The organism is Kineococcus anabasis, from assembly GCF_054590795.1.
Genome location: NZ_BAAIHU010000014.1, coordinates 151230 through 207771, shown reverse-complemented (window position 1 = coordinate 207771; position 56542 = coordinate 151230). Strand labels below are relative to the sequence as shown.

Sequence of the window (56542 nt, the reverse complement as noted above, 5' to 3'; positions counted from 1 at the left end):
CGCGATGAACCGGCTCGTCGTCGACGGCACCGACACCCGCGCCACCACGCTGCTGACGGCGCTGCACGAGTCGTGGCGCGCGAGCCGCTGACGCGCCCGCACCGCGCCCGGCGCAGGCCCCCTCACCGCGCCCGGCGCAGGACGAGGTCCGCGCCGGGGCGCGTCCGCAGGACCACCGCGGCGTTGGCCTGGTCGCTGCCCAGCGTCCAGGCCAGCGCCTCGTCGGGGGACTTGCCGAACTGCTCGTGCCGCGCCGCCAGCCGCCGCACGCGCAGCTCCTCGTCGGCGTCGAGGAACCACGTCTCGTCCAGCAGGCCCTCCAGCGCGGCCCACGGCCCCGAGCGCAGCAGCAGGTAGTTGCCCTCCACCACGACCAGGGGCGTGGTGCGCGGCACGGGCAGGGCCGAGCCGACGGGTTCCTCGATCTCCCGGCGGAACTCCGGCGCGAGCACCAGCTCCTCCGCCGGGTCCCGCAGCCGCCGCAGCAGAGCGGCGAGACCGGCGACGTCGAACGTGTCCGGTGCGCCCTTGCGGTCCCGCCGCCCGAGGTCCTCCAGCACCCGGTTCGCGCAGTGGAAACCGTCCATGGGCACCAGCACCGCGCTGCCGGGACCGCAGGCGGTGTCCACCGCGGCCACCAGTTCCGCGGCGAGCGTGGACTTCCCCGCGCCGGGGGCACCGACGATGCCCAGCAGGTGCCGTCGCCCCGGCACCACCCGCGGGCGCAGCCGCTCGACGAGCTGCGCGGTGCCGAGCTCCGTCACGACGGGTCCTGTCACGGTCGTTCCTCCTGCGGGGTGGGGCGCGGACGGGCCAGGGGCAGGCCGGGGAACGCCGGGGCGGACAGCCACGCCCGCGCGCCGGGCACGCCGCAGCGGAACGAGGCGACCTCCGCGGCCCGCTCCAGCGCGGAGGCGAGATCTGCACCGGCGGCGAGGGCGAGGGCCGCCGCGCCGTGGAACACGTCCCCCGCCCCGAGGGTGTCCACGGCCCGCACGGCCGGGACCTGCACCACGTCGCGCAGGGACCCGCTCCACCACTCCACGGGCCCCGCCCCGGCGGTCACGGCGACCGACCCCGCACCGAGGTCCAGCACGTCGGACATCGGGTCGTCGCCGCCGCCGGGGACCCGGAACGCCGAGGAGCAGATCGCGACGTCCACCAGCGGCAGCAGCTCGGCCAGCACGGGTTTCCAGCTCCCCGCGTCCAGCACCACCAGCACCTCCTCCTCCTGCGCCGCCCGCGCCGCGGCGAGGGCGAGCCGCGGGTGGTGCCCGTCGAGGAGCAGCACCCCGGCGCCGCGCAGCAGCTCCCCCGACGTCAGCGCCGCCGGGGCGGGGACCTGCGCACCGGCCGCGTTCACGGACGTCACCGACCGCTCCCCCGTCGCGGCGTGCACCCGCACCCCGGACACGGCGGGCGGGGCGTCGCGCTCCGGCGCGACGTCCACGACGTCCACGCGCCACCCGGCCAGCTCCGCCGCCACCGCCCGCGCCAGCGGGTGCCCGCCCAGGGCGGTGACCAGGCGGGCGCGGCCGCCGAGCGCCGCGTACGTCACGGCGGCGTTGGCGGCGGGACCACCGGCCACGACCTCCTGCGCGAGCGCGGTGACCTTCTCGTCCGGGCCGGGCGGGAGCTCCACGCGGTGCACGACGTCCAGGGTCGCCAGGCCCACGAACACGCCCAGCGGGGTGCGGCTCACGACCCCGCCCGCCGCAGCAGGTCCGCGACCTGGGCGTCGTCGAGGCGCCCGTCGGCGAGCAGCACCCGGAACCCCCGCTCGACGGGCTCGGCGCGGGTGGCGAGGAGGGGTTCCTCCCACGCCAGCGCCGAGCCCACGCCCGGGTGGCCGGCGACCCGCACCAACCACGGGTCCGCCGCGGAGGCGCCGTCCAGCGGGGCGAACACGAGCGTGGCGTCCGGACCCCCCGGACCCTCCGCGCCGAACGTGGCCGACCACGCCAGCCACGGGGCCCTCGTGCCGTGGACGGCGTCCTCCCCCGCGGCGGTGGCGGTGCGCACGTGCACGTCGCGGCACGGCGGCAGGCGCCAGGTGAACCCGCCGTAGCCGCCGCCGGCGCGCCCGCCGGAGCCGGGGCTGCCCAGCTCCACGTCGAACTCCCCGGCGGGCGCGAGCCGGAACCGCAGGTCCAGCCGGGAGAAACGCACCTCCCCCGCGTTCCCGGCCGACCAGGCCCACGTCCGCTCCTCGGCGAGGACGTCGTCGCCGTCCGCGGTGCGCCAGCGCACGTCCTGGACCGCGGAGGAGCCGGTGACGTCGCGGAAACCGGTGTGCACCTGCCGCCCGTGGTCCTCGCGCCACACGTAGCCGGTGCCGCGCACCCAGGTGCGCCCTCCCCAGAAGTTCCACCCGTGCGCGGCGGCGGGGCCCGCGGTGGCGCGCACGTGCTGGAGCGCGACGCCCGCGCCGAGGTGCCAGTCGTGGTCGTCCGGGTGCGCGTCCGTCACCACCGTCCCGGCGGGGGTGCGCGCCGGGTGCAGGTACGGGCGCGGGCCGGAGGACGGCACCGCCTCCGAGCCGTCCACGTACGTGCCCACCAGCCGGCCCTGCGCGCGCATCTCCAGCAGCACCCCCGGCTGCGGCACGGGCGCGGGGTCCTGCCCCGCGGCCCAGGGCGCGCCCAGCTCGGAGAACGTGCGGCCCTCCGCGACGGCCCGGCCGATCCAGTGCTCCACGTCGCGCAGCACCGGGTGCCGGCCCACCTCGTCCTCCACCCACACGACGAACTCCCCGCCGACGCGCCGCGGGTCCGGTGCGGTGCGCACCGCCTCCAGCACCCGCATGAACGCCCCGGAGTCCTCCAGGCCCGAGACGAGCGGCCCGCCGTCGGCGCGGCGCTCCACGAGGTCCACGAGCAGGTCCCGGCGCGGGTGCTCCCCGCGCACGGGTTCCGCCCGGTCCGGGTGCAGCTCCAGCACGTCGCTCGTGTAGTGCAGCACCGCGCGCCCGCGGGTGCCCTGCACGGACACCACCGGCGGGGTCTGCGTCCGCGCGCACAGCGTCAGCGCCATGAGGATCACGGTGCCCGAGGTGGTGGTGACGCGCACCGTGGAGGTGTCGTCGCACTCCACGTCGTTGACGCGGTACAGGTCGGTCTCCACGGACGCCACGTCCTGCGCGGTCCGCGCCCCCGCGATGCGCAGGGCGGTGGCGACGGCGTGCGCCAGGGGGTTCGTCACGACCCCGTCGACGACCTCGACGCCGTCGAGGGTGCGCCGCCCGGCCCAGCGCGAGCGCTGCCAGTACGTCAGGGGCCGCACCCACGTGCCGGTCCCCCCGATGCGCACCACCTCGCCCAGCTCGCCCCGCGCCAGGACCCGGGCGAGCTCGTCGAGCCCGCCGCCGCCGAGGCTCTGGAACCCGACCTGGCAGCGCCGGCCCGTCTCCGCGACCACCGCGAGCAGTTCCCCGAACTCCGCCGCCGACGCCACGGGCGGTTTCTCCAGCAGCACGTCCGCGCCCGCCCGCAGCGCCTCGGCGGCCAGCGCGGCGTGGGTGTGGATGGGGGTGGAGACCACGACGACGTCCGCGGGCACCTCGGCCAGCAGCGCGGTCAGGTCCGCGTAGACGCCGACGCCGTCGCCGACCGCTCCCGGCCCGGGCGGGTTCGGGTCAGCCACGGCCACCAGCCGCACCAGGCCCTCCGCCTCCAGCCGCGCGATGTTGCGCAGGTGCACGGCACCGAAACCGTGCGCCCCCGCGACCGCCACCCGCACCGGCCCGCTCCCCCGCCCGTCCCGCCAGTCCGACGGCCCGCTCACCGCAGCCACCCCCTGTCCGCCAGCCACCGCGCGCACAGCTCCGTCCAGCCCGCCGTGTGCGGTTCCTCCGCCGCCAGCCCCAGGCCGTGCCCGCCGCGAGGGAACACGTGCAGCTCCACGTCCACGCCCGCCGCGGCCAGGGCGGCGGTGTAGCGCAGGGAGTGGGTGACGTCCACGACGTCGTCGGCGGCGGTGTGCCACAGGAACGCCGGCGGCGTGGCCGGGCCGACGTGCAGGTCCGGGGACGCGGCGCGCGCCTGCGCCGGCGTGGGGTCGCCGCCGAGGAGGTTGCGCACGGACCCGGTGTGCGGCGCGTGCTCGAAGGAGACCACGGGGTAGCACAGGATGCTCAGGTCCGGCACGGCCCCGCCGCCCAGGCCCGTGGACAGGCTCGCCGCGAGGTGCCCCCCGGCGGAGAAACCCAGGACCGCCACCCGGGCGGGGTCGACGTCCAGGCCGTGGCCGCCGGAGCGGACGTGCTCCAGGCCGGCCGTGGCGTCCCGCAGCGGGCGGGGGTGGTGGTGCGGGGCGACCGCGTAGTCCAGGACGAACGCGTGCAGGCCGAGACCGGCCAGCCAGTCCGCCACGGGCGCGCCCTCGTGCGCGGAGCACTGCCCGTAGCCGCCGCCGGGCAGCACCAGCACCGCCGGGCGCGGCCCCTCCTGCCCCGCGCGGGGGCGTGCGGGAACGGCCTGGATGCGGAGGGGCGTCGTCGCGGGGTCCACGGCGCCCATCGTGGCGCAGCGCTTTCCGGGCGGGCACCCAGGGGGAACGCGGAGGGGCCGCACCCCCCGCTCGTGCGGGTGGTGCGGCCCCTCGCGGTGCCGCCGGGCGGCCCGGTCCCTCCCCTCCGGGGGCCGGGCCGTTCAGGCGGCGGGGAACCACCTCATCAGACGTTGTTCTTGACCTCCCACTTCAGATCCAGGGAGAAGCTGTCACCCTGCGCGAGGTTGTCCACCTGCGCACCGTCGTTGGGGAACGCGTAGGAGATGCGGTAGGTGACGACGTGGCGGTTGGCGTTGCCGTTGGCGGTGCCGTAGTCGGCGACGCGGATGCCGTTGGCGTAGGCGTTGCGGGTGGCGGCGAAGACGGTCGCGGTCTCGGTGGCCGAGCCGACGCTCTGCAGGTCGGTGGTGGCGGTGGTGGCGGCGCCGAAGGTGTTCTCGCAGACGCTGGTGGCCTCGGTCGCGTGGTCGCCGTACTTGGCGTCGACGGTGAACTCGAGCTGGTCCTCGAGGTCGCTGCTGCCGTCGTCAGGGCCACCGGTGTGGGTCAGGCCGGTCGCGTACATGACCAGGTCGACGTCGTTGACGGTGCCGCCGTAGGTGACGGTGAAGCAGCGGGTGCCGGTGCCGGTCGAGCCGGGGGCGAGGTTGCCGGCGGTGAACGTGCCGGTGGAGCCCTCGTTCAGCGTCACGGTGCCGGCGGACCAGGTGTTGCCCGTCGCGGTGTCGGCGGCGGTGAACGCGGCCTGCGAGGACTGGTAGACGAGGATGCCGCTGGCGAGCAGACCGAGCGGGACGGCGGCGACGACGGCGCCGCGACGACGGCGCTCACGGGTTGCGGACATGGTGTCTTCCTTAACGGTCGGGGGCGGCGAGGGATCCGTCCCTCACTCCTGGTGCAGCTGGATCGCTGCTCCCCAGTGCCATCGGCCCCACCCCCGCGCACCTCAAGCACCGAGGTGCGCCGGTGTGCGCAAGCCCCCCGTTCGGCCTAGCCCGGTGGCCCCGCGCCCGGTGACGCCCGTTCGGACCACTCACGCCGCGCCCCGTCCGTGCCGAGCACTACAGGGACGGGTCGGCGAGCACGCCGGCCCCACGACCGCCAGCGGCCCCGGGCCGCGGCGCCTTGACCGGGGAGGCCGGATGGTCGCGGTGCACTTCCGCGAGCTGCACGTCGCTCCCGCGCCTGCTCCGGATCCCGAGCCGCGCGGGGTGACGCGGCGCATCGTCGCGATGTCCGCCACGTTCCTCACCGTGCTCGCGGCAGGTGGCGTCTGGGCCGCCACGACCGCACAGTCCAGCCCGCAGGCGGTGCAGCTGCGCCTGATCGGCGGTCCCGGCGCGATCCTCCAGGCGTCCGACATGGTGCCCGGAGTGACCGTCGAGGGCTGCGCGGACGTGGAGGTCGTGGCGATCGCGGGCTCCAACCCCGGCCCGCTGAAGCTGACCGCCACCGCCGTCACCGGCACCCTGGCCGACCACCTGCACCTCACCGTCGAGGAGGGCACGCCGGGCTCCGGTGCCTGCGACCTGGTGACGCCCACCCCGGTCTTCTCCGACTCCCTGGCCCGGCTGGGCCTCGACTCCGCCGCACCCACCAACGGGGTCGGCACGCCCGGTGCCGTCGCCACGGGCACCAGCGTGCGCCGCTACCGCATCACCGCCGCCATCCCGGACGACCAGTCGCTCCAGGGCGCGTCGGCGACCGGCACCTTCGTCTGGTCGGTGACGGCCACGGCCGTCAGCGCGAACCCGACCAACCCCGGCACCGACCCCGGCACGCCCGCGCCGAGCCCTTCGGTCCCGGCCCCCGGCCCCTCAGCACCCGCACCGGCCCCGTCCACGCCGGTCCCCGGCCCCTCGGCCCCCGCGCCGAACCCCACGACCCCCGCGCCCGGTCCCTCGGCACCCGCGCCCGGTCCCTCGGCACCCGCGCCCAGCCCCTCGGCACCCGCGCCCAGCCCCTCGGCACCCGCGCCCAGCCCCTCGGCACCCGCGCCGAACCCCACGACCCCGGCGCCCAGCCCTTCGACCCCGGTACCCGGCCCGTCGAACCCGGCCCCCAGGCCGTCGGCGACCCCGGCCACCCCGGCTCCCGGACCGTCGGCGGGCGCTCCCGGCCCCCGGCCGTCGGCGACCCCGGCCACCCCGGCGAGGCCGACGCCCGCGCCGTCCAGGCCCGCCGGCGACGACGGCGACGGCTCCACCGGCACCGGCTCGAACGGCTCCACCGGCACCGGCTCGAACGGCTCCACCGGCACCGGCGGCCTCGCGCCCGTCGTCGGCCCCCGCTGGCCGGTGACGCCCACCCCGGCGACCCCGTGGTTCCCCGGCCTGGCCCCGTCCCCGTCCCCGTCACCGTCCCTGGCGCCGCTGTGGCCGGTGACGCCCACCCCGGCGAGCCCCTGGTTCCCCGGTCTGGACGGCCCCACGGGCAACCCGTGGGCCACCGCCCCCGGTGCGGCCGCGCCGAGCCCCTGGTTCCCCGGCACCCAACTCGTCCCCGGTGCCCCCGGTGGCTCCGGCCGGGGCCCCCTGGCTCCCGGCGCGGCACCCGCCGAACGCCCCGGTGGCGGCTTCCTGCGCGGCTCCGGCACGTCCACCCCGCAGTACGCCGCGGGCGGGACCCGTGGCGCGGGGAACGAGGACACCGGCATCAGCTCGCCCATCCCCGGCTTCGACCCGAGCGCGTGGATCAGCGAGTCCCTGCCGCTGGACCCGCAGGCCGCCTCGATGCTGCGGGCCATGGCCGCCACCAGCGGCTTCCCCGTGCTGCTCCTGCTGCTCATCCTGCTCTTCCTGGTGATCCAGGACCGGGTGGACCGCAGGGATCCGAAATTGGCACTCGCGCCGCTGTACCCGGATGCCGATGCACTGTTCGAGGGGCACTCCGACGAGCAGCCGGACAGCCGCCTCGTGTGGCTCGCCCGCTTCTTGCTGGGGGACGTGCCGCAGACGCACCCCCGTGGGCAGGCGCTCCGCGCCGGACGACCGGAAGGCACATCATGAGCAGGCAGAGCACGAGCCGGGGAGGCTGGCGCTACACCGGTACCGCCGGCCTCGTCAGCCTCGTCGAGCGTCTGCGCTGGACGACGGCGATGCGGTTGTTCATCGTCCTCCTGCCGCTCGCGGCGTGGCTGGCGCTGCCCGCGGACCGCTCCGCGAGCTGGGTCGCCCTGGCCGTCCCCGCCGTGCTGTACGGCGTGTTCGTGCTGGTCACGAACCTGTTCATGCGCTCCTCGCGCGAGGTGTCCCTGGCGCTGCTGGGCACGGGCCTGCTCGCCGACGGCGTCTACCTGGGCTGGGCCTACCGCAGCCTGGAGGGCCTGGACGGCCCCGTGGGCTACGTGATCGTCCTGCACGCGATGTCGGTGACGCTGCTGGCGTCCTTCCGCACGGGCGTGAAGCTGGCGCTGTGGCACTCCCTGGTGATGCTCATGGTGCTGGAGGCCGACCGCGTCGGCGTCCTGGGCGTGCCGGTGCTGCGCTCGTCCACGACGGACTACGTGCTGCAGCTGGTCGTGCTGTGGGGCATCGTGCTGACCACCGCGGTCTTCGCCGCCGGCAACGAGCGCGAGCTGCGCCGCCGCCGCTACGACGGCGACGTGCTGCGCCGGTTCGCGCTGGACCTGGAGGGGGCGGACGGGACGGGCCCGACGGCGCTGCTGCTGGCCCGCCTCGCGCAGCAGGAGCTGCTCTCGGCCCGCACCGCCGTGGTCGTCCTGGACGCCGCGGAGCACTCCGCGGCCCGCCCCGACGACTCCGGAGGTGTGTCGGCGCAGGGTCACGGCACCCTGGCCGTGCTGGGCACGGACGGCTCCGAGCGCGTCGAGCGGTTCTCCGCGGCCCTGCCGGCGCGGGCGCTGCTCCTGCGGGCGGTCGTGGGCCGCACCACGCTGCTGGCACGCACCCTGCACCCGCTGCACGACGCGTGGCTGGCCTCGGCCCTGCCGGGCGCCCGCAACGTCATCGTGGTGCCGTTCGCCCTGGAGGGGCAGACGGCGGGCGCGCTCGTCATGGAGCACGCCGGTCACGGGCACCGCCGCGTGCTGCGCTGGCTGAGCCTGGGCCGCCCGCCGCGGGTGGAGCGCCGCCTGCTGGCGACCGCGGAGCAGGCCACCGCGCACGCCGGCCAGGCGCTGGGCCGCGCGGCCCTGGTGACGCGGCTGCGCGCCGCGGCGGACACCGACGGCCTGACGGGCCTGGTGAACCGCCGCGCGTTCGACGAGGCGCTGGCGGGCGAGTTCGCGCAGGCGGCCCGTGAGCACACGGAGTTCTCCGTGGCGCTGGTGGACCTGGACCACTTCAAGCGGCTCAACGACACCCACGGGCACCTCGCCGGTGACGACGCGCTGCGCGCGGTGGGCCGGGTGCTGCGCGGCAACCTGCGCAGCGGTGGCGGCACCGCGGCCCGCTACGGCGGCGAGGAGTTCTGCGTGATCCTGCCGGGCACGTCCCGCGAGGACGCGGTGGCGGTGGCGGAGCGCATCCGCCGCGCGGTGCAGACCATGGAGGACGGCCCTGTCCCGGTGACGGCCAGCCTGGGCGTGGCGACGTTCCCCACCGACGGCACGGACGCCCTGTCCCTGCTGGCGTCGGCGGACGCGGCGCTGTACGCGGCGAAGGAGGCCGGCCGCAACCGCGTCGTCGACGCGGAGGTCGCCCGCCGGCGCCCGCTGACGGCGGTGGAGGACCGCATCCCGATGCGCCGCGTGCAGGGATGAGCCCGCACTCCGCGGGCGGGGCGGCCGGTGGCGTCAAGCCGCCGGGCGGACGTGCCGATGCCCCGGGTGTGTCCCTGAACCGCACCCCCGCCGAGCGCCTGGGCGGCGCTGTGCTGACGACCGCCGAGGCGATCGCCACGGCCGTCGTGGTGACCGCGGCGGGGCTGCTGCTCGGCTCGATGGTGCCCCTGGCGCTCGGCTGGAAGGCCAGCGCCATCGTCAGCGGCTCGATGGAGCCGCGCATCCGCGTCGGCGACGTGGTGGTGACCTCCCCGGTGGACCCGCGGGCGATCGTCCCGGGGCAGGTCGTGATGTTCCCCGACCCCGACGGCGGTGCCCGCACGATCATGCACCGGGTCGTGGAGGTCACCGAGGACGACCGGCTCGTCACCCGCGGGGACGCCAACCAGAGCGCCGACACCACCCCGGTGGAGCGCTCCGCCGTGCTGGGCGTGGGCCGCATCCGCGTGCCCTGGGTGGGTCTGCCCCGGCTGTGGTTCCAGACGGGCGACCACGCGCCGCTGGTGGGCCTGGCGGTCCTGCTGACGATGGCGACCGCGCTGCTGGTGCCGCGCGGGCCCGCCTCCCCCGGCCCCCGGCCGGGGACCGCGCCGGTGCCGGCGCCGGGCACGACCCCGCCCCCCGGGGACGGCCTGGAGGACTTCCTCGGGCTGGACGGCTCCCGCGACGCCGACGCCGACGCGACCGCGGCCCTGGTGTCGCTGCTGGCCGCGCCCGGCGCCCCCCGGCCGGCGGCCGGCGCACCGCGTCCCGCGCGGCGCTGACCCGCGCGCCGCTCGACACCTCCCCTCCCGCGCCCTAGCGTCGGCCGCACGACGACGCCGACGGTGGCTGCGACGGGAGGAGACCCATGTCCGGTCCCATCGAGGCGGGTTCTCCCGCCCGGCCGCTGCGCGTGACCGTCGTGGGGGCGGGCCCGTCCGGGGCGTACCTGGTGGACGCCCTCACCCGGCAGGCGGGCGCCGGGCAGGGCGTGGACGTGCGGGTCGACGTGGTCGAGCGCCTGCCCACGCCGTTCGGCCTGCTGCGCTACGGCGTCGCGCCGGACCACCCCAAGATCCGTTCCCTGCGCACGGTGCTGGAGCGCGCCCTGTCGGAGCCGCGGGTGCGGCTGTGGGCCGACGTGGAGGTCGGCGCGCACGTCACCGCCGCCGAGCTGCTCGCGCAGTCCGACGCGGTGGTGTGGGCGCTGGGGGCCTCGGCGGACCGCCCCCTGGGCATCGGGGGCGAGGACCTGCCCGGGTGCGTCTCGGCGGTGGACGTCGTCGGCTGGTACTGCGGGGTGCCCGACACCGGCGCGCACGTCGCGCAGCTGGTGCGCTCGGCCCGGGAGGTCGTCGTGGTCGGGGCCGGCAACGTCGCCCTCGACGTGGCGCGCGTCCTGGCGAAGGGCCCGCACGCCCTGGACACCACGGACATGCCGCTGCGGGTGCTGGAGGCGCTGGACGCGAGCGTCGTGGAGCGGGTGACGCTGCTGGCGCGGCGCGGCCCGGCGCAGGCGACGTTCACGACGAAGGAGCTGCGCGAGCTCGGCGCCATCCCGGGGGTGCGGGTCGTCGTGGAGGACGCCGGGGTGGTCCTAGCCGAGCCCGGCACGCCGCTGCCGAAGGTCGCCGAGCGCAACCTGGCGGTGCTGCGGGAGTGGGCGCAGCGGCCGGTGGACCCCACGGCGACCCGGGAGGTGCGGTTGCGCTTCCTCGCCCGCCCGGTGCGGGTCGTGGGCGGGATCCACGTGACGGGGCTGGAGGTGGAGCGCAACCTGCTCGCCCCGGACGGGACGGTGGTGGGCACGGGGCTGCGGGAGGTGCTGCCCGCGCAGGCCGTGGTGCGCGCGGCCGGCTCGATGGTGACGGCCGTGCCCGGGCTGCCGGTGAACGCGGCGGGCACGTTCGTGCCGAACACCGGCGGGCGGGTGGAGCGCGACGGCCTCTGCCGTGCGGGGGAGTACGTGACGGGCTGGCTGGCGCACGGGCCGCACGGGGTGATCGGCGACGCGAAGGCCGACGCGCACCGCACGGCGGCGACGGTGCTGGCCGACGCGGCGGAGCTGCTGGCGCGCCCGGCGCCGTGCGGGCCGACGCTGGACGAGCTGCTGCGCGGGCGGGGGCGGACGCCGCTGACGATGGCGGACTGGGCGCGCATCGACGCGGCGGAGGCCGCCCTGGGCCGGCAGCACGGGCGGGAGCGCACGACGGTGGACCGGCGCGAGGACCTGCTGGCCGCGGCGCGGGGTGGGCTGCCGGAGCACTGAGGTCACCGTCGCTCCCCACGTGCGCGTGAACGTGCTCAAGTGGCGCGTGGGACGTGCCGACACGGGGACCATGACCTCCCCGCCCCCGGGCGGCGGCGCACGGACGGACGGCGCACCGCCGCGCCGCCCGTTCCCCGCCGGGTCGCGCCTGCCGCGCCGCCGGGGTCGGGTGGGGGTCGCGGCGCTGACCGCCGTCCTGGGGCTGGTGCTGCCCGCGTGGGCGTGGGGCACCGCGGACGCCGCGTTCCGCGCGAGCTCCGCCAGCCCGTCGGCGACGTTCGGCACGGCCTCGGTGGCCAACCCCGCGCTGGCGGCCGGGAACCCGAGGACGTGCTCGGTGGCCACGCCCGCCTGGGTGGGCACCACGACGGGCCAGAAGTACGACACCGACTACGTGCATAAGATCCCCGTGGACAGGCCGCTGAACACCGCGGCCGGGGACCTGATGGTGGCGTTCGTGAACTCGGCGTCGATCTCGACCTACGCCGACCTGGCGACCCCCAGCGGCTGGACGAAGCTCGCGGAGGACGGCCAGAGCGGGAACAAGAACGCCGTCTTCTACCGCGTCGTGGCGGCCGGCGAGCCGGCCGACTACCTGTTCGACGCGTACCAGTACCCGGCGACCGTCATCGTCTCGGCGTACCGGGGGGTGGAGGCGATCACCGTGTCGAGCGCGGCGACCTTCCTGGGGATGGGCGACGGCTCGACGGCCACCGTCCCCGCCGTGAACGCCGCGCGCACCCCCGCCCTGCTCGTCATGGGCGTCGGCACGGAGGGGCCCCAGACCACCACCACCAACCCCGTGGGCGGCACGTCCGTCGCGCCCGTGAACCGGCGGGCGGCCACCGTCTCCCCCGGCACCAACGGCGGCAGCCGCGGCTACCAGTGGGACCAGGCCCTCGGCGCCACCGGCTCCAGCGGCTCCCGCACGGTCGGTCTCAGCGGCTTCGGCGGCGGCAAGTGGGTCGGCTGGGCGCTGGCCGCCTACGGCCGCTACGACAACACCGTCACCGTGAGCTGGACCGCCCCGGGGAGCTCGGGCGTCCCCGTCACCGGCTACCGCCTCTTCCGCAACGGCACGGAGGTCAGCGGCTCACCCCTGACCGCGACGACGTGGACGGACCCCTCCGCCTCGCCGGCGACGGCCTACACGTACACGGTGCGCTCCAGGACCGCGACGGCCTGGACCTCCTCCGGTGTCCAGGTGAGCTCCCCCGCCTGCGCCTAGCGCCGTTCAGCCGCCCTCGCCGAGGCGGCGCAGGAATCGCCGGGTGCGGTCCTCGCGGGGGTCCTCCAGGACCGCCGCGGGCGTGCCGCGCTCGACGATGACGCCGCCGTCGAGGAACAGGACCTGGTCGGCGACCTGCCGGGCGAAGCGCATCTCGTGGGTGACGACGACCATGGTGCGGCCCTCGTCGGCGAGGTCGCGCATCACGGAGAGCACCTCCCCCACGAGCTCGGGGTCCAGCGCGGACGTCGGCTCGTCGAAGAGCACGATCTGGGGGCGGATCGCGAGGGCCCGGGCGATCCCGACGCGCTGCTGCTGACCGCCGGAGAGCTGGTAGGGGAACTGCTCCGCCTTGGCCGCCAGGCCCACGCGCTCCAGCAGCGCCATCGCCTCGGCGCGCGCCTCGGCGGGGTCGCGGCCCTGCACGACGACGGGGCCCTCCACCACGTTGCCGAGGACGGTGAGGTGGGGGAAGAGGTTGTGGCTCTGGAACACCATGCCGCTCTGGGCGCGCAGCCGGGCCGCGGCGCGCGTGCCGGCGCGGCCGGGCGGCAGGGGGAACTCCAGCGCCACGTCCCCGATCCGCACGCTGCCCGCGTCGGGGGCTTCCAGGACGTTGAGGGAGCGCAGCACGGTCGTCTTGCCGGAGCCGGAGGGGCCGATGAGGACGGTGACGGTGCCGGTGGCGGTGTCGAGGTCGACGCCGCGCAGGACCTCGTGCTCGCCGAACGCCTTGCGCAGGCCCCGGACCTGGAGGAGGGGGGTTCCCGTCACCGCGCCACGTACCTGTTCAAGCGGGTCTCCAGCCTTTCCTGGACGGCGGACAGGCCGAGGCAGACCACCCAGTAGTAGCAGGCGGCCACCGCGTAGAGGACGAAGAACTCGTACGTGGGGGCGGCGAACTCCTGGGCCTTGCGCAGCAGCTCGGTGACCCCGATGGTCGAGGCGAGGGAGGTGTCCTTCACCAGCGAGATGAGGGTGTTGGACAGCGGTGGCACCGCGATGCGGGAGGCCTGCGGCAGGACGATCCTGCGCAGGGTCGTCGGGTAGTCCATGCCGACGGTGAGGGCGGCCTCCGTCTGCCCGCGCGGGACGGCGAGGATCGCGGAGCGGACGATCTCCGAGGCGTACGCGCCGACGTTGAGGGTGAAGGCGAGGCAGGCGCTGGGGAACGACGGGATCGTCACCCCGAGGGAGGGCAGCCCGAAGTAGATGATGAACAGCTGCAGCAGCAGCGGGGTGCCGCGGATGAGGGAGACGTAGGCGCGCGCCGCACCGGACAGCAGCCGCACGTGCGACAGCCGCATGAGCGCGACGGCGAGCGCCAGGACGAGCCCGGCGGCGAAGCTGATCGCGGTGAGGGGGATGGTGCCCTGCACGGTGGCGAGCAGCAGCGGCCCCAGCGAGTCCAGGACGAGAGTCCAGGTCGAGGCGTCCATCCCCCTCCTCCGGTGGTGCGGTGCGGGCTCCGGTCAGCCGGCGGCGGGTCCGCTGACGTCCTGGCCGAACCACTTCCCGGAGATCTTCGCGAGGGTTCCGTCCGCGCGCAGCCCGGCGAGCACGTCGTCGAACTGCTTCGCCAGCTCCGCGTCCTCCTTGCGGAAGGCGAACGCCTGCTCGCTGGTGTCCTCGGTCTCCACGGCGATCTTGATGCCGGTGTCGCCGGAGGTCCTGAGGTAGTCGAGGATCGCGAGGTTGTCGTTGACGGTGGCGTCGACGCGGCCCTGCTTGAGCATCGCGACGGCCTGCGTGAGCCCCTCGACGGCCTCGACCTGCGCCCCGGCGTCCTTCGCGACCTGCGCCCAGTTGCTGGTGGAGGACTGCGCGCTGCGCTTGCCCGCCAGGTCCGCGAGGGAGGTGATGGCGGTGTCGTCGGCGCGGGTGGCGACGACCCCGACGGAGACGGTGTACGGGGTGGAGAACGCGTACTCGGCCTGGCGCTCCTGCGTGACGGACACCTGGTTGGCGATGACGTCGTACCGCTTCGCCTCCAGGCCCGCGAAGATGGCGTCCCAGGCGGTCTCGGAGAACTCGACCTCCCGGCCGAGCTTCTCGGCCACGGCCCGCACGACCTCGACGTCGTAACCGGTGAGGTCGTTGGTGGTCTTGTCGTGGAAGCTGAACGGGGCGTACGTGCCCTCGGTCGCGACGCGCAGCGGCCCCGCCGATGCGGTGCCCGTCTCCTCCGCGCCGCCGCAGGCCGCGAGGACCCCGGCGAGGGCGAGGGCGGCGGTGGCGGCGAAGGTCCTGCGGCGCATGGTGGCTTCCTCCTGTGGGGGTGCACCCGCCGCCGCGCACCGCTCGGAGGCGGGCCCCGGCGGTGGGTCGCGCCCGGGTGGGCGCCTCGCATTCAACCGCAGGCCGGGGCGGTTGCTTCCCGCGGTGCCCGCCGGGGCGCGCCGGGGGCCCGGGCGGGCACCGCGGGGGCGGCTACGATCCGGGCCCGTGCCGGCAGGGGTGTGCACCGGCCGGATCGTGGCCGCACCCGGCCGCGGGACCTCGGGAGGGTGTGTGCGCGGGCGGGTCGGTGTCGCGGTGGCCGGAGCCGTCCTGCTGCTGCCGGGGTGCGGCTCCCCCGGTGCCGCGACCCCCGCGGCGCCGGCCGCGGTGTCCCCCTCCGGCGTGCCGGTGGCGGCCGCGGCCGCGCCCGCCGGGCTGGGCGGGGTGGAACACCTCGACCGGGCCGCCGCGGCGGCACGGGCGGGGCTGGGCGCGGCGCAGGCGGGGCCGGCCGGGGGCGCGGACGGCGCGGGGCTGCGGTTCACGGACGCCGCCGGGGAGAACGTGGTGGTGCTCACCCGCACGGAGGTGCCGGGTGGGGTGGACCTGACGGCGGACCACGTCGTGCTGGCTCCCGGGGCCGCGCCCCGGCTGCTGCGGCGCGTCACCGACGGGGTGGCCGGGTGCGGGGCGGGTGTCACCGCGGGGTTCGTGCCGGCGTCGCTGCAGGTGGCGGACGCCGACGGGGACGGCACGGGCGAGGTGACGTTCGCGTACCTGACGGCGTGCCGGGGTGACGTGAGCCCCGGGGTGCTGAAGCTGCTGCTCCTGGAGGGCGCGGAGAAGCACGCCGTCCGGGGCGGGACGTGGTTCCCGGAGGACCCCGCCACGCAGGAGCGGAGCCGGCCGGGGGTGCCGGACCCGGACCCCGGGCGCTGGCCCGCCGGGACGGTGGACGCGGCGCTGGCCACGTTCGAGTACTTCCGCGGGACGGCGGAGGCGGCGGTGGCGCGGGAGACGGGGAAGACTGGTCCCGCCGGGCCCTGAACCGCACGCCCCGGCACCGAGCAGCGAGGAGCACCCGTGGACCTGACCGTCACGCACGACGCCGGCCGGCGCCGCTACGAGGCCCGCTCCGGCGGGGAGGTCGTCGGGGTCGTGGACTACTACTCCCCGGCGGAGGGCGGCGCGCTGGTGCTCACGCACACCGGGGTCCCGCCGCAGCACGAGGGGAAGGGCATCGCCTCGAAGCTCGTGCGGGAGGTGCTCGACGACGTGCGGGCGCAGGGTCGCACCGTGGTGCCGGCGTGCTCGTTCGTCGCGGCGTTCGTGCAGCGCCACCGCGAGGAGTACGGCGACCTCGTCGCCGGCTGACGCCTCAGTCGCCGCCGGCGCGCTCGCGGCCCAGGCAGCGCAGCTCGCGCAGCGGCAGGAGGTACCAGAACAGCAGGAGGAAGAGCGTCACCCCGCCGGCGACGACGAACCCGCCGGTGCGCCCGAGGATGACGTCGGCGACGAGCAGGGTGACCGTGCAGACCGCGAGCATGAGCAGGACGAGCCCGGCCTTGGCGAACCGGTTGCCGAGGGTCACCAGGCGGCCCTTGGCGTTGCGGCGGAAGAGGATGCGGTGCAGGGACACCGGGGCGAGGAAGATTCCGGTGGCACCGAAGGCGAAGAGCAGGCCGGCGAGGTAGAGGTAGCGCTGGTACTCGTCGACGATCTCGAAGCGCGCCTGGAACGGCAGGGTCACGAGGAAACCGGCGAGCACCTGCACGCCCGTCTGCACGACGCGCAGCTCCTGGAGCAGCTCCGCCCAGTTGCGGTCCATCCGCTCGGCCGGGGTCTCGTTGCGCAGCGAGGCGAGCTCGTCCTCGTCCACGGTCGGGCACCACCCGTCCACCAGTCCCACGGCGACCACCTCTCCCGTTCGGGGGTCGCCCGGCAGCTCGACGGCCCGACCCGAACATAAGGTGGACACCGGTTGAACGCCAGGTGAACCGACCGGTGTGGCCGGGTGTTCCGCGCCCGTCACCGCGCCAGCCGCTCGACGACGTGGCCGAACACGGCGGGTACCAGGGCCGCGGTGGGCACCAGGGCGCCCCGCAGCGGCGAGGTGGCCACCGCCAGCAGGCCCGCCGTCAGCAGGCGCGCCTCCCGGGTCGCCGCCGCCCACGCCCGCTCGTACGAGGCGGCCACCGCCGCCGGGTCCGCACCCGGCGCCCCGCCCGCCCGCACGCACGCCACCGCCGCCCGCGCCTGCGCCAGCCCCACCCGCAGCCCCTCCCCCGTCAGGGCGTCCACGTACCCGGAGGCGTCACCCACCAGCAGCACCCGCCCCGCCGCGCGCCCGCGCGTGCGCTGCCGCAGGGGCCCGGCGCCCCGCAGCGGGGAGGCCTCCGCCGCCCCCGCCAGCCGCTCCGCCAGCGCCGGCACCGAGGCCAGGGCCGCGGCGTGGTCCGTGCCGCGCGGGCCGAGCACCGCCACCCCCACCTCCTGCGGCGCCACCGGCGTCACGTACACCTCAGCGGCCCCCGCGAAGTGCACCTCCACCAGGTCCGTCCACGGCGCCAGGCGGTAGTGCCGCCGCAGCCCGAAGCGCCGCCCGTCCCGCCCCCGCGCCGCACCGGGACCGCGCCGCGGCGGTGCGGGCACGGCCAGCCCGGCCAGCTCCCGCACCCCGGAGTGCAGGCCGTCGCAACCCAGCAGCCACCGCGCCCGCACCCCCGCGGCCCGCACCCCCGCCGCGTCCTGCGCCACCTCGCCCACCCGCGCGCGCACCGTCTCCACCCCGGCCGCGGCGGCGCGCTCCGCCAGGGCCGCGTGCAGCGCGGTGCGCCGCACCCCCCGCCCGCACGCACCCCGGAAGCGGTGCTCCACCCGGCGCCGGGGATCGCAGTAGGCGAACCCGGCGATGTCGTGCCCGGCGGGGTCCACGCCCAGGCGCGCCAGCGCCGCCACCGCCCCCGGCATCAGCCCCTCGCCGCACGCCTTGTCCAGCACGCCCGCGCGGGGCTCCACGACGACGGCGCCCAGCCCCGCCAGACGCGCCTCCAGCGCCGCGGCGAGCCCGACCGGCCCCCCGCCCACGACGAGGACGTCGGTGTCGACGCTCCTCACACCCGGTTGCGGCGCGGGCGCTGCGGCGGGACCTCCGCCCCGGCCGGCCGCTCCCCCGCCGCCCGCAGCGCCCGCTGCTCCACCGGGATGCGGAACCCCAGCAGCAGCACGGCGTTGAGGACGGTGAACACCGCGGCCGTGACCCACGCGGTGTGCACCAGCGGCAGGACCAGGCCCTCCAGCGCCACCACCACGTAGTTCGGGTGCCGCAGCCACCGGTACGGCCCGCGCGCCACGAGGGAGAGCCCCGGCACGACGATGACGCGGGTGTTCCACTGCGGCCCGAGCACCGAGATGCACCACCACCGCAGCACCTGGCAGGCCAGCGCCAGCACCAGCGCCGGCCAGCCCAGCCACGGCAGGAACTCCCGGCCGGCCAGGTGCACCTCCACCAGGCAGCCCACCAGCAGCGCGGTGTGCAGCGCCACCATGGGCGGGAAGTGCCGCAGCCCGGACTCCACGCCACCGCGGGCGAAGGCCCAGCGGGCGTTGCGCCGGGACACCACCAGCTCGACGAGCCGCTCGACGCCGGTAGCGGCGATCAGCACGGTGAACCACGCGACGGAGTTCATGCGGCCACCTCCGGGGTGGGTTCGGACCAGCGCAGCAGGACCACCTCCACGCTGATGCCCGGCCCCACGGCCAGCAGCAGCGCCTCGCCCCCGGCAGCGGCGGAACCGCTCCCCCGCAGGCGCATCGTGTCCGCCAGGACGTGCAGCACGGACGCGGACGACAGGTTGCCCACCGCCTCCAGGGACCGCCAGCTCACCGCGAGGGCCTCCTCGGGCAGGCCGAGGGAGCCGGCCACGGCGTCCAGCACCTTCGGCCCGCCGGCGTGCACGACCCACGTGCCCACGTCGCCGGGTTTGAGGCCGTGGTCCTCCAGGAACTCCCCGACGTCCTCGGCGAGGTGGGCGCGCAGGATGGCGGGCAGCTCCGCCGACAGCACGATGCGGAAACCGCCGGTGCCCACGTCCCAGCCCAGCTCACCCGTCGTCCCCGGGTACAGCCTGCTGCGGGTGGCCACCACGTCCGGCCCCGCGGGGGCGGACGTGGCGCGCCCGTCGCCGACCATCACGACCGCCGCGGCGCCGTCGCCGAACAGGCCGCTGGCGACGAGGTTCGCGGCGGAGCCGTCGTCGCGCTGCAGCGTCAGGGAGCACAGCTCCACCGAGACCAGGACCGCCACGTCGTCCGGGTGCCCGGCCAGGTAGTCGGCGACCCGTGCGATGCCCGCGGCACCGGCCACGCAGCCCAGCCCGAACACCGGGATCCGCTTCACGTCCGAGCGCAGCCCCAGCCGGGAGACCAGCAGCGCGTCGAGGGAGGGGGCGGAGACGCCGGTGACGGAGGTGAACAGCAGGAAGTCCACGTCCTGCGGCGCCAGGCCCGCCGCCCCCAGCGCCGAGCGCACGGCCTCCTCGGCCAGGTCCAGCCCCACGCGGATGAACGCGTTGTTGGAGGTCGTGAAGGAGTCCAGGGAGCGGTACTCCTCCAGCGGCAGCGCCAGGTGGCGGGTCCGCACCCCCGTGGCCCGGTGCAGCCGCCGCAGCACGCCGCGGCGCTCGTCGGTGGGCAGCAGCAGCGGCGCGAGCTCCTCCGTGATCCGCTCCTGGGGGTAGCGGAACGGGGGCAGCGCCGGGGCGACTGCGGCGATGCGCGGCATGCGCGCATGGTGTCACCGAACCGCGCTCCCGGCCCGGCGACCCCGGGGCACGGCGACGGGGTGGCACGCGGGCGCTCCGGCACGCGCCGCGGGGCCACCGTTGCCCCGCGGGCGCACCTGCGGCACGGTGTCGCCGTGACGGTCCTGACGCCCCGCAGGACCCGCACCCCGGGCGCCGCGTCCTGGGTGCGGGCGCTCCTGCTGTCCTGCCACCCGCTGCCCACCGCGGCCGTGACGGCGTTCGTCACCGCGCTCACCGCGGGCGCCGGCGGCACGGCCGCGACCTGCGCGCTGGCCGGTGCGGCGGTGCTGGCCGGCCAGCTCGCCGTGGGCTGGTCGAACGACTGGGTGGACGCCGCCCGCGACGCCGCCGTGGGGCGCGGCGACAAGCCCGCCGCCGCGGGGCTGCTGCCCGTGGCCCACGTGCGCGCGGCGGCCCTGCTGGCGGCCACCGCCACCGTGCCGCTGTCCCTGGCGCTGGGCGCGCGGGCCGGCCTGCTGCACCTGGTGGGCGTGGCGGCGGCCCTGGGCTACAACGCCGGGCTGAAGGGCACGGTGTGGTCGTGGGCGCCGTACGTGCTGTTCTTCGGCTCCCTGCCCTCGGTGGTCTCGCTGGCCGTGGCCGGCAGCGCCGCACCGGCCTGGGCGATGGGTGCCGGGGCGCTGCTGGGCGTGGGGGCGCACTGCGCGAACGTGGTGCCCGACCTCGACGACGACCGCGCCACGGGGGTGCGGGGGCTGCCGCACCGGCTGGGGCGCACCGGGGCCACGGCCCTGGCCGCCGGTGCGCTGCTGGGCGCCAGCGTCCTCGTCGTCACCGGCCCGCCCGGCCCGCCGGACGCCACCGGGTGGGCGGGACTGGCCGCGGCGCTCGTTCTCACCGCCGCGGCGGCCGGCGGCGCGCTGGCCCGCCCGCGCAGCCGCTGGCCCTTCCCCGCGACGGTCGCGGTGGCCGCGGTGGACGTGGCGCTGCTGGTGCGGGCGGGCGCCTCCCTCACCGGGTGAGGGCCCTGCACGGGCGGGCGGCGGGAACCTCGTGGATCATTGACCGGAACGCGGGACGGGGAACCGCCCGGACGGGAGAGGAGCACCGATGAGCAAGCTGACCGTGCTGGTCGCAGGAGCGGCCGGGTACGTGCTCGGAGCCCGCGCGGGCCGCGGGCGCTACGAGCAGATCAGGTCCGTGGCGGCGAAGGTCTGGGGCAACCCGACCGTGCAGAGCAAGGTGAGCGTCCTGGAGGACAAGGCCGCCGACGCCGCGAAGGCCGCCGCCGGTCTGGCCTCGGAGAAGGCGAGCAACGTGGCCGGCTCCGTCGTGGGCAAGGTGCGCCACCGCGCCGAGCCCAGCGAGCCCGCCGGGGACACCGTGGTCGTGGACGAGCAGACGGCGGCGGAGATCCGCCCCAGCTGAGCACCGCCGCGGGGGCCCGGGACCGGACCCCCGCGGCGCCGCCGGGCTCAGGAGCAGCAGCTCCCCGCGCCGTGCCCGGCGCCGGCTCCCGTGCCGTCCACCGCACCGCCGGGACGTCCCGCGTGCCGCGACGGCGGGGGCGGCACGTCCAGGGCGGGGTTGCGGTCGAAGAACCCCGACGGCCTCAGCTTGAACGAGACGACGTCCACCGGCATGACGGGCCAGTCCTCCGGCCGCGTGACGTGGTGGATGCCGAAGACGTGCCACAGCACCACGTCGGTGCCCACGAGCGGCTCGTCGTCCGCGACCCACCGCGTGATGCCGGTGTCCACCTCGCTCTGCGTGGGGTGGTTCCCCGCCGGCCACAGCTCGTCGTCGTGGTGCCGGGTCACCCACAGGTCGTGGCTGATGACCGGCGCGCGCAGGAACTGCGGCGCGCGCTCGTCGAACATGTGCGGGATCGCCGAGGACGGCACGAGCGTGTACCCCACCGGCGTCCCCAGGGAGTTCCGCTTCTCCGCGTGCACCACCTTCCACACGCGCTGAGCCCCCCAGTTCACGTCCCGGCCGGACTCCGCCTCCGAGACCACCGGGGTGGCGGTGGTGACCACGGCCAGCCCGTGCGGGTTCCCCGGCCCCACCGGCAGCGCCGAGGAGTCCACCTCCAGCACCGTGTTCTCCGGGCCGTCGACGTCCAGGTCGAGGCGGGCCACCACGAAGTGCTGGTGGTACGGCGCGTAGGTGCGCTCGTCGACGAGGGTGCCGGTGGCGGGGACCGGCGCGCCCACCGGCAGCGGCGTGGTCACCATGATGCCGGTGGCGCGGACCTCGCACTCGATGGTGCCGTCGAGGTAGAAGCGCCAGTACACGAGGTACTCGTAGTTCGCGACCGTCGTGTGGAAGGAGACGACCATCCGGCGCGAGCGGCGCACCTGCGCCCGCCCGTTCGCGTCGACGTGCTTCCACAGCACCGCGTCGTCCTCCTCGTGGAGGCAGATCGCGTTGCGGATCGTGTACGGCTCCCCGGCGGAGTCGGTGAGGACGGCGTCGAGGTAGCGGATCTCCCCCAGGCAGTCGCAGCCCAGCTCCAGTGAGGTCGTCATGTACCCCAGACCCCACTCGCCGATGTCGAACGCGGTGCGGCGGTAGTGGTCGAACCCCGCGTCCCGGTACGGCACCACCATCTCCGCCAGCGACATCCGGTAGGCGATCGAGCGCTCGCGGCCGCCGTCGTCGTAGCTGACCTGGTGCAGCACGAGGCCCTCGCGCCCGGTGAACCCCAGGCGCATGCTCCACCTCTGCCAGCGCAGCACCCGGTCCTCCACCGTGAAGGACGGTCCCTCCGGCTGGGTGATCTCCAGGGGGCGCAGGTCGGTGCGCAGGGCGAAACCGGGCAGCAGCTCCGCGACGAGCTCCGGCTCGTACTCACCCATCACCCCGGCGTCCGGGGCGAGCTCGTCGGCCACGTCGACCTCGAGCAGCTCGTAGGTGTCCATGTCGACGACGAACTTCAGCCCCTGCACGTGGTGCGCGTAGGGGCTGCCGTGCGGGCTCGCGCGCCGCCACACGTCGCACCAGCCGAGGCGGCGCCCGCGCCAGCGCTCCGGCAGCACCGCGTGCCCGTACGTCCACACGTCCACCAGGACCAGGTCCAGGTCCGTGACCCCCCGCGCGGCCAGCGCCGCCACGACCTCGGGGTGGGTCCTCAGGACCCGGTCCACCTCGTGGTACTCGTCGACGGTGAAGTTCGGGGTGACCCCGGGCACGTGCTCGAAGGAGACGACCTCCCCCGCGACGAGGTCGACGACGGCCTCGTAGGTGGCGCGCTGCGCGCGGTCCCACAGCACCGACAGCGACCGCCGGGGCACCGGGTCGCCGGCGCGCCAGGCCAGGACCTCGGACTTGGGGGGTTCCGCGAGGCCGGCCGAGGAGAAACGCATCGCCGGGGTGAGGCGGCCGGAGGCCAGGAGCACCTCGCGGCTGCGGGCCAGCTCCCCGGCGTCGAGCGGGCTCAGCGGGTGGCCGCTCACGCCTCCCTCCCCGTCCCGGCCGCCGGGAGGTGGACCCGGGCCAGCTTGGCCGGCGCGCGCACCAGGTCGACGCGGGTGATGCGCCCGCCGGCCACGGTGAGCGCCACGACGGCCGTGACGCGCCCGTCCTCGCGGACCGCGAAACCCTCGGCGCCGTTGACCAGCACCGCCTCGGGAACCGCCGCGCCCGCGTTCCTGCGGGCGATGCCGAGCAGGAACCGCGCCACGGCGTCGTCCCCCGTCACCGGGCGCAGGGCCGCGCGGACCTGCCCGCCGCCGTCGCTGGTGAGGACCACCGAGGGGTCGAGCAGGGCGAGCAGGCCGCCGAGGTCCCCCGTCCCGACCGCGGCGGCGAACCCGGCCAGGACCCGGCGGTGCTCGGCCCCGTCGACGGGCCGGCGGGGCACGCCCGCCGCGCCGAGGCGGGCGCGGGCCCGGGAGGCGAGCTGCCGCACGGCCTGCGGGGAGCGCCCCACCGCCTCGGCCACCTCGGGGAACGGCACCCCGAACAGGTCGTGCAGGACCCACGAGGCGCGCTCGGCGGGACCGAGGGTCTCCAGCACGACCATCAGCGCCAGGCCCACGGTCTCGGCGCGCTCGGCCTCCTCGGCGGGGTCGGCGCCCGCGCCCGGCGGGCTCACGACGGGTTCGGGCAGCCACGGCCCGACGTAGTGCTCGCGCCGGTGCCGGGCCGAGCGCAGCACGTCGAGGGCGGCCCGCGTCACCGCGACCACCCCCCAGGCCTCCACGTCCGCGACGGCCTCGCCCGCGTCGGCGCGCGCGAGGCGGAACCACGTGTCCTGCACGACGTCCTCGGCCTCGCCGCGGTCCCCCAGGACGGCGTACGCGAGGCGCTCCAGCCGCGGTCGCGCCGCCTGGAACCTGTGCGCGAGGTCCTCCGCCGCGACTGCGCCCACCGCTGCCCCCACCGTTCCCCTCGCCGTCGCCGGAGCCCGGCACGCTCGCCCACCACCGGACCCCGGCACCGTACCCCCGCCCCCGTCCCGCCCCTGCCCGCCCGCCCCTCCCCGCCCTCGCCCGCCCCTGCCCCTGCCCGCCCATCTCCGGGTTCGGGTGGCCCGGACCCCCTCCGCAGGCGCCCGAACCCGGAGAAGGGCGGGCAGGGCCGCCCCGGCAGGCGCCCGAACCCGGAGAAGGGCGGGCAGGGCCGCCCCGGCAGGCGCCCGAACCCGGAGAGGGGCGGGCAGGAGCCGGCGGGGCGTCACACCCGGGCGTCACCCCCGGTGTCACACCCGGCGCCGCCGCACCGTCCTCACGGTGTCGGGCCACCACCGGGGCGGCCCGCACGGGACGGCTCGGGCCGGGACGGGGAGGCACGGATGCGCATCGCGGTGGTCGGCGGGACGGGTGTGCTGGGGCGGCACGTGGTGGCGGAACTGCGGGAGCGGGGGCACGAGGCGGTGCCGCTCAGCCGCGCCACCGGGGTCGACGCGGCCACGGGGGCGGGGCTGGACGCGGCGCTGGAGGGGGCGGAGGTGGTCCTCGACGCCTCCAGCACCGCCACGACCCGCAGGCCGGCGGCGGTGGGGTTCTTCGGCGCCGTCACGCGGAACCTGCACGCGGCGGGGGCGCGGGCGGGCGTGCGCCACCTCGTGGTCGTCTCCATCGTGGGGATCGACCGGGTCCCGCTGGGCTACTACGCGGGCAAGCTGGAGCAGGAGCGGGTGGCCCTGGCCGGTCCCCTCCCGGCGAGCGTGCTGCGCACCACCCAGTTCCACGAGTTCGCCGGGCAGGTGCTGGACCGCACGACCCTCGGCCCGCTGGCGGTGGTGCCGGCGTGGCCGGTGCGGCCGGTGGCGGCGCGGGAGGTGGCCGCCGCGCTCGCGGACCTCGCGGAGGGCGGCCCGGCCGGCAGGGCGAGGCCGCTGGCCGGCCCCGAGGTGCACTCCCTGCCGGACCTGGCGCGGCGGGTGGCCGCGGCGCGCGGGTCGCGGGCGCGGGTCCTGGGGGTGCGCGTGCCGGGCGCGGCCGGCCGGGCGGTGGCGGCCGGCGGGCTGCTGCCGGAGGGGGAGGTCGAGGTGGGCCGCACGACGTTCGCGCAGTGGCTGGCGCGGCAGTCGTGGCCCGTCCCGGACGCGGGGCGCGGCGGTGGCCCTGGCAGGGCCACCCTCCGTCGTTGAACGGCGGCGCGCCGCCCCCGATGCTCCACCCACGCGGTCCGTGAGCGGCGCGGGCCAGGATCTCGACGAGGAGAACCCATGGAGTACCGCCAGCTGGGCAGCTCAGGCCTGCGGGTCTCGACGGTCACGCTCGGCACGATGGGCTTCGGCGGCGGCGGCGTGTTCGCCAAGGTGGGCACCGCCGGGGTCGAGGAGGCGCGGGAGCAGGTGGACCTGTGCCTGGAGGCGGGGGTGAACCTGATCGACACCGCGGACATGTACTCGACCGGCCTGTCCGAGGAGATCGTCGGGCAGGTCGTCCGGGGCCGCCGCGACGAGGTGCTGCTGGCGACGAAGGTGCGCTTCCCGATGGGCGGGGGCCCGAACGACGCGGGCCTGTCGCGCCACCACGTGGTCTCCGGCTGCGAGGCGAGCCTGCGCCGCCTCGGCGTGGACCACGTGGACCTCTACCAGCTCCACGAGTGGGACGGGCAGACCCCCCTGGAGGAGACGTTCGAGGCGCTGGACCTGCTGGTCCGCTCCGGCAAGGTGCGCTACGTCGGCGTCTCGAACTACTCCGCGTGGCACCTGATGAAGGCCCTGGGTGTCGCGGGGGGCCGCGGGCTGCCGCGCCCGGTGAGCCAGCAGATCTACTACTCCCTGCAGGGCCGGGAGGCGGAGTACGAGCTGGTGCCGGCCACCCTCGACCAGGGGCTGGGCGTCCTGGTGTGGAGCCCGCTGGCGGGTGGGCTGCTGTCGGGGAAGTACCGGCGCGGGCAGCAGCCGCCGGAGGGCTCGCGGCACCTGCAGGACTGGGGCGAGCCGCCGGTGTACGACGAGGAGAAGCTGTACGACACCGTCGAGGTGCTCGTGCAGGTCGCCGGGGACCGCGGGGTGCCCGTCGCGCAGGTGGCGCTGGCGTGGACGCTGTCCCGGCCGGGCATCACCTCGGTGGTGGTGGGTGCCCGCACCACCGACCAGCTGCGGCAGAACCTCGCCGCGGCGGACCTGCGCCTGGAGGCGGACGAGCTGGGCCGCCTGGAGGAGGTGAGCCGGCCGCCGCTGCTCTACCCGTACTGGCACCAGGCGAACACCGCCGCGGACCGGCTGGGGCCGGCGGACCTGTCCCTGCTGGCCCGGCACCTGGGGAGCTGAACCGCGCCGGACGGCGGGCCGGGCCGCGGACCACGCCCCGGCCCGCGGTCCGCCCCGGTCCGCGGTCCGCCCCGGCCCGGCCCGGCCCGGCCCGGCCCGGCCCGGGTTCAGCCTGGTCCGGGGTTCAGCCGCGCGCCGGCTCCAGCGGCAGCCAGGCCAGCACGTCCTGGATGCGGGCGTCCCAGTAGGCCCAGTCGTGCGCGCCGGGCCCGAGGTCGGCGTGCACGGGGATCCCGGCCCGCTCCGCGGCGGCGAGGAAGGCGTGGTTCGCGCCGAGCAGCTCGTCCTCCGTGCCGCAGCACACGGACAGGGCCGGCAGGGCCGCGGGGTCGGCCGCGGCCAGCAGCGCGAGCAGGTCCTCCCCCGGCCCGACGGCGAGGTCCCCGCCGAGGATGCGGCGCATGTCGGGCAGCCGGTGCGGCGCCCGCGCCAGGGCGGCGAGGTCCAGCGCACCGGACAGGCTCGCCGCGGCCGCGAAGCGCCCCGGCTCGCGCAGCGCCCACTTCAGGGCGCCGTACCCGCCCATCGACAGGCCCGCGACGAAGGTGTCCTCCCGCCGGGTGGAGACGGTGAAGAACCCCGCGACCAGCTCGGGCAGCTCCTCGGACAGGAACGTCCAGTACCGCCCGCCGTGCACCTCGTCGGCGTAGAAGCTGCGGTGCACCTGCGGCATGACGACGGCGAGGCCGAGGGGGGCGGCGTAGCGCTCGACCGAGGTGCGCCGCAGCCAGGTGCTGTCGTCGTCGCTGAGGCCGTGCAGCAGGTACAGCACGGGTGCGCCGCCGGGTCGCGCCCCGCCGGCCATGCCGATCTGCCCGGCGGCGGACTGCGGCAGCAGGACGGTCATGGAGGTGCTCAGGCCGAGCACCTCGGAGAAGAACTCGCAGCGGATGAGGGCCACGGGACCACTGTGCCGCAGGTGGTGCCCGTGCCGGCGGGCGCCCCCGTCCCCGGTGGGCGCACCCGGGTGGACCGGCACTGATGGCTCAAGCCCGCCGGCGGGCGTGCCGATGTCCTGAGCAGTCGCTCCGGCCAAGGGGCACCCCACGCCCCGGAGGGGCCCGATGAGCAGGAGCCGCGGAGGAGCCGGGCGCGCCGCCCGCACCTGCGGCGTTCCCCGGCCTGGGTCGCCGTCCGGGGCCGCGCGCCCGGCGCTGCGCCCGGCCCTGCGCGCAGCCGCCGCGCTCGGGGCGCCCGCCGCCCTCCTGCTGGGCGGCCTGCTGGCGTTCCAGCCCGGCGGCGCGGCCTTCAGGGCGTCGTCCGCGAGCGGCGGCAGCACCCTCGGGACGGCCTCGGTGTCGCTCGCCCTGGACCACGGCGCCACCCCGGTCGCGATGATCTCGCTCGGCGGCGCCCAGCCCGGGCAGCGGGCGCAGCGGTGCATCCGGGCGACGTACACCGGCAGCGTCCCGGCGACCGTGCGGGTGTCCGGGGCCGGGACCGCGACGGCGGCCCTGGACCCGCACCTGCGGCTCGTGGTGGAGCAGGGCGGCGGCGGCACGTTCGCCGGCTGCTCCGCCTTCACCGCGACGTCGACCGCCTACGACGGCACGCTGGCCGGCTTCCGCGCGAACCACGCCTCCGCCGCCACCGGTGTCGGCACGTGGGCGCCCGCCGCGAACGGCGCCACGCAGTCCTACCGGTTCACCGTGACGGTGAGCCGCGACGTGCCCACGAGCGCGGCCGGGAAGTCGACGACGGTCGGCTTCACGTGGTGGGCGGAGCAGGCGTGAGCGCGCCCGCCGCCGCGCGCCCCCGGCGGTCGCTGCCCACCGCCCTCGCGGCGCTGCTCGCCCTCGCCGTGCCGACGGCTGCGGTCGCGGCCTTCTCCGGCTCGGCCGCCAACAGCGGCAACACCGTCGCGACGGCCGCGACGTTCAACACCTACCGGCAGGCGCTGTCCGCGGTGACGGCGACGCAACCCAGCGGCTCGCTCGCGATCCACCTGCCCTTCGACGAGACCAGCGGCAGCACCGCCGACGACCTGCGCAGCACCGAGTACGGGACGTACCGCGGCACGGCGGGCACGTCGATGGCCACCACCGGCGCCACCGGCGACGGCAACGCCGCCCTGGCCCTGGGCAACACGAACTACGCCTCCACGGGGACGAGCGACCAGGCGCCGAAGTCCCTCCTCAACCCCGCGGCGGGGGACGTCACGATCGAGCTCTGGTTCAGGCGCAGCGCCACCACGGACGTGGGACCGCTGATGGGCCTGGTGAGCACCAGCACGGGCGCCGGCGACGGCAGCCCCCGGTTCGGCATGGGCGTGAACGACAACGGCCAGCTGTGCGCCACGGTCTGGTTCCACTCCTCCTACAACGTCTGCTCCACGGCGACCACGGTCGTGGGCCAGTGGCACCACGCGGTCGTGGTGTACGACGACGACGCCGGTACGTCCGTGTACCTGGACTGCGCGACGGCCACGTGCACGCCGGTGGCGACGAGCACGAGCATGAAGAACTGGACGAGCTACTCGGCGACCGGCTCGCCCACCGGCTACTGGCGCGTCGGCGCGATGGCCATCGCCACGAACTTCATGTCGTGGCCGAGCGCCGGCTACTACGGCCCGTACAGCCCGACGCGGTCGATGGGCGGCATCTCCGCCCTCGACGAGGCCGCCGTCTACCACTCCGCGCTGACCAGGACCGCCATCGCGGCGCACCACACGGCGGCGTCCACCACGACGTACGCCACGGCGGTGGCCGCGCACTCCCCGACGCTGCGCTGGCGGCTGGACGACCCGACCCCCGCGACGCTGACCGACTCCTCCGCGTCCGGGAACTTCGACGGCGTTTACCACGGCTACAGCAGCGGCGACTACGTCCTCGGCGGCGCCGGGGCGCTGCTGGGCACCCAGGCGAGCGGGAACAACGCCGTGCTGCTGCAGGGCACCAAGCACGTCGACCACAGCAGGGACCACGGCCTGTCGGCGTTCACCCAGCGGTTCACCGCCGAGGTGTGGCTTCGGACGACGTCGACGAGCGGCGGCATGGTCCTCAACGTCGGCAACGACCACCTCACCACCTCCGGCAGCGTCGGGCCCTCCCTGTACATGACGAACGCGGGGAAGCTGGTGTTCGCGACGAGCGCCACGTCGTCCGTGGAGTCGGCCGGCGCCTACAACGACGGGAACTGGCACCACGTGGCCGTCAGCATCGGCGCCGCGGGCATGCGGCTGTACGTGGACGGCGAGCGCGTCGCGTCGCGGGCCACCCCCACCGACGGCAGCACGTGCGGGTGCTCCGACGAGTTCTGGCGCTGGGGCGGCGACGCGATCCCGGTGGGGTGGCCGGGCAGGCCGTCGAGCAACTTCCTCCGGGCGGTGTTCGACGAGGCGTCGGTGCACAGCGTGCAGCTGTCCGACGACGACGTCCGGATGCACTGGGCGGCCAACAGCTCCGCCCGCTGAGCGGGAGCCGCGTGCGGCGGGGGTATCACGGGCGGGGAGTTCCTCCTCATCCCCTGTGCACGGCCGCACGGGCCGGGCCTCCTCCCGGGGCCCGGGGCCGCCGTGTCAGCCCCGGCACAGGAAGGCACCCCCATGACCAGGTTCACCACCGCCGCGACGCTCGGTCTCGCCCTCTCGGTCCTCGCCGCCCCCGCCGCCTCCGCCGGCGAGGCCCCCGGCAAGGACACCGGCCCGGTGCCGTCGAGCTCCGCGCTGCCCGGTGCGGGCGCCCCGCCCGGGGGGTTCGCCGACTGGGCGCAGCTCATGCGCGAGCAGACCCGGCTGGACGCCGCCGCGGACCGCCTGGTGGCCGCCCGCGGCGCCGGCTACGCCGGGATCCGCGTCTCCCCCGAGGACCGGCGCATCGAGCTGCACTGGAAGGGGAAGCCCTCCGCGGAGGTCCGGGCCGTGCTCGCGTCCCTGCACCGCGAGCGCGTGCACGTCGAGGTGCGCCCGGCGCGCCACACCGAGCGCTTCCTGCTCGCCGAGGCGGCGAAGGTCGCGCGCGTCCCCGGTGTCACGGGGGTCGCCCCCGAGGTCGACGGCTCCGGGCTGTCGGTCTCGGGCAGCAGCGTCAAGGCGCTGCGGGCGGCGCGGGCGGCGAGCACCACCGTGGCCACCGCGGAGATCTCGCTGCCGACGGCCGCCTCCCGCGGGGACGACTGGGCCCCCTACTGGGGCGGGGCGCGCTGGAACGGCTGCTCCACCGGTTTCGCCGTGTGGGTCGGCGGACAGACGAAGATGCTCTCCGCCGGGCACTGCGGCGCGAACGGGGGTGGTGCGTACGACGGCGGCGGGCAGTTCATGGGCACCATCGGCGGGGACAGCGACGCCTACGACACGATGTACCTGAACGCGTCCTCGTCGGGGCGCGTCTACGACGGCGGTGTGGGGACGGGTGAGTTCTCCAAGCCGGTCGCCGGGGCCTCGCGCAGCTACGTCGGGAACTGGATCTGCACGTCCGGCTCCCGCTCCGGTGCGCGCTGCAACATCCAGGTGAGGTCCGTGAACCGGACGATCTGGGTCACGAACGGCTCCGGTCAGGGCTACCACATGTACGGCCTGGTCCACGCCGAGCAGGCGCAGCGCACGAACGCCGCCGGCAACGGTGACAGCGGCGGCCCGGTGTTCTCCCTCTCGGCGGACCCGAACCGGGTCGTCGCCAAGGGCACGATCTCCGCGATCGACCGCAGCACCGCCACCACGTGCACCGGCGAGCCGGCGTCCGCCACCCGCACGTGCGCGTGGCGGATGTACTACGCCGACGTCGCCGACTCCCTGGCCCGCTACGGCGCCTCGATCGTGACGGGCTGAGGTCCCGCCCCGGAGCGGGGGAGGCGCCGGCCCGGCCGGTGCCTCCCCCGCTCAGCGTCGTCCGCAGGCTCCCATCGGTTCCCGTCAGGCGAGGGGTTCCCCGACGGCGCGCGAGCGCGGCACCCGCTGCACCGGCGGGACCACCCAGGCCGTCGTGTCCGGCGGCAGCAGGGTGCGCCCGCGGGCGTCGGTGTGCAGCCAGTCGCTGGCCAGCAGCACGTCGCAGCCCTCGGGCAGCACGACCGGCCGGGGCCCGTAGGCCGTGAGGACCAGCACCTCGCGGTTGCGCAGGGCGACCACGGAGGACGGGTCGGCGCCCGGCAGGTCCACGCAGTCCAGCGATCCCGAGCCCAGGGACAGGTTGCGGCGCAGCCCCAGCGCGGTGCGGTACAGCTCGTACGTGGACCCCGGGACCCCGAGCTGGCGGTCCAGGGCGTGGTCGGCGTAGGAGGCGGGCTGCGGCAGCCACGTCGCACCGGTCGGGGAGAACCCGAGGCCGGGGCGGGAGGAGGACCACGGCATCGGGACGCGGCAGCCGTCCCGGCCGGTCTCCCGCGCCTCGCCGGCGTCCGCGGTGCGGAACCACGCCGGGTCCTGCCGCGCCTCGTCGGGCATGGTGGTGTGCTCGGGCAGGCCGAGCTCCTCGCCCTGGTACAGGTACGCGGCGCCGGGCAGCGCGAGCATCTGCAGGGTGGCCGCCCGCGCCCGCCGCAGCCCGAGCTCCCGGTCGGGCTGCTCGTCGCCGGCGCCGATGCCCTTGGGCAGGGAGCCGGGGGCGGACAGGCCGAAGCGGGAGGCGTGCCGCACGACGTCGTGGTTGGAGAGCACCCACGTCGTGGGGGCGCCGACGGCGTCCGCGGCGTGCAGCGAGTCGATGATCGACTGCCGGGTGCGGTTGGCGTCCCACGGGGTGGTGAGGTACGCGAAGTTGAAGGCCTGGTGCATCTCGTCGGGGCGGACGTACCGGGCGATGCGCGGCAGGTCGTCGATCCACGCCTCGGCCACGAGGACGCGCTGGCCGGGGTAGGTGTCCAGCAGCCGCCGCCACGAGCGGTAGATCTCGTGCACGCCCTCCTGGTCGAACATGGGCCCGGTGCCGCTGTCGCGCGAGCCCTCGACCATGGCGGTGCAGCCGTCCCAGTCGGGCAGGCCCTCGGCCTTGACCAGCCCGTGGGCCACGTCGACGCGGAAGCCGTCGACGCCGCGGTCCAGCCAGAAGCGCAGGACGGACTCGAACTCCTCGTGGACCTCGGGGCAGGACCAGTCCAGGTCGGGCTGGCGGGGGTCGAACATGTGCAGGTACCACTCCCCCGGCTCGCCGCCGGCGTCCGTGGTCCGGGTCCAGGCGGGCCCGCCGAAGATGGAGCGCCAGTTGTTCGGCGGCTCCTCGCCGTGCTCCCCGCGCCCGGGCCGGAAGACGTAGCGGCCGCGCTCGGCGCTGCCGGGGGCGGCGGCCAGGGCGGCGCGGAACCACGCGTGCTCGTCGGAGGTGTGGTTGGGCACGAGGTCGATGACGACCCGCACGCCGAGGGAGTGGGCGCGGCCGAGGAGGTCGTCGAAGTCCGCGAGGGTGCCGAAGACGGGGTCGATGTCGCGGTAGTCGGCGACGTCGTAGCCGCCGTCGACCTGCGGGGAGCGGTAGAACGGGGAGATCCACACCGCGTCCACGCCGAGGGCGGCGAGGTGGTCGAGGCGGGCGGTGATGCCGGGCAGGTCGCCCACGCCGTCCCCGTCGGCGTCCGCGAAGGAGCGCGGGTAGACCTGGTAGACGACCGCGCTGCGCCACCACTCGGCGTCGGGGGTGGCCGGGTGGAGGGGGTGGAGGTGCATCCAGGGTGCGGGCGCGACGTCGAGCAGGGCGTCCATGGTGGTTCTCCTCGTGACACGGTGACCGCGCAGGACGGGCTGCGCAGGTGACGAGGAGATACCGGCCCCCCGGACGGAGCCAAGCGGGGTGGTGAAAACCTTGCAAGATTCGCAAGCGCTTCGCAAGATGTTGCGAGCCGGAGGGGACCTGGCGGACCCTGGAGAGGGCCGGGGACGACCCGGGGAGGAGGACCGATGACGCGGGCGCGCACGAGCCTCGCCGACATCGCCGCCCGCGCGGGGGTCAGCCAGGCCACCGTCTCCCGGGCGCTCAACGGCCGCCCGGGGGTCGCGCAGGCCACGCGCGAGCGCATCGCGGCGGCCATGGAGGGCATGGGCTACCAGCGCCTGAGCGTTCCGCAGGCGCGCCCGGCGGGCCTGGTCGGCGTCGTGGTCCCCGAGATCGACAACCCCGTCTTCCCCGCCCTGGGGCAGGCGCTCGGCCGCTCCCTGGTGGCCTCCGGGCTCACCTGGGCGCTGCTGTCGCAGGGTCCGGGCGGCCTCGACGAGGACGGCTGCACCACGACGCTGCTGGCCCACGGCGCGGTCGGCGCGGTGCTGGTCTCCGGCCTGCACGCGAACCTGTCGGCGGACCCGTCCCGCTACGCGCTGCTGCGCCGGCGCGGGCTGGCCCTGGTGACGGTCAACGGCTACCGGCCGGGGGCGGGGATGCCCTCGTTCTCCGTGGACGACCGGGAGGGGATGGCCACCGCGCTGCGCCACCTGGTGCGGCTGGGGCACCGGCGGGTGGGCCTGGCGCTGGGGCCGCCGCACTACGTCACGACCGCCCGCAAGCTCGCCGCCTTCCGCGCCGCGCACCGCGCCGTGCTGGGCCAGGACCTGCCCGCCGGGCTCCTCGCGCACGCGCCGTTCGGCGTGGCCGGCGGGCGCACCGCGGGGGCGGCGCTGCTCGCCTCGGGCGTCACGGCCGTGGTGTGCGGCTCGGACCTGATGGCCCTGGGCGTCGTGGAGGCGCTGCGCGCCAAGGGCCTGCGCATCCCGGAGGACGTCTCCGTGGTCGGCTCGGACGACTCGGCGCTCATGGCGCACACGGACCCGCCGCTGACCACGCTGCGGATGCCCGTGGAGGAGCTGGCGGAGGCGGCCGTGGGCGCCCTGCTCGCCCAGCTGCGGGGCGGGCAGGAGGCACCGCAGGACACCGACGTCCTGCTGGCCCCGCGGCTCACCGTGCGCCGCTCGACCGCCGCGGCGGCCGCGGGGGCCGTCAGCGGGGCGCGACGGCCGTGGAGGAGCGCACGATGAGCTCGGGGCGGAAGAGGAACTCCCCGCGCGGGGTGGGGTGACCGAGGATCTCGTCGACGAGGGTGCGCACGGCGGCGTCGCCGATGGCCTGCACGGACTGGCGGATCGTCGTCAGGGGCGGGTCGGTGAAACCCATGAGCACCGAGTCGTCCGAGCCGATCACGGAGACGTCCTGGGGCACGCGCAGCCCCCGGTCCCGCACGGCGCGGATGGCGCCGAGGGCCATGACGTCCGAGCCGCACACGATGGCCGTCACGCCGCGCTCCACGAGCCGGGCGGCCGCCGCGGCGCCGCCCTCCACGGAGAAGATCGTGTGCTCGACGCGGCACTCCGCCTCCGCCCCCGCGTGCCGGCGCACCGCGGGCGCGAAGGCCTGGACCCGCCGCTGCACCGTCAGGAAGCGCTCCGGGCCGGTCGCCAGGCCGAAGCGGCGGTGCCCCAGGGCCGCGAGGTGGCCGACGGCGAGGTCGACGGCGGCGACGTCGTCGTTCGAGAGGCACGGCACGTCCAGGCCCTCGACGTAGCCGTTGACCAGGACGATCGGCAGGCGCCGCTCGCGCAGGGCGGCGTAGCGGGAGGGGTCGCTGGTGGTGTCGGCGTGCAGGCCGGAGACGAAGACGACCCCGGCGACGCCGCGGTCGAGCAGCATCCGCAGGTAGTCGTCCTCCTGGATGCCGCCGGGGGTCTGGGTGCACAGCAGCGGCATGTACCCGCTGACCACCAGCCCGGTCTCGACGACCTGCGCGAACGTGGGGAACACCGGGTTGGAGAGCTCGGGGACGATCAGGCCGACCATGCCCGCCGACGTCTCGCGCAGCCGGGAGGGGCGGTCGTAGCCGAGGACGTCCAGGGCGGTGAGGACCGCCTGGCGCGTCGCCTCGGAGACGCCGGGGCGGTCGTTGAGGACACGGCTGACGGTGGCCTCGCTGACGCCGGCCTGGGCGGCGACGTGGGCGAGTCGTGCGGTCACCCGCGGAACGTAGCGCACCAGCGCGCTGGAAAGTCGATTGCAAGTCACTTCCTAATCTTGCAACTTCTTGCTAGCTTCTGCGGTGTTCTGACGACGGGGTCGGCGTGTCCGAGCCGCTCCCCGGCGATCCCTCCGCACCGTGGAGCCTGCGATGACCCCCTCTTCCGCAATCCTGCGCGCCTTCGCGCTCACCGCCTCCCTCGGCCTCGGCCTGACCGCCTGCGGCGGGCAGAGCACCGGCGGAGCCGCCGAGCAGCCCGAGGCCTCCGAGTCCGCCACCTCCTCCGCCAGCCCGTCCAGCGCCGCGGCCCCCACCCGGCAGGACGCCGACCTCGTCATCTGGGCCGACGACAAGCGCGCCGCCGCCCTGAAGGCCGTCGCGGAGAAGTTCGGGCAGGACAACGGCATCAGCGTCGCCGTCCAGGCCGTCTCGCAGGACCTGCAGACCAACTTCGTCACCGCCAACACCGCCGGCAACGGCCCCGACGTCGTCGTCGGCGCCCACGACTGGATCGGCAACATGGTCCAGAACGGCGCCATCGACCCGCTGACCCTGCCCGACGCGCAGAAGTCGCAGTTCACCGACATCGCGATCGAGGGCGTCACCTACGACTCCAAGGTCTACGGCCTGCCCTACGCGGTGGAGTCCCTCGCCCTGTTCCGCAACACCGACCTCGTCCCGCAGGCCCCGGCGACCATCGAGGACGTGGTGGCCGGCGGCAAGGCCTCCGGCGCGGAGAACCCCCTGTGCCTGCAGCAGGGCCAGGAGGGCGACGCGTACCACATGTACCCGCTGTACTCCTCCGCCGGCGGCTACCTTTTCGGGCAGTCCCCCGACGGCGACTACGACCCGGCCGACCTCGGCGTCGGCGGCCCCGGCTCCGTCGCCGCCGAGCAGAAGATCGCCGGCCTGGCGAAGGAGGGCGCGCTCAAGACCTCCATCACGGGTGACAACTCCATCTCCCTGTTCTCCGAGGGCAGGTGCGCCTTCCTCGTCTCCGGCCCGTGGGCCACCGCCGACGTCGAGAAGGCCGGCGTCAAGTACGCCCTCGCCCCCGTCCCCGGCTTCGCCGGGATGCAGCCGGCCCAGCCGCTCACCGGCGTGCAGGCCTTCTACGTCGCCAGCAAGGGCAAGAACAAGTCCTTCGCCCAGTCCTTCGTCCTCGACGCCGCCGCGACGGCCGAGACCATGGACGCGCTGTACGCCGCCGAGCCGCGCCCCTCCGCGCTGAAGGAGTCGCTCGCGAAGCAGACCGCCGCCGACCCCGACACCGCGGTGTTCGCCCAGGCCGCCGAGAGCGGGCAGATCCTGCCCGCGATCCCGCAGATGGCCGGCGTCTGGGAGCCCCTCGGCAAGGCGCACGCCGCCGTCATCAACGGCGCCGACCCGGCGCAGACCATGACCGCCACCGGCGAGGCCATCAAGGCCAACCTCAAGTGACGACCCGTCGCTGAGCCCTCCCGACCGACCGCCCGCCGCGCTGCAGCCCGCGCGGCGGGCGGTCCCCCAACACCCCCGCGACCCGAGGGAAGACAGCCATGCCCGCCCGCACCCCCGCAGCGCCGCCGGCCGACACGCCGCCCGGTGCGACCACCACCCGGACCCCCGCGGGCGGGCAGCCCGCGGAACCCGGCCCCCGCCGCCGGCACGCCGCGCACCGCTCGCTCACGGCCACCACCGTCCTGGGGCGGGTGCTGCTCCTCGGGGTCGTCGCCTCCGTCGTCGTCTGGATCGCCCCGGTCCTCGTCGCGCAGGAGCGCTGGGTCGGCCTGGCCGGCCTGCTGCTCGCCGCCGCCGCCCTGGCCGCCGTCTACTCCACCAGCCGCCTCGTGCCGGCCAAGTACCTCCTGCCCGGCACCCTGTTCCTGCTCGCCCTGATCGTCTACCCGATCGTGGCCACGGTGCAGCTCTCGTTCACGAACTTCGGCGACGGCAAGCGCGGCAGCAAGGACGACGCGGTCGCCAGCATCGTCGGCAGCTCCGTCGAGCAGCTCCCGGACTCCCCCACCTACGGCCTCACCGTCGCCACCCGGGGTTCGGTCACGGACGGGCCGTTCACGTTCTTCCTCGTCGACGCCGCCACCGGCGAGGTCAGCCGCGGCGACACCGGCGGGCTGGTGGACGTCGACCCCGCCGAGGTGCGCGTCGAGGAGGGCCGGGTCGTCGAGGCCGACGGGTACACGCTGCTCACGCCGCGCGAGGTCAACGCCGCGGGCGCGGCCGTGCAGGAGCTCACCGTCCCCACCGACGACGGCGCCATCCGCGCCCAGGGCGTCGCCCGCGCGTTCGAGGGCCGCACCGCGTTGCGCTACGACGAGGCCGCCGACCGCATCGTGGACACCCGCACCGGTGAGAGCTACGGCACCGGCGTCGTCGGCGGCAGCGAGTTCTTCGTCAAGGCCGACGGCAGCCCCGCCTTCGCCCAGAGCTGGCTGCAGGGCGTGGGCCTGTCGAACTACGAGCGCATCGCCACCAGCGACGTCATCACGAAGGACTTCCTGAGGATCTTCGCCTGGACGGTGGCGTTCGCGGCGCTGTCCGTCGGGCTGCAGTTCGCCGTCGGCCTCGGGCTGGCGACGGTCCTGGACGACACCCGGATCCGCGGCCAGCGCATCTACCGCTCCCTGCTGATCCTGCCCTACGCCATCCCGGCCGTGATCGCCCTGCTGGTGTGGTCCAGCTTCTGGAACCGCGACTTCGGCCTCGTCAACACCGTCCTGGGCACGGACCTCGACTGGCTGGGCGACCCGTGGCTGGCGAAGGTGGCCGTGATCGTCACGAACGTGTGGATGGGCGCGCCCTACATGTTCATCCTGTGCACCGGCGCGCTGCAGTCGGTGCCCGCGGAGCTGCGCGAGGCGGCCGTCGTGGACGGGGCACGTGCGTTCACGGCCTTCCGCACGATCACCCTCCCGCTGCTCATGGTGGCCGTCGCCCCGATGCTCGTGGCGTCGTTCGCGTTCAACTTCAACAACTTCAACGCGGTCTACCTGCTCACCGCGGGCGGTCCCTACCCGCCCGACAACCCGTCCGCCGGCGCGACGGACATCCTCATCAGCTACACCTACCGCCTGGCGTTCGGTGGTTCCGGGGCCCAGTTCGGCTTCGCGGCGGCCGTCTCGGTGCTGCTGTTCACCGTGACCGCCGTCCTGGCCGCCCTGCAGTTCCGCGCCACCCGCGCGCTCGAGGACGTGAACTGAGGACACCATGACGACTCCGATGACCACCCCCCTGAACACCCCTCCCGGCGGTCCGGTGCCCCCGGCCGCCCGCGCGGGCACCCCCGTCGTCGCGGAGACGCGGCTGCGCGGCGCCCGCTGGTGGAAGGAGGTCGGCTGGCGGCACGTCGTGGGCCTGGTCGCCGTCGCCGCAGCGGTGTTCCCGATCCTCTTCATCGTCTCCGCCGCGCTGAACCCGCTGGGCACCCTGGCCAGCACCAGCCTGCTCCCCGCGCAGGTCAGCGGCGAGAACTTCGTGCGGCTGCTGTCCGGGGAGAAGGGCCCGTTCCTGCGCTGGGGCCTGAACACCCTCGTGCTGTGCACAGGCGTCTCCGTGGCGCAGGTCCTCTGCAGCGCCCTGGCCGCCTACGCCTTCTCCCGTTTCCGGTTCCGCGGCCGGCGCACCGGCCTGCTGGCCCTGCTCCTCATCCAGATGTTCCCGCAGTTCCTCGCCGTCATCGCGATCTTCTCGATGTTCACCGCCGTCGGCGAGGTCGTGCCCGCGATCGGCCTGGACACCGTCCTCGGCTACGGCGTGGTCCTCATGGGCGGCGCGCTGCTGCAGGTGTGGCTCATCAAGGGGTTCTTCGACACGGTGCCGCGCGAGCTGGACGAGGCCGCCACCATCGACGGCGCCAGCCACGCCCAGGTGTACTTCCGCATCATCCTGCCGCTGGTCACGCCGATCCTGGCCACGACCGGGCTGATGGCGTTCGTCGGCGTCGCCAACGAGTTCCTCATCGCCACGATCTTCCTCACGGACGCGGACTCCAAGACCCTCGCCACCGGCTTGTACGGGATCCTCGACGGCGACCGCAGCAACAACCTCGGGCTGTTCGCCGCGGGCGCGGTGCTCTTCAGCATCCCGGTGGTCGTGCTGTTCCAGTTCCTCCAGCGCTTCATCACCGGCGGCCTCACCGCCGGCGCGGTCAAGGGCTGAGCACCGGTGGACCTGCTGCTGGCGGAGCCGCACCACGACGGCTCCGCGCTCTACGTCTCCGACCCCGCGCCCACCCCGGGCGCCACCGTCGTCCTGCACGTCGTGGTGCCGCACGCCGCGCGGGTCCGGCAGGTGGTGCTGCGCAGCGTGCGCGACGGGGAGCCGGCGTACACCGCCGCCGAGGTCGAGCACGCCGGGGACGCCGCCTCCCGGTGGCGGGTGCCGCTGGTGGCGCACAACCCGGTCACGCGCTACCGGTTCCTGCTGCACTGCGACGGGCCGCGGCCGTACGCCTGGCTCACCGCCCGCGGCGTCACCGCCCACGACGTGCCCGACGACGGCGACTTCCGGCTCGTCGCGCACGACGCCGCCCCGGACTGGGTCGCCGACGCCGTGGTGTACCAGGTCTTCCCCGACCGCTTCGCCCGCTCCGGCGCCGGGCGCGCCGCCCCGGGGTGGGCGCTGCCGCGGAACTGGGACGACCCCGTCACCGCGCACGGGCCGGACGCGGCGCGCGAGTGGTACGGCGGCGACCTCGACGGGCTGCGCGAGCGCCTCGACCACGTCGCGGGGCTCGGCGCGACCTGCGTGTACCTGACGCCGGTGTTCGAGGGCCGCTCGGTGCACCGCTACGACGCCGTGAGCTTCGAGCAGGTCGACCCGGTGCTCGGCGGGACGGAGGCGCTGCGGCGGCTGGCGGACGACGCGCACGCCCGCGGCCTGCGCCTGGTGTGCGACCTGACGACGAACCACACCGGGGACGGGCACGACTGGTTCGTCGCCGCGCGGGAGGACTCCCGCGCGCCCACCGCCTCGTACTACCGCTTCACGGACCACCCGGACGGGTACGAGAGCTGGCTCGGCGTGCGGTCCCTGCCGAAGCTGTCCCACGACTCCCCCGCGCTGCGCCTGGCGCTGTACTCCGGCGCGGCCTCGGTGGTGGGCCGCCTCACCCGCGGGTGCGCCCTGGACGGCTGGCGCATCGACGTGGCGAACATGACCGGCCGGAACGGCGCGCAGGACCTCACCCACGACGTGGCCCGCGAGCTGCGCCGCACCCTCGCGGCGGCGGCCGCCGAGACGGGGCGGGACGGCTGGCTGCTCGCCGAGCACGGCCACGACGCCTCCGCCGACCTCGCCGGCGACGGCTGGCACGGCACCATGAACTACGCCGGGTTCACCCGCCCGGTCTGGTCCTGGCTCGTGCGGGACAGCCCGCTGGAGGACTTCCTCGGCGTGCCGGTGCCCGTGCCGTCCCTGCCGGGGCAGGACGCCGTCGCGGCCGTGCGCGCGGTGGCGTCCTCGATGTCGTGGCGCGCCTGGTGCGCCTCCTCGAACCAGCTCTCCTCCCACGACACGGCCCGCATCCGCACGGTCGTGGGCGGGGGCGCCTCCGGCGACCTGCCGGCCGGCGGCGCGGGGCGCGCCCGGCACGTCGCCGCCCTCGCCCTGCTGGCCACCCTGCCCGGCGTGCCCCTGGTCTTCGCCGGCGACGAGATCGGCCTGACCGGCGTCAACGGCGAGCACTCCCGCACGCCGTTCCCGTGGGAGCGCAGCGGGGAGTGGGACGCGGAGCTGCTGGAGCGGTACCGCTCCTGGCTGGGCCTGCGCCACCGGTACACCGCGCTGCGTCGCGGTGGGCTGCGCTGGGCGCACGTGCAGGCGGACTCGTGGACGTTCCTGCGCGAGCACCCGGAGGGTTCGGTGCTGGTGCACGTCGCGCGCGCCCCGCACCCGCCGGTGCGGCTGCCGCGGGCGCTGCTCGGCGGCGACGGGGACGTGCGGGTGCTGACCGGCGCGGCCGCGGGCGAGGACGGCACCGACGTGGTGCTGCCCGCCGACGGCCCCGCCGCGCACGCCTGGCTGCTGCCCGCGCCCGCCTGAGCGGACCCCGCGGCGGCGCTCCGCGTCAGGCGGGCACCGCCACCCGCTCCCCCAGCGCCAGGTGCCGGTCGGCGACGGCCTCCGCGAGGGAGGCGTCGTGGGTGACGAGGACGAGCGCGCAGTGCTGCCGCTCCACCTGCTCCAGCAGGCAGGCCACCGTCTCCTCCTGGGTCAGCAGGTCCAGGCGGGACGTCGGCTCGTCCGCGAAGACCAGCGCCGGCTCCAGCAGCACCGCCCGGATGATGGCGAGGCGCTGCAGCTCCCCGCCGGAGACCTGCCCCGGCCGGCGGGCCAGCAGCCCCGCGTCCAGGCGCAGCGCCGCCAGCAGCTCCTCCAGGCGGGCCCGGGGCACCCGGTGGCGGCGCAGCACGTCGCGGAAGGCGTCCGCGAGCGCCACCCGCGCGGGGAAGGCGAGCGCCGGGTCCTGGTAGAGCTTCTGCACCTTCCCGGCGCCCAGGGCGGCGGCGTGCCGGACGGTGCCGGCGTCGGGCGGCAGCAGGCGCAGCAGGACGTTGCCCAGGGTGGTCTTGCCGGACCCGCTGGGCCCGCTGAGCGCGAGGCGCTCCCCCGCCCGCACGCCCAGGGACAGGCCGGAGAACAGCTCCCGCCCGCCGTAGGACTTCGCGAGGCCCTCGGCGACGACCAGCTCCTCCCCCGCTGCCTGCCCCGCTGCCTGCCCGGGGGCCTGCCCGGGGGCCTGCCCGGGGGCCTGCCCGGGGGCGCCGGCCCGCGAGCCGCGGCGCACCCACGGGTGCCTCCAGTGCACGGGCTCCGCGGCGACGAGGCGGCGGGTGTACGGGTGCTGCGGGGCGTCGAGGACCTCGTGGGCCGGGCCGCGCTCCAGCACGGTGGCCTCGCGCATGACGAGCACCTCCCCGCCGAGCTCGCGGGCGAGCTGGAGGTCGTGGGTGATGGTGAGCAGTGCCCCACCGCCCTCGGCGTGCCGCAGCAGCAGCGCCGCGAGCTCCGCGCGGGCTCCGGGGTCCAGGCCCTTGGAGGGCTCGTCGGCCAGCAGCACCGGGGCGCCGCCGACGGTGGCCGCGGCGAAGGCCACCCGCTGCGCCATGCCGCCCGACAGCGTGTGCGGGAACGCCCGCGCCACGTGCGGCAGGCCCAGGGAGGCCAGCAGGTCCTGCGCGGTGCGGCGGGCACCGGGGCGGTCGGCGCGGTAGCCGCGCACCCCCTCCGCGACCTGCTCGCCCACCCGCATCGTCGGGTCCAGGGCGAGCGCCGGCTCCTGCGGGAGCATCGCCACGACCCGCCCCCACAGGGCCCGGCGGCGGGTCGTGTCGGCGGCGTCGTGGCGCGCGCCGTCCACCGTGAGGCGGCCGGTGGCGGTCAGCCCCTGGCCGAGGGTCCCCATCACGGCGGCGGCGAGCAGGGACTTGCCCGAGCCGCTCTCCCCCACGATCGTCAGCGGCCGGCCGCGCTCCAGGCGGACGTCCGCGACGTCGACCAGCACCCTCCCGCCGGCCCGGACCTGCAGCTCGTGCACGTGGACGCTCACGGGCGCTCCTCCTCCCCGCGCAGACCGAGCAGCCCGAGGACGAGCGCGGCGAGCACGAGCACCGGCGCCAGGGACATCCACGGCGCCTCCGACCAGTACGGGAAGCCCTCGGTGATCATGAGACCGAGCTCGGGGGTGGGCGGGCGCAGCCCCACCCCGACGAAGCCGAGGGTGGACAGCGCGAGGACCGAGGTGCCGATCCCGAACGTCGCCATCGTGGCCAGCACCCCCCGCACCTCCGGCAGCAGGTGCCGGCGCAGCACGTGCACCGGGCCCAGGCGCAGCAGCCCGGCGGCCTCCACGGCCGGCCCGGCGAGCACGACACCGCTGCGGGCGCGCACGACGCGGAAGTACTCCACCCACTGCGCCAGCGCCAGGCCCAGGTAGAGGGTCCACAGCCCGCCCTCGGCCATCGCGGAGAAGATCAGCACGACGAGGAGCGCGGGCAGGGCGACGAGGACCTCCGAGAGCCCGCGCAGGGCGGCGTCGACCGCGCCCCCGCGCCACGCCGCGAGGACGCCGAGCAGGGTCCCGGCGACCAGGGCGGTCGCCACGCACAGCAGGGCCAGCAGCAGCGAGAGCCGGGTGGCCGCGGCGAGGCGCGCGGTGACGCTGCGGCCCAGGTGGTCGCGGCCCAGGGGCTCGGCGGCGCTCGGCGGCTCCAGGAAGCGCGACAGCTCCTGCCCGGCCACGTCGCGCCAGAGCAGCGGCCCGGCGAGGGCGAAGAGCACGAGCGCGCCCAGGACGGCGGCCGAGACCCACCAGCGCGCCCCGCGGCGCGCGCGCGTCCCGGCCCGGCCCGGGGTGGACCCGCCCGGGGTGGCGGGCGTCGTGACGAGGGTGCTCACGCGGCCACCGCCCTGGTCTGCGGGCGGGGGTCGAGGGCGCGGGTGGCCAGGTCGACGGCGGTGTTGAGGGCCACGACGAGCAGCGCGAGGGCGAGCGCCGTGGCCTGCAGCACCGGCACGTCCCGCCAGAAGATCGCGTGCACGAGGGCGTGCCCCAGTCCCGGCCAGGCGAACAGGCTCTCCACGACGACGACGCCCTCCACGAGGACGAGCGCCTGCACGCCGAGGTAGGCCACGAGCGTGACGCCGGAGTTGCGCAGGACGTGCCGCAGGAACAGCGCCCGCTCCCCGAGGCCCTTGGTCGCGGCGAAGCGCACGTGCTGGGAGGCCCGCACCTGGGTGACGGCGTCGCGGGCGACGCGGGCGAACAGGCCCGACAGGCCCACCGCGAGGGTCAGCGCCGGCAGCACGATGCTCGTGCTGCCCCCGTGCCCGGCGGCGGGCAGCACCCCGAGGTGCACGGAGAACACCAGGACGAGCACGAGGCCGAGGAGGAACGGCGGCAGGGCACGGGCGCCCGTGACCCACAGGGTGGTGGCGCGGTCCAGCACGCCCCCGGGCCGCCGGGCCGCCAGGGCACCGAGGGCGCTGCCGGTGACGAAGGAGACCACCAGGGCCGCGGCGGCGAGGGTCAGGGTGCTGGACAGGGTCAGCCACAGCTCGTGCGCGACGCTCGCACCGGTGACGAGGGAGGTGCCGAGGTCGAGGCGCACGAGGTCGCCCAGCCAGGACAGCAGCTGCTGCCACGCCGGGCGGTCCAGCCCCAGCTCGGCGCGCACCGCCTCGGCGGCGGCGGCGTCGACCTGGTCGTAGCCGTAGCGGCCGGCCGCGATGCGGTAGGCGATGTCCCCGGGCAGGCTCTGCACGACGGCGAAGCAGGCGGTGGAGACGAGCACCGCCACCCCCGCGCCCTGCGCGGCCCGCCGCGCGAGCAGGCGGGGCACCGTCCCCGGACCGCTCACGACCACCGCATCTCGGTGAGGCGCCAGGAGCGCTCCAGCGGGTCGAGCTCCACGCCCTCGACGCGCCCGCCCACGACGGCGCTCTGCCGGTACCACGCCACGGGCACGACGGGCAGCTCCTCGTGCAGGATGCCGACCACGCGCTCGCGGGCGGCCCGCGCCCCGGCCTCGTCGATGCCGTCGGCCACGTCCCGCAGGGACGCGGTGAGCTCCGGGCTGGACCAGCGCATCGCGCCCCAGTCGGAGCCCTCGGGCCCGAAGTCGCCCAGCAGGCTCACCAGCGGCTCGGGGGTCAGGCCGTAGTTGCGGGCGAACAGGCCCATCTGCAGGGTGCCGTCCTGGTGCCCGGCGGGGATCTCGCTTGAGTTGCCGACCTGCACGTCGAGGGCGACGCCGACCTGCCGGAACGCGTCCTGGATGGCGGTGGCCAGCGGCGGCAGCTCGGGGCGGTCCGGGAAGGTGCGCAGGGCGACCTCGAAGCGCCTGCCGTCGCGGGTCAGGACGCCGTCGGGGCCGGGGGTCCAGCCGGCCTCGGCGAGCAGGGCCTTCGCGGCGGCGGGGTCGTGCTCCAGCGGCTCCAGGGAGTCGGAGTGCCACGCCTGCACCGTGGGCGGCAGGAGCTGGGTGGCGGCCATCTCGGGGTCGCGCAGCAGGGCGGTGGCCATCCCCTCGCGGTCGAGGGCGAGGCTGAGGGCGCGGCGCACCCGGACGTCGCCGAGGAACTCGTGGCCGGCGTCGACCTTGAACTGGATGGTGCGCGGCAGGGTGACGGACACGACCTCCAGGCCGGGCTTGCCGCGCAGCCGCTGGAGGCTGACGGGGTCCATGCCGAGGGTGACGTCGGCCTGGCCGCTCTCGGCCATGAGGGCGCGGCTCTCGGCGCGGCCCGCGGTCTGGTAGGCGACCCGCTCGATCGCCGGGCGCTCGCCCTTCCAGTCGTCGGAGGCGACGACGTCGATGGCGGAGGGCGGGGTGACCTCCTCGACCTCGTACGGGCCGGTGCCGACGACCTCCGTGACCGAGCCGTCGGGGGCGTAGGAGGCGGGCGCGAGGATCTGCGTGCCGGTGTGGGTGAGCACCGCGGGCAGCGGCGAGAACGGCTCGGTGAGGGTGATGCGCACCGCGCCGCCGTCGGCGGCGACCGACGCCACGGGGGCGTCGTCCAGGGGGGTGCCGGTCTTGCGGCGGGCGGTCTCCAGCGCCGCGACCACGTCCTCGGCACGCACGGGCGTGCCGTCGTGGAAGGTGGCGCCCTCGCGCAGCGGGAAGGTCCAGGTGAGCTGGTCCCCGCTCACCTCCCACGCGGTGGCCAGGCCGGGCACGAGCTGCCCGGTGGTGTCGGCGTCGACGAGGGTCTCGGCGACCTGCAGGCGGGTGAAGAAGCCGCCGGCCGTGGCGGGGTCGATGCTGTGGACCTCGAACTGCCCGACGACCCTCAGCGGGCCCGCCGGTGCGGAGGACCCCCCGGCGGCCGGCCCCTCACCGGCGGGGCCGCTGCAGGCCGTCACCGCCGCCAGTGCCAGTACGACGGAGGGGGCCAGTGCCCCCGGAGTCCTGCGCCATGCCATGAACCGCTCCATCCAGAGGTACCGCCGTGTCGGCGCACATCTAAATGGAAACCGTTGGCGTTATCAAATGACGGAGGCGCGCGCCTCCCCCGACGGGCGGTCTCGCGGCCGGCGACCGCGTGCGGCACGATCACCGCAGGTCCCCCGTCCCCCGCCGTCCACCCCCGGAGGTCGCCGTGTTCGCGCTCGTGGTGAGGTTCGACCTGCCCGACCCGGAGGCCGCCGGGGACTTCGACGCCCTCGTCGCGGACGTCCTACCCGGCATCTCCGCCGAGGAACCCGGAACCCTCGTGTACGCCACCCACCGCGTCGCCGACGAGCCCCTGGCCCGGGTGTTCTACGAGGTGTACCGGGACCGCGCGGCCCACGCCGCGCACGAGGCCCGCCCCGCCACCGCCGCGTTCCTGGAGCGGGTCGGCGCCCTGGTGAGCGCCGTGCGGGTGGAGTTCCTCGACCCCGGCCCGCAGCTGCCGCCCACCGGCCGCTGAACCCGCCCGCCGACCTGCCCGCCGGGGCCCGAGGCCCTAGCGTGCTGTGCGGACCGGCCGCTGGACGGCGAACCTCCGGGAGGGGACGACATGGACGAGCGACAGCTGATGGGGCGCATCCAGGAACTCGTCGACGAGGAGCACCGCCTGCGGCAGCAGCTGCAGGAGGGCCGGATCGACGAGTCCGAGGAGCACGACCGGCTGCGGCGGGCCGAGGAGCAGCTGGACCGGATGTGGGACCTGCTGCGGCAGCGCCGGGCCCGCAAGGAGGCCGGGCTCAACCCGGACGACGCCGCGCCGCGGCCCGTGCCCGAGGTGGAGGGCTACGACCAGTAGCCCCCGCCCTCAGCGCAGGTCCACCACCAGGGGCCGGTGGTCGGACAGCGGCACGTCCGGTGCGCTGACCGAGACGACCTCCCCCACGTCGCCGCGCGCGAGGACGTGGTCGAGCTGCTTGTGCGGCCCGGTCCCGGGGTACGTGGGGAGGGCCGCCAGGGAACGCAGGCCGGTCACGCGCTCCGGGACGTCCCCCTCCATGTTGAGGTCACCGGTCAGCAGCAGCGGTTCCGGGCAGCACCCGGCGAGCGCGCCCATGAGCCGCCGAAGCTGCCACGTGTTCCACCGCGGCACGAACGACAGGTGCGTGTTCACCACGGTGAGCAGGCCGCGGGGGGTCTCCACGACGGCGGCCACGGCGACGCGCGGCTCGTCGGAGGCCAGGACCGGCCAGCGGCGGTCGGAGAAGCGCACCGGGAGGCGCACCGGCGGGGCGGGCAGGCGGATCGTCTCCCACGAGTGCACGGGGAACCGCGACAGCAGCGCGATCCCGTAGCTGGCCGAACCCGGCTGCTCGTCGCCGGTCGCGGCCATCCACGTCGCCCCGGGGGTTCCCGACAGCGCCGCCACGAACCGGTGCTCCGGGGCGCCCATCGCCTCCGCCGCCACCGCCGTCAGGTCCGCGCCGAGGGACCGGGGCTGGTCGCGGTCCACCTCCTGCATCCCCAGGACGTCGGCGTCGAGCCCCTTGACCGTCGCCGCGAACCGGTCCAGGTCCACCCGGTCGTCGACGAGGGACCGCCCGTGCAGGATGTTGAACGTCGCCACGCGCACCGGCCCAGTCTGCCGCGACGCCACCCGCCGCGCCTCGCCGGACGTGCCGGCACCGGCCCGGACGCCTTGCCGCGCACGGGAGCGCGCCGTCGGGGAGGATGACCGGGTGACGCAGCTGGAACAGGTCGTTCAGGAGCGCAAGGCCCTGCGCGAGGCGCTGAAGCGGACGGCCGTCGCGCTCAAGCGCAGCGAGGTCGACTTCTGCCTCTGCGGCGGGTACGCGGCGTGGGCGCGCGGCGGGCCGGAGTCCGAGCACGACGTCGACTTCCTCATCGCCGAGCAGGACCTGGACCGCGCGGTCGAGGTCCTCGACGAGGCGGGCCTGGAGGTGGAGCGCCCACCGGAGGACTGGCTGTTCAAGGTGTGGACGGACGGGGTGTTCGTCGACGTCCTGTTCCGCCTGGCCGGCAACCCCGTGGACCGGCGGATGGTGCGGCAGGCCGACGAGCTGGAGGTGCTGTCGGTGCGCATGCCGGTGCTGCGCGCCACGGAGCTGTTCACCTCGAAACTGCTGGCCCTCTCGGAGCACTTCTGCAACTACTCGCGCATGCTCCCGGTGGCGCGGGCGCTGCGGGAGCAGGTCGACTGGGAGCGGGTGCACGCCGACGTCGACCACCACCCGTACGCGGCGGCGTTCCTGTTCCTGCTGCGCCGCCTGGAGGTGCTGCCCGCCGCGCCGGGCGCCGCGGGCAGCACCTGAGCCGGCACCGGTCCCCGCCGCCGGTCCCCGCCTACGGGACCTCGTGGGCGTAGTCGTCCTCGTCGAGGGGGTCGGGCGCGGGGCGCTCGGGGTCCTCCAGGGGGAGGTCCGGCGCTTCCGCCGCGACCGGCTCCGCAGGCAGGTCCTCGGCCGGGTCCTCGGCGAGGACGCGCGCCCGGGGCGTGTACTCCTCGGCGTCCCAGGGGGTGTCCCCGGCATCCGTCAGCGTGCTCTCCGACACAGCGCCTCCTCCGCGGGTTCCTCGGCGGGGCGGCCTGCGGACCGCGCGCCCCGGCCGGGCGGGCGGTGCCCGCCCCGTCGATGGTGCTCCGGGCGGGCGCCCCGGGCAAGGCGACCGGGCGCTGGGTCGGGCGGGTGACACGCGGTGCAGCGCCGCGCGGAACTCCCTCCCGCCGCCTACTGTGCTGGTCCCGGCACGAGGGAGTCCGGGACCAGGGAGGCCTGTGATGCTCATGACCCGCACGTCGATGCCCGACTACCTGCAGGGCTGCCACGCGGCCCTGACCACGCTGCTGCACCTCCTCGGGCAGGAGCGGCGGGAGCTCGACATCGCGCAGGAGCGCCTGGCGCGGCTGACGGCCGAGGTGCTCGGCGAGTACGACACGGGCCAGGACCTGGACCTCGCCGCGGAGGACCCGGACGAGGTGATGCGGGCGGCGACCCGGCACACGGAGGGGTACTGGCCGGCGGGTGCGCACACCGACGAGGTGCGCCGGCACATGGCGCGCGCCCGGGTGGACGTCGCCGCGCACCGGGAGGCCGCGGCCGCGGCGGCCGGCGCGGTCCTGCAGATCGCCGAGCAGGGCCTGCTGCTCGTCCACGGCAGCAAGGAGCACGCCACGGGCCTGGGGCGCCAGGTCTGCCGGGGCCTGCCCCTGACGACGGTGGTGCTCGCCGCCCGGGACCAGGCGGTGCAGCGGGCCGGGGACGACGAGCGCCGCGACGTCTCCGCGTGCTTCGCGACCCTGGCGGACGCGGTGGACCCCTCCTTCGCGGAGCACCGGCACCAGCGGATGAGCACGGCCGTGCTGCGGTTGCTGGGCTGGGAGAGCACCGGCGACGTCGAGGAGGACCTGCGCAGCGTCGGCTGAGCGCAGGCCGCGGGGGCGCCGTCAGCGGGCGTGCAGCGGCTGGCCGGCGGCCACGCGGCGCGCCTGCAGCCAGGGCAGGAACTCCGCGACGGGCACGGGCCGGCCGAGGTGCCAGCCCTGCACGAGGTCGCAGCCCATGGACGCCAGCAGGTCCCAGGTCGCCTGGTCCTCCACGCCCTCGGCGACGACGTCGAGGCCCAGGTGGCGGCCGAGGTCGACGATCGAGCGCACGATCGGGACGTCGTCGCTGCCCTCGTGCAGGCCGCCGACGAAGCTGCGGTCGATCTTGACCTCCTGCACCGGGAGCCGCTTGAGGTAGGACAGCGAGGAGTACCCGGTGCCGAAGTCGTCGACGGACAGCCGCACGCCCAGGGCCCGCAGCTCGTGCAGGATCGCCACCGAGCGCGCCGGGTCCGACATCACCGAGCCCTCGGTGATCTCCAGGGTGAGCCGGTCGCCGGGGACGCGGTGCCTGCGCAGGAGCCGGGAGACGTCCTCGACGACGTCGGTGCCGCGCAGGCTGCGCGGCGAGAGGTTCACGGCGACGCTGATGTCGGCGCCGTGCGCCCGCCACAGCGCGCACGCGGCGAGGGCGTCGTCCAGGACGCGGGAGGTGAGCGCGGAGATGAGGCCGCTGCGCTCGGCGACGGGCACGAACTCCTCCGGGGAGATCCGCCCGAGCTCGGGGTGGTCCCAGCGCACCAGCGCCTCCACGGCGACGACCTCGCCGGTGGCGAGCAGCGCCTTGGGCTGCACGTGGACGTGGACGTCACCGGAGGCCAGCGCGGCCCGCAGCTCCGGGACCATGGCCAGGCGCCGCGGGTTGCCGGCGTCGAGCTCGGGTTCGTAGAGGCGCAGCCCGCTGCCGGAGGACTTGGCCGCGTACATGGCCACGTCGGCGCGCTTGAGCAGGACGGCGGGGTCGTCGGCGTGCTCGGGCGCCAGCGCCAGGCCGACGGAGCCGCCGACCTCGACGTCCATGCCCGCGAGCGGCACGGGGTTCTCCAGCGCGGCCAGCAGGCGGCGCCCGATGCGGTGGGCGCGCTCGGTGCCGGCCTCACCGGTGAGGAGGACGGCGAACTCGTCGCCGCCGAGGCGGGCGACGGTGCCGCTGTCGCCGACGGCCGAGACGAGGCGGGTGGCGACCTCCACGAGGAGCAGGTCACCGTGCTGGTGGCCGAGGGTGTCGTTGACGTCCTTGAAGCCGTCGAGGTCGAGGACCAGGACGGCAGCACCGTCGCTGCGCCCGTCGCGCACGTCGTCGAGGGCGGTGGCGGTGAGCCGGTGCAGCTCGGCGCGGTTGGCCAGGCCGGTGAGGGTGTCGTGGAAGGCGTCGTGGCGCAGCCGGTCGATGAGCTCGCCGTTCTGCAGCGCGGTGCCGGCGTGCTTGGCGACGGTCTCCAGCAGCGACACGTCGTCGTTGCCGAAGGTCCGCACGTCGCCGAGGCGGTCGGCGACGACGAGGGCGCCGATGATGCCGGCGCCGCCGCGCAGGGGGACGACGACGGCCTCGCGCAGGCCCTGGGCGTCCAGCCAGCGGCGCTGGGCCGCGTCCTTGGTGCCGCGGGGCAGGAGCAGCGGGAACCCGCCGTCCACGACACCGGCGAGGAGCCAGCGGTCGCCGGCCTCCTCCGGGTCCTGCGAGCGCCGCAACCTGCCGGAGCTGCCGAGGCGGACGCGGGCGACGGTGCCGCCGGAGGAGACGAAGAGGACCTCGGCGTGCTCGGCGTGCAGCAGGTCGCGGGCCTCCTGCAGCACGTTGTGCAGGACCTCCTCGACACCGGGTGAGTTGGTGACGGCCTGGCTGAAGCGGAACAGCCGCTCGAGGCTGAGGTGGCGGTCGAAGAGGGCGGAGTAGATGCGGTACGCCAGGACCAGGACGACGGCGCAGGCGCTGAGGAGCACCGCGCTGCGCGTGTCGGCGGAGAGGCTGGTGACCGCGACGAGCGCGAGGGTGATGAGCATCGGGGCGGCCTGCTGGCCGACGACCGCCCCCCGGGCGAGCACCGTGACGCGGAGGTCCCCCTCGTAGACGGCGATCACCAGGCCGATGCCGACGGCCGTGACCGCCTGCGCGAGGAGCACCGCCGCGAAGGCCGCCGCCCAGCTCACGGGGTCCAGGCCGTCCGCCCAGCGGGTGACCGCCCCGAAGACGGCCAGGGCCACGCAGGTCTCCACCCCCATGAGGGCGACGTTGAACGCGGTCTTCAGCGGTGGGGAGCGCCGCACGACGACCATCGCCAGGAGCGCGCCGACGACGCGGCCCACGAGGAGCTCGGCCGGCGTGGCGAGGAACAGGCCCAGGACCAGGGGGAGCTCGCTGATGGAGACCGCCGTGGCCTCGCGGCGGACCTGGACGTTGATGACGATCGACTCGACGGCGAGGAACGCCACGGCCAGCAGCCACCAGGGGAGCTCCAGGACCGGGAGGTACGTGCGGTGGTCCAGGTGCTGGAGACCGAAGGCGGCCACCGCCAGCGCCAGGGCGCAGGTGAGCGCGACGACGAGCCGGGTCTCGCGCGGGATGCGCGCGGCGTGCTCGTTCACCGGCATGTGGAACCTCCTCCCCGATCCGTCGTCGACTCTTGTCATCGGCACGAGCGGGGACGACTGAAGGCCCGCCCGGCCCCGGAGGGGTCGGACGGGCCTCCTGTGCCGGGTCCTGTGCGGTCCCGGGCGCCGGGTCAGACCCAGCCGTTGCTGGCCAGGTCGGCGCTGCGCCAGGACAGCCCCGACCAGGTGCCCTCGCGCCACGACAGCCCCGTCCAGGTGCCCTCGCGCCACGACAGCCCCGTCCAGGCGGCGCTGCGCCAGGACAGCCCCGTCCAGGTGGTGCCCGCCCAAGCGGTCGTGCCCCACGTGCCGCCGCTCCACGAGGACGCGGTCAGCGGGGTGCCCATCCAGGAGCCGCCGTTCCAGGCGGTGAGGCCGCTGGTCGCAGCGGCCCACGTGGCGGGCTGCCACGCCTTGCCCCAGACGTCCTTCTCCCCCGTGAGGGCGACGCCGCCGAAGCTGACGTGGGAGGTCCCGCGGGCCTTCTCGACCGAGCCGGCGCCGCTGCTCCACAGCAACGAGGAGGGCCCGACGTAGCCGGTGTACTCGAGCTGCGCCCGGCGCACGTTGGTCAGGCCCTCACCGCGGAAGAGCGAGGCGGTGTAGAAGGCACCCGCCGTGTCCATGAGCGCGTCCTTGACCTGGTCCGGGGTCAGGGAGGGGTTCTCCTGGAGGAGGAGGGCCACCTCGCCGGAGACGACGGCGGCGGCCTGGGAGGTGCCCGACGCCTTCGCGAAGCGGCTGCCCACGCGGGCCGCGGGGTTGCGCGTGTCGGCGTAGCCGCCGGGGACGCGCAGGCCGTGGACGGAGACGCCGGGGGCGACGACGTCGACGTGGCGCTTGTAGTCGCCGCGGGTGGCCCAGTCGGGCACGGAGTCGTCGAGGACGCCGAGGGTGCCCTTGGTGTCGGAGGCGCCGACGGCCAGGACGTGCTGGCTCTGGGCCGGGTTGGCCAGGACCTTCTCCGTGCGGCCGTCGTTGCCGCCGGCGACGACGACGACGATGCCCTTCTTCCAGGCGTTCTCCACGGCGTAGGTCAGCGGGTCGACCAGGGGGTCCTGGACCGAGTTGGTGCCGTAGGAGAGGTTGATCACGCGGATGTTGTGGGTGGCGCGGTGCTCGACGACCCAGTCGATCGCGGCGATGACCTGGGTGACGTCGACGGCGCCGTCGTGGGCGCCGACCTTGACGTTGACGAGGGTCGCGTCGGGCGCGATGCCGTTGAAGTTGGCGGGGGTGAGGTAGGAGCTCGGGGTCCCGGGGGTGTGGCGCCCGGCGATGATGGAGGCCAGGTGGGTGCCGTGGCCGTACCCGTCGACGTGGGCCACGGCGGGGTCCTGGCTGTCGAAGGACAGGTCGGGGCCGTTGACGACGTTCCCGGTGTTGAGGCCGCTGACGGGGGTGACGCCGGTGTCGATGAGGGCGACGCCGATGCCCTTGCCGGTGAAGCCGGCCTTGTAGGACTCGTGCGCGCCCACGGCGGCGGCGATGTGGTACAGCCCGCCCTTGGTGGCCAGCGGGTCGTAGCCGAGGTCGATCGCAGCGGCCGCGGGTGAGGCGGCCAGGGTCAGCCCGACGAAGGCGCTGGCGAGGGCGGCGACGGCCCGCGGCGCCGTGCCGCGCTTGCGGACGGCGCTCGCGCGGCTCTCGCGCGGTCGTGGCGACATGGGTGCTCCTGGGGTGTGCCCGGGGGGTCGTGCGCTGGTCGCAGCGACCCACGGACCCGGGGTGGATACAGCAGGTCATCGAACGCACCCGGAGCGCATCGGAGCCTGGAGAGCGCCGATCACCCCCCTGCCGCAGCACGTTCCCCCGAACGGCCCGCAGCGGCGCCGTCGCCGCCGACGAGGTGGCCGGCAGCGCTCAGGGAACGGGCCCGGCCTGCCGATGTCCTCCGCGTGACCCTCACGACCCTCCACGAGCCGCCCGCGCCGAGCGCCGCGGCACCGGAGGGTGCCCGCTCCCGGGACGGGGCGGGGTGGGCGCTGCCCGCCGCCGCCCGGCGCCTGCTCGCGGACGAGGACCTCGTGCACAACGTCCGCGTCCTGCTGCGCGGCGCGGCGGCCGCCGCCCTCACCGCCGTCGCCGGCCTCTTCCTGTGGTCCGTGGCGACCCTGCCGCTGGGCTGGACCTCCAACGTGGTCATGACCGGCTCGATGATGCCCCGCATCCACCCCGGCGACGTCGTACTCGTGCAGCCCTGGGAGGCGAGCGACTTCCTCCTCGGCCGGGTCACGGTCTTCCGCGACCCCTCCGAGCCCGACCGCATCCTGGTCCACCGCTTCGTCGAGAAGGCACCCGGCGGCGGCTGGATCTCCCGCGGCGACGCCAACCAGAGCGCCGACACCGCGCCGGTGCAGGCCTCCGACGTGATCGGGCTCGCCCGGCTCCGGGTGCCGTACGTGGGCATCCTCGTCGTCTGGCTGCACCAGGGCCGCTACCTGGAGCTCGGCGCGGCCACGGCCGCCCTCGCCGCGGCCTGCGCGCTCGTGATGACCCGCCCCGAGGAGGACGAGCCCGACGCGGTGCACGACGGGGCGGACGAGGCGGCCGGCGGAGACGGCGACGAGGGCTCCACCGGCGACGGGGCGCGCCGGCCGGACACCGCACACGCGGCGGCCCCGGCGGCCAACCGCGCCGCCCGCCGGCCGGTCAAGAAGCCCGGCCGCAGCCGCACGACGAGGAAGCGGGCCCCCAGGACGGGCCAGTCCGCGCCGGCCGCGCGCCGGCCCAAACGCCGCCGCCGCGCACGCGTCGGCCGGACCACCGCCGGGAGCGAGCTGTGAGCGCCCACCTGCCCCGCGGGCGCCGCCCGCGGCACCACTGGACCGTCCTCGCCGCGCCGACCGCGCTGCTGCTCGCCGGCGGGCTCGTCTGGAACGGCGCCTCCGCCGCGTTCAAGTCCGGCTCGTCCAGCCCGTCGGCGACCTGGGGCACCGGCACCGTCCTCCTGACCGGCTCCCCGAGCACGACGCTGTTCACCAACGTGCCGAACCTGCAGCCCGGCAGCTTCGACGAGAAGTGCATCCGCATCACCTACGGCGGCAACGTCCCCGGCAGGGTGATCCTGTACGCCCCTCAGAACGCCGTCGCCAAGGCCGACGGCTACCTGCGCCTGAGTATCGACGAGGGCACCGGCAGCTCCACCAACTGCAGCGATTTCGGGTTCGGGCGCAACATCTACAACGCCAACGAGGCGTCCAACGCACTCACCTGGTCGACGTTCCGCGCCAGCCACCAGCGCACGTCCGGGGCGATCCCGCTGTGGAACCCCCCGGCCAACTCGGGTGAGGCCCGCACCTACCGCGTCCGCTGGTTCCTGCTGCCCGACGACGAAGCCGCCAACACCACGGCCAGCCCGCACACCGTGAACCTCGCCCTGACCTGGGAAGCGCAGAACACGTGACGCGGCACACACCGGTGGTCGCACCCTCAAGGGTGGACCGGCCGGGCCGATAACCCGAAGACCGGCCTCCACCGCCGGCGCCAGACCAGCGGTCCACGGACGGGCCGCTCCACACTCCAGGAGAGGACGAGCTATGAGGGACGACAACAGCACGGCGGACGGCCCTCAGGCGCCGTCCGCTCCCCGCCCGAAGCGCCGCCGGCGCCTGTCCGCGGGACGCACCGTCGCGGCGGCCCTGCCGATCGGCATGGTCCTCAGCGGTGCGATGGTCTGGCAGGCCAGCTCGGCCGCCTTCACGGCGACGACGGCGGCCCCGAACTCCACCTGGGCCACCGGCTCCGTGGCACTGACGAACTCGCAGTCGACCGCCAACGTCGCGATGAACCTCAGCGACATGGTGCCCGGCAAGATCTACAGCCGCTGCGTGCGCGTCAACTACGGCGGCTCGGTCGTCGGCACCACCAACCTCCACCCGATCAAGTTCCACACGACGTGGACGAGCGCCGGTGCGAGCGACGTGGCGCCGTGGCTCTTCGTGAGGGTGGAGCGCCTCGCGCCCACCGCGGGGAGCGGCGCCGGCTCGGGTGACGCGGCGGACTGCAGCACGTTCCCCGCCGGCACGGCGACCATGGTGTACCCGACGACCCAGAGCACCCCCACCAACAACTGGAACCCCACCGACGCCACGTGGGCCAGCAACAACTCCGCCCTCACGCTCGACGCCTTCAAGAGCACATTCACCGCGGCAAGCCCGCTCGACACGACGTGGACGCCCGCCGCGAACCCGGAGAGCATGGCCTACCGGATCTCCGTCTCCGTCAAGGACACCGACTCGGCACAGAGCAAGTCCAACATCATCACGCTGCACTGGAGCGCGGCATCCAAGTGATGACGCCTGGCGGCTGAGCCAGCGAGCGGGGGGGGCCCGCG

52 protein-coding genes (1 of these 52 running past the window's edge) are annotated in these 56542 nt (G+C 76.0%); 27 read left to right on the top strand and 25 right to left on the bottom strand.

Going from position 1 to position 56542, the window contains the following annotated elements; genetic code table 11:
- On the top strand, positions 1–91 hold the final stretch of the coding sequence (locus ACYQBY_RS21120) for a serine hydrolase domain-containing protein (protein ID WP_459645868.1). 1121 nt of this gene lie to the left of the window's left edge; the window shows 91 of its 1212 coding nt (coding positions 1122–1212); its start codon lies beyond the left edge, outside the window; the stop codon is at positions 89–91.
- 31 nt (positions 92–122) lie between these two features.
- On the opposite strand, the gene ACYQBY_RS21115 is transcribed toward ACYQBY_RS21120, so the two are convergent.
- The 5 genes from ACYQBY_RS21115 to ACYQBY_RS21095 all read right to left on the bottom strand — a co-directional run bounded on the left by ACYQBY_RS21115 (position 123) and on the right by ACYQBY_RS21095 (position 5353).
- Positions 123–779, bottom strand: coding sequence for a nucleoside/nucleotide kinase family protein (locus ACYQBY_RS21115; protein ID WP_459645867.1), 657 nt, complete (start codon positions 777–779; stop codon positions 123–125).
- A complete protein-coding gene (locus ACYQBY_RS21110; RefSeq protein ID WP_459645866.1) occupies positions 776–1702 on the bottom strand; it encodes a PfkB family carbohydrate kinase in 927 nt (308 codons plus the stop codon). Before ACYQBY_RS21110 ends, ACYQBY_RS21115 begins: the two co-directional genes overlap by 4 nt.
- On the bottom strand, positions 1699–3783 hold the full coding sequence (locus tag ACYQBY_RS21105) for a DUF6807 family protein (RefSeq protein ID WP_459645865.1): 2085 nt from the start codon (positions 3781–3783) through the stop codon (positions 1699–1701). Before ACYQBY_RS21105 ends, ACYQBY_RS21110 begins: the two co-directional genes overlap by 4 nt.
- Positions 3780–4508 carry an alpha/beta hydrolase gene (locus ACYQBY_RS21100; protein WP_459645864.1) on the bottom strand — a complete coding sequence of 243 codons (729 nt, stop codon included), beginning with the start codon at positions 4506–4508 and terminating at the stop codon, positions 3780–3782. Before ACYQBY_RS21100 ends, ACYQBY_RS21105 begins: the two co-directional genes overlap by 4 nt.
- A 164-nt stretch (positions 4509–4672) precedes the next feature.
- Positions 4673–5353, bottom strand: a complete 681-nt coding sequence (locus ACYQBY_RS21095; protein ID WP_459645863.1) for a hypothetical protein — start codon at positions 5351–5353, stop codon at positions 4673–4675.
- A 298-nt stretch (positions 5354–5651) separates the two neighbouring features.
- Here ACYQBY_RS21095 and ACYQBY_RS21090 point away from each other — a divergent pair, with 298 nt between their 5' ends.
- The 5 genes from ACYQBY_RS21090 to ACYQBY_RS21070 all read left to right on the top strand — a co-directional run bounded on the left by ACYQBY_RS21090 (position 5652) and on the right by ACYQBY_RS21070 (position 12732).
- Positions 5652–7517 (top strand): hypothetical protein, encoded by a 1866-nt coding sequence (locus ACYQBY_RS21090; protein WP_459645862.1) that lies wholly within the window; start codon positions 5652–5654, stop codon positions 7515–7517.
- Positions 7514–9232: a GGDEF domain-containing protein gene (locus tag ACYQBY_RS21085; RefSeq protein ID WP_459645861.1), complete on the top strand. Its 1719-nt coding sequence runs from the start codon at positions 7514–7516 to the stop codon at positions 9230–9232. The genes ACYQBY_RS21090 and ACYQBY_RS21085 overlap by 4 nt, the downstream gene beginning before the upstream one ends.
- Positions 9233–9300: 68 nt before the next feature.
- A complete protein-coding gene (locus ACYQBY_RS21080; protein ID WP_459645860.1) occupies positions 9301–10017 on the top strand; it encodes a signal peptidase I in 717 nt (238 codons plus the stop codon).
- Positions 10018–10103: 86 nt separating this feature from the next.
- On the top strand, positions 10104–11504 hold the full coding sequence (locus ACYQBY_RS21075; RefSeq protein WP_459645859.1) for an FAD-dependent oxidoreductase: 1401 nt from the start codon (positions 10104–10106) through the stop codon (positions 11502–11504).
- A 70-nt stretch (positions 11505–11574) separates the two neighbouring features.
- A complete protein-coding gene (locus ACYQBY_RS21070; protein ID WP_459645858.1) occupies positions 11575–12732 on the top strand; it encodes a fibronectin type III domain-containing protein in 1158 nt (385 codons plus the stop codon).
- A 6-nt stretch (positions 12733–12738) separates the two neighbouring features.
- Here the strand turns inward: ACYQBY_RS21070 and ACYQBY_RS21065 are convergent, their stop codons facing one another.
- From ACYQBY_RS21065 to ACYQBY_RS21055, 3 genes are read right to left on the bottom strand one after another with little or no spacing between them, the layout of a single operon-like run.
- Entirely contained in the window at positions 12739–13506 is a 768-nt protein-coding gene (locus ACYQBY_RS21065; RefSeq protein ID WP_459645857.1) for an amino acid ABC transporter ATP-binding protein, read from the bottom strand.
- Positions 13503–14171, bottom strand: a complete 669-nt coding sequence (locus ACYQBY_RS21060; RefSeq protein ID WP_459645856.1) for an amino acid ABC transporter permease — start codon at positions 14169–14171, stop codon at positions 13503–13505. Before ACYQBY_RS21060 ends, ACYQBY_RS21065 begins: the two co-directional genes overlap by 4 nt.
- A 33-nt stretch (positions 14172–14204) precedes the next feature.
- Positions 14205–14990: an amino acid ABC transporter substrate-binding protein gene (locus ACYQBY_RS21055; RefSeq protein ID WP_459645855.1), complete on the bottom strand. Its 786-nt coding sequence runs from the start codon at positions 14988–14990 to the stop codon at positions 14205–14207.
- 277 nt (positions 14991–15267) lie between these two features.
- Between ACYQBY_RS21055 and ACYQBY_RS21050 the strand changes: the two genes are divergently transcribed.
- Positions 15268–15999: a M949_RS01915 family surface polysaccharide biosynthesis protein gene (locus tag ACYQBY_RS21050; protein WP_459645854.1), complete on the top strand. Its 732-nt coding sequence runs from the start codon at positions 15268–15270 to the stop codon at positions 15997–15999.
- Positions 16000–16035: 36 nt separating this feature from the next.
- On the top strand, positions 16036–16326 hold the full coding sequence (locus tag ACYQBY_RS21045; RefSeq protein WP_459645853.1) for a GNAT family N-acetyltransferase: 291 nt from the start codon (positions 16036–16038) through the stop codon (positions 16324–16326).
- A gap of 4 nt (positions 16327–16330) precedes the next feature.
- Here the strand turns inward: ACYQBY_RS21045 and ACYQBY_RS21040 are convergent, their stop codons facing one another.
- From ACYQBY_RS21040 to ACYQBY_RS21025, 4 genes are all read right to left on the bottom strand, one after another.
- A complete protein-coding gene (locus ACYQBY_RS21040) occupies positions 16331–16861 on the bottom strand; it encodes a DUF6328 family protein (protein WP_459645852.1) in 531 nt (176 codons plus the stop codon).
- Positions 16862–16980: 119 nt separating this feature from the next.
- Entirely contained in the window at positions 16981–18069 is a 1089-nt protein-coding gene (locus ACYQBY_RS21035) for an NAD(P)/FAD-dependent oxidoreductase (RefSeq protein WP_459645851.1), read from the bottom strand.
- Entirely contained in the window at positions 18066–18641 is a 576-nt protein-coding gene (locus ACYQBY_RS21030; protein WP_459645850.1) for an isoprenylcysteine carboxyl methyltransferase family protein, read from the bottom strand. Before ACYQBY_RS21030 ends, ACYQBY_RS21035 begins: the two co-directional genes overlap by 4 nt.
- Positions 18638–19735, bottom strand: coding sequence for a type III polyketide synthase (locus tag ACYQBY_RS21025; RefSeq protein WP_459645849.1), 1098 nt, complete (start codon positions 19733–19735; stop codon positions 18638–18640). Before ACYQBY_RS21025 ends, ACYQBY_RS21030 begins: the two co-directional genes overlap by 4 nt.
- A 135-nt stretch (positions 19736–19870) precedes the next feature.
- Between ACYQBY_RS21025 and ACYQBY_RS21020 the strand changes: the two genes are divergently transcribed.
- Together ACYQBY_RS21020 and ACYQBY_RS21015 are read left to right on the top strand one after the other, a co-directional pair.
- Positions 19871–20740: a UbiA family prenyltransferase gene (locus tag ACYQBY_RS21020; RefSeq protein WP_459645848.1), complete on the top strand. Its 870-nt coding sequence runs from the start codon at positions 19871–19873 to the stop codon at positions 20738–20740.
- An 88-nt stretch (positions 20741–20828) separates the two neighbouring features.
- A complete protein-coding gene (locus ACYQBY_RS21015; RefSeq protein ID WP_459645847.1) occupies positions 20829–21146 on the top strand; it encodes a hypothetical protein in 318 nt (105 codons plus the stop codon).
- A 47-nt stretch (positions 21147–21193) separates the two neighbouring features.
- Here ACYQBY_RS21015 and ACYQBY_RS21010 read toward each other — a convergent pair whose 3' ends face one another.
- Positions 21194–23176 carry a primary-amine oxidase gene (locus ACYQBY_RS21010; RefSeq protein ID WP_459645846.1) on the bottom strand — a complete coding sequence of 661 codons (1983 nt, stop codon included), beginning with the start codon at positions 23174–23176 and terminating at the stop codon, positions 21194–21196.
- Positions 23173–24093: an RNA polymerase sigma factor SigJ gene (sigJ, locus tag ACYQBY_RS21005; protein WP_459645845.1), complete on the bottom strand. Its 921-nt coding sequence runs from the start codon at positions 24091–24093 to the stop codon at positions 23173–23175. Before sigJ ends, ACYQBY_RS21010 begins: the two co-directional genes overlap by 4 nt.
- A gap of 423 nt (positions 24094–24516) precedes the next feature.
- Here sigJ and ACYQBY_RS21000 point away from each other — a divergent pair, with 423 nt between their 5' ends.
- Both ACYQBY_RS21000 and ACYQBY_RS20995 read left to right on the top strand, forming a co-directional pair.
- Positions 24517–25317 carry an SDR family oxidoreductase gene (locus ACYQBY_RS21000; protein ID WP_459645844.1) on the top strand — a complete coding sequence of 267 codons (801 nt, stop codon included), beginning with the start codon at positions 24517–24519 and terminating at the stop codon, positions 25315–25317.
- Positions 25318–25395: 78 nt separating this feature from the next.
- Complete coding sequence (locus tag ACYQBY_RS20995; RefSeq protein WP_459645843.1) at positions 25396–26451, top strand: aldo/keto reductase; 1056 nt, start codon at positions 25396–25398, stop codon at positions 26449–26451.
- 124 nt (positions 26452–26575) lie between these two features.
- Here the strand turns inward: ACYQBY_RS20995 and ACYQBY_RS20990 are convergent, their stop codons facing one another.
- Positions 26576–27352 (bottom strand): alpha/beta hydrolase, encoded by a 777-nt coding sequence (locus tag ACYQBY_RS20990; protein WP_459645842.1) that lies wholly within the window; start codon positions 27350–27352, stop codon positions 26576–26578.
- 163 nt (positions 27353–27515) lie between these two features.
- Between ACYQBY_RS20990 and ACYQBY_RS20985 the strand changes: the two genes are divergently transcribed.
- The 3 genes from ACYQBY_RS20985 to ACYQBY_RS20975 all read left to right on the top strand — a co-directional run bounded on the left by ACYQBY_RS20985 (position 27516) and on the right by ACYQBY_RS20975 (position 31216).
- Positions 27516–28184 carry a hypothetical protein gene (locus ACYQBY_RS20985; RefSeq protein WP_459645841.1) on the top strand — a complete coding sequence of 223 codons (669 nt, stop codon included), beginning with the start codon at positions 27516–27518 and terminating at the stop codon, positions 28182–28184.
- The gene (locus ACYQBY_RS20980) at positions 28181–29863 is read left to right on the top strand and encodes a LamG domain-containing protein (RefSeq protein ID WP_459645840.1); all 1683 of its coding nucleotides are present in this window, start codon (positions 28181–28183) and stop codon (positions 29861–29863) included. The genes ACYQBY_RS20985 and ACYQBY_RS20980 overlap by 4 nt, the downstream gene beginning before the upstream one ends.
- A 132-nt stretch (positions 29864–29995) precedes the next feature.
- Entirely contained in the window at positions 29996–31216 is a 1221-nt protein-coding gene (locus tag ACYQBY_RS20975) for a chymotrypsin family serine protease (RefSeq protein WP_459645839.1), read from the top strand.
- Between the two features lie 84 nt (positions 31217–31300).
- Here the strand turns inward: ACYQBY_RS20975 and ACYQBY_RS20970 are convergent, their stop codons facing one another.
- Positions 31301–33082, bottom strand: coding sequence for a glycoside hydrolase family 13 protein (locus tag ACYQBY_RS20970; RefSeq protein WP_459645838.1), 1782 nt, complete (start codon positions 33080–33082; stop codon positions 31301–31303).
- Positions 33083–33277: 195 nt separating this feature from the next.
- Between ACYQBY_RS20970 and ACYQBY_RS20965 the strand changes: the two genes are divergently transcribed.
- Complete coding sequence (locus ACYQBY_RS20965; RefSeq protein ID WP_459645837.1) at positions 33278–34345, top strand: LacI family DNA-binding transcriptional regulator; 1068 nt, start codon at positions 33278–33280, stop codon at positions 34343–34345.
- Here ACYQBY_RS20965 and ACYQBY_RS20960 read toward each other — a convergent pair.
- A complete protein-coding gene (locus ACYQBY_RS20960; RefSeq protein WP_459645836.1) occupies positions 34308–35333 on the bottom strand; it encodes a LacI family DNA-binding transcriptional regulator in 1026 nt (341 codons plus the stop codon). The genes ACYQBY_RS20965 and ACYQBY_RS20960 overlap by 38 nt on opposite strands.
- Before the next feature lie 133 nt (positions 35334–35466).
- Between ACYQBY_RS20960 and ACYQBY_RS20955 the strand changes: the two genes are divergently transcribed.
- The 4 genes from ACYQBY_RS20955 (at position 35467) to ACYQBY_RS20940 (ending at position 41358) form a co-directional block, all read left to right on the top strand.
- Complete coding sequence (locus ACYQBY_RS20955; RefSeq protein ID WP_459645835.1) at positions 35467–36756, top strand: sugar ABC transporter substrate-binding protein; 1290 nt, start codon at positions 35467–35469, stop codon at positions 36754–36756.
- 98 nt (positions 36757–36854) lie between these two features.
- Positions 36855–38516, top strand: a complete 1662-nt coding sequence (locus tag ACYQBY_RS20950; RefSeq protein WP_459645834.1) for an ABC transporter permease subunit — start codon at positions 36855–36857, stop codon at positions 38514–38516.
- Positions 38517–38535: 19 nt separating this feature from the next.
- The gene (locus ACYQBY_RS20945) at positions 38536–39474 is read left to right on the top strand and encodes a sugar ABC transporter permease (protein WP_459645833.1); all 939 of its coding nucleotides are present in this window, start codon (positions 38536–38538) and stop codon (positions 39472–39474) included.
- Between the two features lie 6 nt (positions 39475–39480).
- Positions 39481–41358, top strand: coding sequence for an alpha-amylase family glycosyl hydrolase (locus ACYQBY_RS20940; RefSeq protein WP_459645832.1), 1878 nt, complete (start codon positions 39481–39483; stop codon positions 41356–41358).
- Positions 41359–41383: 25 nt separating this feature from the next.
- Here ACYQBY_RS20940 and ACYQBY_RS20935 read toward each other — a convergent pair whose 3' ends face one another.
- The 4 genes from ACYQBY_RS20935 to ACYQBY_RS20920 form a co-directional block, all read right to left on the bottom strand.
- Positions 41384–42865 (bottom strand): ABC transporter ATP-binding protein, encoded by a 1482-nt coding sequence (locus tag ACYQBY_RS20935; RefSeq protein WP_459645831.1) that lies wholly within the window; start codon positions 42863–42865, stop codon positions 41384–41386.
- Positions 42862–43608 (bottom strand): ABC transporter permease, encoded by a 747-nt coding sequence (locus tag ACYQBY_RS20930; RefSeq protein ID WP_459645900.1) that lies wholly within the window; start codon positions 43606–43608, stop codon positions 42862–42864. Before ACYQBY_RS20930 ends, ACYQBY_RS20935 begins: the two co-directional genes overlap by 4 nt.
- Before the next feature lie 101 nt (positions 43609–43709).
- Positions 43710–44675, bottom strand: coding sequence for an ABC transporter permease (locus ACYQBY_RS20925; protein ID WP_459645830.1), 966 nt, complete (start codon positions 44673–44675; stop codon positions 43710–43712).
- Positions 44672–46243 carry an ABC transporter substrate-binding protein gene (locus ACYQBY_RS20920; protein ID WP_459645829.1) on the bottom strand — a complete coding sequence of 524 codons (1572 nt, stop codon included), beginning with the start codon at positions 46241–46243 and terminating at the stop codon, positions 44672–44674. Before ACYQBY_RS20920 ends, ACYQBY_RS20925 begins: the two co-directional genes overlap by 4 nt.
- 176 nt (positions 46244–46419) lie before the next feature.
- Here ACYQBY_RS20920 and ACYQBY_RS20915 point away from each other — a divergent pair, with 176 nt between their 5' ends.
- Positions 46420–46731 (top strand): putative quinol monooxygenase, encoded by a 312-nt coding sequence (locus ACYQBY_RS20915; RefSeq protein ID WP_459645828.1) that lies wholly within the window; start codon positions 46420–46422, stop codon positions 46729–46731.
- Positions 46732–46821: 90 nt separating this feature from the next.
- Entirely contained in the window at positions 46822–47067 is a 246-nt protein-coding gene (locus tag ACYQBY_RS20910) for a DUF2630 family protein (protein WP_459645827.1), read from the top strand.
- A gap of 9 nt (positions 47068–47076) precedes the next feature.
- Here the strand turns inward: ACYQBY_RS20910 and ACYQBY_RS20905 are convergent, their stop codons facing one another.
- On the bottom strand, positions 47077–47841 hold the full coding sequence (locus tag ACYQBY_RS20905) for an endonuclease/exonuclease/phosphatase family protein (RefSeq protein ID WP_459645826.1): 765 nt from the start codon (positions 47839–47841) through the stop codon (positions 47077–47079).
- 106 nt (positions 47842–47947) lie between these two features.
- Here ACYQBY_RS20905 and ACYQBY_RS20900 point away from each other — a divergent pair, with 106 nt between their 5' ends.
- Positions 47948–48541, top strand: a complete 594-nt coding sequence (locus ACYQBY_RS20900) for a nucleotidyltransferase family protein (protein WP_459645825.1) — start codon at positions 47948–47950, stop codon at positions 48539–48541.
- 31 nt (positions 48542–48572) lie between these two features.
- Here ACYQBY_RS20900 and ACYQBY_RS20895 read toward each other — a convergent pair whose 3' ends face one another.
- Entirely contained in the window at positions 48573–48782 is a 210-nt protein-coding gene (locus ACYQBY_RS20895; RefSeq protein WP_459645824.1) for a hypothetical protein, read from the bottom strand.
- 226 nt (positions 48783–49008) lie between these two features.
- Here ACYQBY_RS20895 and ACYQBY_RS20890 point away from each other — a divergent pair, with 226 nt between their 5' ends.
- Positions 49009–49653, top strand: a complete 645-nt coding sequence (locus ACYQBY_RS20890; RefSeq protein WP_459645823.1) for a hypothetical protein — start codon at positions 49009–49011, stop codon at positions 49651–49653.
- Positions 49654–49674: 21 nt separating this feature from the next.
- Here the strand turns inward: ACYQBY_RS20890 and ACYQBY_RS20885 are convergent, their stop codons facing one another.
- Both ACYQBY_RS20885 and ACYQBY_RS20880 read right to left on the bottom strand, forming a co-directional pair.
- The gene (locus ACYQBY_RS20885) at positions 49675–52206 is read right to left on the bottom strand and encodes a putative bifunctional diguanylate cyclase/phosphodiesterase (protein ID WP_459645822.1); all 2532 of its coding nucleotides are present in this window, start codon (positions 52204–52206) and stop codon (positions 49675–49677) included.
- A gap of 131 nt (positions 52207–52337) precedes the next feature.
- Positions 52338–53873 (bottom strand): S8 family serine peptidase, encoded by a 1536-nt coding sequence (locus tag ACYQBY_RS20880; protein ID WP_459645821.1) that lies wholly within the window; start codon positions 53871–53873, stop codon positions 52338–52340.
- Positions 53874–54104: 231 nt separating this feature from the next.
- Here ACYQBY_RS20880 and ACYQBY_RS20875 point away from each other — a divergent pair, with 231 nt between their 5' ends.
- From ACYQBY_RS20875 to ACYQBY_RS20865, 3 genes are all read left to right on the top strand, one after another.
- Positions 54105–54992, top strand: a complete 888-nt coding sequence (locus ACYQBY_RS20875; RefSeq protein ID WP_459645820.1) for a signal peptidase I — start codon at positions 54105–54107, stop codon at positions 54990–54992.
- Positions 54989–55612, top strand: coding sequence for a hypothetical protein (locus ACYQBY_RS20870; RefSeq protein WP_459645819.1), 624 nt, complete (start codon positions 54989–54991; stop codon positions 55610–55612). The genes ACYQBY_RS20875 and ACYQBY_RS20870 overlap by 4 nt, the downstream gene beginning before the upstream one ends.
- 133 nt (positions 55613–55745) lie before the next feature.
- On the top strand, positions 55746–56501 hold the full coding sequence (locus tag ACYQBY_RS20865) for a hypothetical protein (protein ID WP_459645818.1): 756 nt from the start codon (positions 55746–55748) through the stop codon (positions 56499–56501).
- The last annotated feature ends 41 nt before the right edge of the window (positions 56502–56542 follow it).

Coding starts and splice junctions, on each gene's coding strand:
- ACYQBY_RS20975 (WP_459645839.1), top strand. CDS start 29,996: ATGACCAGGTTCACCACCGCCGCGACGCTCGGTCTCGCCCTCTCGGTC.
- ACYQBY_RS20965 (WP_459645837.1), top strand. CDS start 33,278: ATGACGCGGGCGCGCACGAGCCTCGCCGACATCGCCGCCCGCGCGGGG.
- ACYQBY_RS20970 (WP_459645838.1), bottom strand. CDS start 33,082: ATGGACGCCCTGCTCGACGTCGCGCCCGCACCCTGGATGCACCTCCAC.
- ACYQBY_RS21055 (WP_459645855.1), bottom strand. CDS start 14,990: ATGCGCCGCAGGACCTTCGCCGCCACCGCCGCCCTCGCCCTCGCCGGG.
- ACYQBY_RS21085 (WP_459645861.1), top strand. CDS start 7,514: ATGAGCAGGCAGAGCACGAGCCGGGGAGGCTGGCGCTACACCGGTACC.
- ACYQBY_RS20885 (WP_459645822.1), bottom strand. CDS start 52,206: ATGCCGGTGAACGAGCACGCCGCGCGCATCCCGCGCGAGACCCGGCTC.
- ACYQBY_RS20865 (WP_459645818.1), top strand. CDS start 55,746: ATGAGGGACGACAACAGCACGGCGGACGGCCCTCAGGCGCCGTCCGCT.
- ACYQBY_RS20955 (WP_459645835.1), top strand. CDS start 35,467: ATGACCCCCTCTTCCGCAATCCTGCGCGCCTTCGCGCTCACCGCCTCC.
- ACYQBY_RS20950 (WP_459645834.1), top strand. CDS start 36,855: ATGCCCGCCCGCACCCCCGCAGCGCCGCCGGCCGACACGCCGCCCGGT.
- ACYQBY_RS21075 (WP_459645859.1), top strand. CDS start 10,104: ATGTCCGGTCCCATCGAGGCGGGTTCTCCCGCCCGGCCGCTGCGCGTG.
- ACYQBY_RS21015 (WP_459645847.1), top strand. CDS start 20,829: ATGAGCAAGCTGACCGTGCTGGTCGCAGGAGCGGCCGGGTACGTGCTC.
- ACYQBY_RS21000 (WP_459645844.1), top strand. CDS start 24,517: ATGCGCATCGCGGTGGTCGGCGGGACGGGTGTGCTGGGGCGGCACGTG.
- ACYQBY_RS21090 (WP_459645862.1), top strand. CDS start 5,652: ATGGTCGCGGTGCACTTCCGCGAGCTGCACGTCGCTCCCGCGCCTGCT.
- ACYQBY_RS21060 (WP_459645856.1), bottom strand. CDS start 14,171: ATGGACGCCTCGACCTGGACTCTCGTCCTGGACTCGCTGGGGCCGCTG.
- ACYQBY_RS20890 (WP_459645823.1), top strand. CDS start 49,009: ATGCTCATGACCCGCACGTCGATGCCCGACTACCTGCAGGGCTGCCAC.
- ACYQBY_RS20945 (WP_459645833.1), top strand. CDS start 38,536: ATGACCACCCCCCTGAACACCCCTCCCGGCGGTCCGGTGCCCCCGGCC.
- ACYQBY_RS21025 (WP_459645849.1), bottom strand. CDS start 19,735: ATGCCGCGCATCGCCGCAGTCGCCCCGGCGCTGCCCCCGTTCCGCTAC.
- ACYQBY_RS21070 (WP_459645858.1), top strand. CDS start 11,575: ATGACCTCCCCGCCCCCGGGCGGCGGCGCACGGACGGACGGCGCACCG.
- ACYQBY_RS20985 (WP_459645841.1), top strand. CDS start 27,516: ATGAGCAGGAGCCGCGGAGGAGCCGGGCGCGCCGCCCGCACCTGCGGC.
- ACYQBY_RS20920 (WP_459645829.1), bottom strand. CDS start 46,243: ATGGCATGGCGCAGGACTCCGGGGGCACTGGCCCCCTCCGTCGTACTG.
- ACYQBY_RS20995 (WP_459645843.1), top strand. CDS start 25,396: ATGGAGTACCGCCAGCTGGGCAGCTCAGGCCTGCGGGTCTCGACGGTC.
- ACYQBY_RS20880 (WP_459645821.1), bottom strand. CDS start 53,873: ATGTCGCCACGACCGCGCGAGAGCCGCGCGAGCGCCGTCCGCAAGCGC.
- ACYQBY_RS21095 (WP_459645863.1), bottom strand. CDS start 5,353: ATGTCCGCAACCCGTGAGCGCCGTCGTCGCGGCGCCGTCGTCGCCGCC.
- ACYQBY_RS21030 (WP_459645850.1), bottom strand. CDS start 18,641: ATGAACTCCGTCGCGTGGTTCACCGTGCTGATCGCCGCTACCGGCGTC.
- ACYQBY_RS20910 (WP_459645827.1), top strand. CDS start 46,822: ATGGACGAGCGACAGCTGATGGGGCGCATCCAGGAACTCGTCGACGAG.